Origin of the sequence: Mesorhizobium sp. B3-2-1 (assembly GCF_006439515.1) — a bacterium.
Lineage (GTDB): Bacteria > Pseudomonadota > Alphaproteobacteria > Rhizobiales > Rhizobiaceae > Mesorhizobium.
In genome coordinates, this window is sequence record NZ_VFTI01000012.1 from 1 (window position 1) to 56,291 (window position 56,291).

55 protein-coding genes, 1 tRNA gene and 1 pseudogene (1 of these 57 running past the window's edge) are annotated in these 56,291 nt (G+C 64.0%); 26 read left to right on the forward strand and 31 right to left on the reverse strand.

The window, feature by feature from the left end:
- Positions 1-187: hypothetical protein (locus FJW08_RS32675; protein WP_210241191.1), on the forward strand; the 187-nt coding region annotated here is incomplete at its 5' end.
- 31 nt (positions 188-218) lie between these two features.
- Here the strand turns inward: FJW08_RS32675 and FJW08_RS14190 are convergent.
- Complete coding sequence (locus FJW08_RS14190; protein WP_140811089.1) at positions 219-5,006, reverse strand: NAD-glutamate dehydrogenase; 4,788 nt, start codon at positions 5,004-5,006, stop codon at positions 219-221.
- Positions 5,007-5,142: 136 nt separating this feature from the next.
- On the opposite strand from FJW08_RS14190, the gene FJW08_RS14195 reads away from it, so the two are divergent.
- From FJW08_RS14195 to FJW08_RS14205, 3 genes are all read left to right on the forward strand, one after another.
- Positions 5,143-5,706 (forward strand): peroxidase-related enzyme, encoded by a 564-nt coding sequence (locus FJW08_RS14195; protein ID WP_140811090.1) that lies wholly within the window; start codon positions 5,143-5,145, stop codon positions 5,704-5,706.
- Positions 5,707-5,845: 139 nt separating this feature from the next.
- Positions 5,846-7,666: an aromatic amino acid ammonia-lyase gene (locus tag FJW08_RS14200; protein ID WP_140811091.1), complete on the forward strand. Its 1,821-nt coding sequence runs from the start codon at positions 5,846-5,848 to the stop codon at positions 7,664-7,666.
- 198 nt (positions 7,667-7,864) lie between these two features.
- Positions 7,865-8,191, forward strand: coding sequence for a hypothetical protein (locus FJW08_RS14205; RefSeq protein ID WP_140811092.1), 327 nt, complete (start codon positions 7,865-7,867; stop codon positions 8,189-8,191).
- A gap of 64 nt (positions 8,192-8,255) precedes the next feature.
- Here FJW08_RS14205 and FJW08_RS14210 read toward each other — a convergent pair whose 3' ends face one another.
- Positions 8,256-8,870: a LysE family translocator gene (locus FJW08_RS14210; protein WP_140811093.1), complete on the reverse strand. Its 615-nt coding sequence runs from the start codon at positions 8,868-8,870 to the stop codon at positions 8,256-8,258.
- Positions 8,871-9,266: 396 nt separating this feature from the next.
- On the opposite strand from FJW08_RS14210, the gene FJW08_RS14215 reads away from it, so the two are divergent.
- Positions 9,267-9,893: a DUF1062 domain-containing protein gene (locus FJW08_RS14215; protein WP_140811095.1), complete on the forward strand. Its 627-nt coding sequence runs from the start codon at positions 9,267-9,269 to the stop codon at positions 9,891-9,893.
- A 55-nt stretch (positions 9,894-9,948) separates the two neighbouring features.
- On the opposite strand, the gene typA is transcribed toward FJW08_RS14215, so the two are convergent.
- Positions 9,949-11,778, reverse strand: coding sequence for a translational GTPase TypA (gene typA, locus FJW08_RS14220; RefSeq protein WP_027145159.1), 1,830 nt, complete (start codon positions 11,776-11,778; stop codon positions 9,949-9,951).
- Between the two features lie 198 nt (positions 11,779-11,976).
- Between typA and FJW08_RS14225 the strand changes: the two genes are divergently transcribed.
- Entirely contained in the window at positions 11,977-12,258 is a 282-nt protein-coding gene (locus FJW08_RS14225) for a hypothetical protein (protein WP_140761663.1), read from the forward strand.
- Positions 12,259-12,491: 233 nt separating this feature from the next.
- Here FJW08_RS14225 and FJW08_RS14230 read toward each other — a convergent pair whose 3' ends face one another.
- Entirely contained in the window at positions 12,492-13,775 is a 1,284-nt protein-coding gene (locus FJW08_RS14230; RefSeq protein WP_140811096.1) for an MFS transporter, read from the reverse strand.
- A gap of 72 nt (positions 13,776-13,847) precedes the next feature.
- Here FJW08_RS14230 and FJW08_RS14235 point away from each other — a divergent pair, with 72 nt between their 5' ends.
- Positions 13,848-14,465 (forward strand): TetR/AcrR family transcriptional regulator, encoded by a 618-nt coding sequence (locus tag FJW08_RS14235; protein ID WP_140811097.1) that lies wholly within the window; start codon positions 13,848-13,850, stop codon positions 14,463-14,465.
- A gap of 44 nt (positions 14,466-14,509) precedes the next feature.
- On the forward strand, positions 14,510-15,103 hold the full coding sequence (locus FJW08_RS14240; protein ID WP_140811098.1) for a hypothetical protein: 594 nt from the start codon (positions 14,510-14,512) through the stop codon (positions 15,101-15,103).
- Between the two features lie 9 nt (positions 15,104-15,112).
- Here FJW08_RS14240 and ppa read toward each other — a convergent pair whose 3' ends face one another.
- The 5 genes from ppa to FJW08_RS14270 all read right to left on the reverse strand — a co-directional run bounded on the left by ppa (position 15,113) and on the right by FJW08_RS14270 (position 18,804).
- Positions 15,113-15,646, reverse strand: a complete 534-nt coding sequence (gene ppa / locus FJW08_RS14245) for an inorganic diphosphatase (protein WP_140503932.1) — start codon at positions 15,644-15,646, stop codon at positions 15,113-15,115.
- A gap of 191 nt (positions 15,647-15,837) precedes the next feature.
- Positions 15,838-16,344, reverse strand: a complete 507-nt coding sequence (locus tag FJW08_RS14250) for a GNAT family N-acetyltransferase (RefSeq protein WP_140811099.1) — start codon at positions 16,342-16,344, stop codon at positions 15,838-15,840.
- 143 nt (positions 16,345-16,487) lie between these two features.
- Positions 16,488-17,126, reverse strand: coding sequence for a TPM domain-containing protein (locus FJW08_RS14255; protein ID WP_140811100.1), 639 nt, complete (start codon positions 17,124-17,126; stop codon positions 16,488-16,490).
- Positions 17,127-17,135: 9 nt separating this feature from the next.
- On the reverse strand, positions 17,136-17,987 hold the full coding sequence (locus tag FJW08_RS14260; RefSeq protein ID WP_140811102.1) for a YgcG family protein: 852 nt from the start codon (positions 17,985-17,987) through the stop codon (positions 17,136-17,138).
- 178 nt (positions 17,988-18,165) lie between these two features.
- Positions 18,166-18,804 (reverse strand): LemA family protein, encoded by a 639-nt coding sequence (locus FJW08_RS14270; protein ID WP_140811103.1) that lies wholly within the window; start codon positions 18,802-18,804, stop codon positions 18,166-18,168.
- A 163-nt stretch (positions 18,805-18,967) separates the two neighbouring features.
- Here FJW08_RS14270 and FJW08_RS14275 point away from each other — a divergent pair, with 163 nt between their 5' ends.
- From FJW08_RS14275 to FJW08_RS14305, 7 genes are all read left to right on the forward strand, one after another.
- Positions 18,968-19,219 (forward strand): hypothetical protein, encoded by a 252-nt coding sequence (locus FJW08_RS14275; protein WP_140761639.1) that lies wholly within the window; start codon positions 18,968-18,970, stop codon positions 19,217-19,219.
- Between the two features lie 13 nt (positions 19,220-19,232).
- A complete protein-coding gene (gene pdxY, locus FJW08_RS14280) occupies positions 19,233-20,117 on the forward strand; it encodes a pyridoxal kinase PdxY (RefSeq protein ID WP_140811104.1) in 885 nt (294 codons plus the stop codon).
- On the forward strand, positions 20,114-20,905 hold the full coding sequence (locus tag FJW08_RS14285) for a DUF429 domain-containing protein (protein WP_140811105.1): 792 nt from the start codon (positions 20,114-20,116) through the stop codon (positions 20,903-20,905). The genes pdxY and FJW08_RS14285 overlap by 4 nt, the downstream gene beginning before the upstream one ends.
- A 78-nt stretch (positions 20,906-20,983) precedes the next feature.
- Positions 20,984-21,376 (forward strand): DUF5071 domain-containing protein, encoded by a 393-nt coding sequence (locus tag FJW08_RS14290; protein ID WP_140811106.1) that lies wholly within the window; start codon positions 20,984-20,986, stop codon positions 21,374-21,376.
- A gap of 164 nt (positions 21,377-21,540) precedes the next feature.
- Positions 21,541-22,185, forward strand: coding sequence for a carbonic anhydrase (locus FJW08_RS14295; RefSeq protein ID WP_140811107.1), 645 nt, complete (start codon positions 21,541-21,543; stop codon positions 22,183-22,185).
- Entirely contained in the window at positions 22,182-22,616 is a 435-nt protein-coding gene (locus FJW08_RS14300; protein WP_140811109.1) for a nuclear transport factor 2 family protein, read from the forward strand. The genes FJW08_RS14295 and FJW08_RS14300 overlap by 4 nt, the downstream gene beginning before the upstream one ends.
- Positions 22,617-22,705: 89 nt before the next feature.
- A complete protein-coding gene (locus FJW08_RS14305) occupies positions 22,706-24,760 on the forward strand; it encodes a M3 family metallopeptidase (protein ID WP_140811110.1) in 2,055 nt (684 codons plus the stop codon).
- A gap of 117 nt (positions 24,761-24,877) precedes the next feature.
- Here the strand turns inward: FJW08_RS14305 and FJW08_RS14315 are convergent, their stop codons facing one another.
- From FJW08_RS14315 to FJW08_RS14335, 4 genes are all read right to left on the reverse strand, one after another.
- Complete coding sequence (locus FJW08_RS14315) at positions 24,878-26,437, reverse strand: M81 family metallopeptidase (RefSeq protein ID WP_246682342.1); 1,560 nt, start codon at positions 26,435-26,437, stop codon at positions 24,878-24,880.
- Between the two features lie 79 nt (positions 26,438-26,516).
- Complete coding sequence (locus FJW08_RS14320; protein ID WP_140811112.1) at positions 26,517-27,341, reverse strand: carbohydrate ABC transporter permease; 825 nt, start codon at positions 27,339-27,341, stop codon at positions 26,517-26,519.
- Positions 27,338-28,207: a sugar ABC transporter permease gene (locus tag FJW08_RS14325; RefSeq protein WP_140811113.1), complete on the reverse strand. Its 870-nt coding sequence runs from the start codon at positions 28,205-28,207 to the stop codon at positions 27,338-27,340. Before FJW08_RS14325 ends, FJW08_RS14320 begins: the two co-directional genes overlap by 4 nt.
- 375 nt (positions 28,208-28,582) lie before the next feature.
- On the reverse strand, positions 28,583-29,809 hold the full coding sequence (locus tag FJW08_RS14335; RefSeq protein ID WP_140811114.1) for a sugar ABC transporter substrate-binding protein: 1,227 nt from the start codon (positions 29,807-29,809) through the stop codon (positions 28,583-28,585).
- Between the two features lie 181 nt (positions 29,810-29,990).
- Between FJW08_RS14335 and FJW08_RS14340 the strand changes: the two genes are divergently transcribed.
- The 3 genes from FJW08_RS14340 to FJW08_RS14350 are packed head-to-tail and all read left to right on the forward strand — an operon-like array spanning position 29,991 to position 32,732.
- Entirely contained in the window at positions 29,991-30,761 is a 771-nt protein-coding gene (locus tag FJW08_RS14340; protein WP_140811116.1) for an SDR family oxidoreductase, read from the forward strand.
- Positions 30,762-30,763: 2 nt separating this feature from the next.
- Positions 30,764-31,834, forward strand: coding sequence for a sn-glycerol-3-phosphate ABC transporter ATP-binding protein UgpC (ugpC, locus tag FJW08_RS14345; protein WP_140811117.1), 1,071 nt, complete (start codon positions 30,764-30,766; stop codon positions 31,832-31,834).
- A gap of 16 nt (positions 31,835-31,850) precedes the next feature.
- Positions 31,851-32,732: a MurR/RpiR family transcriptional regulator gene (locus tag FJW08_RS14350; protein ID WP_140811118.1), complete on the forward strand. Its 882-nt coding sequence runs from the start codon at positions 31,851-31,853 to the stop codon at positions 32,730-32,732.
- Between the two features lie 3 nt (positions 32,733-32,735).
- On the opposite strand, the gene FJW08_RS14355 is transcribed toward FJW08_RS14350, so the two are convergent.
- A complete protein-coding gene (locus FJW08_RS14355; RefSeq protein ID WP_140811119.1) occupies positions 32,736-33,059 on the reverse strand; it encodes a DUF167 domain-containing protein in 324 nt (107 codons plus the stop codon).
- 7 nt (positions 33,060-33,066) lie between these two features.
- A complete protein-coding gene (locus tag FJW08_RS14360; protein WP_023771816.1) occupies positions 33,067-33,360 on the reverse strand; it encodes a YggT family protein in 294 nt (97 codons plus the stop codon).
- Positions 33,361-33,508: 148 nt separating this feature from the next.
- Here FJW08_RS14360 and FJW08_RS14365 point away from each other — a divergent pair.
- The 3 genes from FJW08_RS14365 (at position 33,509) to FJW08_RS14375 (ending at position 34,327) form a co-directional block, all read left to right on the forward strand.
- Positions 33,509-33,584: transfer RNA gene (locus tag FJW08_RS14365), tRNA-Ala, on the forward strand.
- 217 nt (positions 33,585-33,801) lie between these two features.
- Complete coding sequence (locus tag FJW08_RS14370) at positions 33,802-34,008, forward strand: nitroreductase family protein (RefSeq protein WP_246682344.1); 207 nt, start codon at positions 33,802-33,804, stop codon at positions 34,006-34,008.
- Between the two features lie 67 nt (positions 34,009-34,075).
- The gene (locus tag FJW08_RS14375) at positions 34,076-34,327 is read left to right on the forward strand and encodes a hypothetical protein (RefSeq protein ID WP_140811120.1); all 252 of its coding nucleotides are present in this window, start codon (positions 34,076-34,078) and stop codon (positions 34,325-34,327) included.
- A gap of 134 nt (positions 34,328-34,461) precedes the next feature.
- Here FJW08_RS14375 and FJW08_RS14380 read toward each other — a convergent pair whose 3' ends face one another.
- The 3 genes and pseudogenes from FJW08_RS14380 to exbB all read right to left on the reverse strand — a co-directional run bounded on the left by FJW08_RS14380 (position 34,462) and on the right by exbB (position 36,769).
- Positions 34,462-35,388: an energy transducer TonB gene (locus FJW08_RS14380; protein ID WP_140811121.1), complete on the reverse strand. Its 927-nt coding sequence runs from the start codon at positions 35,386-35,388 to the stop codon at positions 34,462-34,464.
- Entirely contained in the window at positions 35,385-35,855 is a 471-nt protein-coding gene (gene exbD, locus FJW08_RS14385) for a TonB system transport protein ExbD (protein ID WP_140811123.1), read from the reverse strand. The genes FJW08_RS14380 and exbD overlap by 4 nt, the downstream gene beginning before the upstream one ends.
- A gap of 13 nt (positions 35,856-35,868) precedes the next feature.
- Positions 35,869-36,769, reverse strand: a pseudogene (gene exbB / locus FJW08_RS14390) (tonB-system energizer ExbB).
- A gap of 286 nt (positions 36,770-37,055) precedes the next feature.
- Between exbB and FJW08_RS14395 the strand changes: the two are divergent.
- On the forward strand, positions 37,056-37,742 hold the full coding sequence (locus tag FJW08_RS14395) for an isochorismatase family cysteine hydrolase (RefSeq protein WP_140811124.1): 687 nt from the start codon (positions 37,056-37,058) through the stop codon (positions 37,740-37,742).
- Between the two features lie 6 nt (positions 37,743-37,748).
- On the opposite strand, the gene FJW08_RS14400 is transcribed toward FJW08_RS14395, so the two are convergent.
- The 9 genes from FJW08_RS14400 to FJW08_RS14455 all read right to left on the reverse strand — a co-directional run bounded on the left by FJW08_RS14400 (position 37,749) and on the right by FJW08_RS14455 (position 47,356).
- The gene (locus FJW08_RS14400) at positions 37,749-38,690 is read right to left on the reverse strand and encodes an LLM class flavin-dependent oxidoreductase (RefSeq protein ID WP_140811125.1); all 942 of its coding nucleotides are present in this window, start codon (positions 38,688-38,690) and stop codon (positions 37,749-37,751) included.
- Between the two features lie 133 nt (positions 38,691-38,823).
- A complete protein-coding gene (locus tag FJW08_RS14405; protein ID WP_140751827.1) occupies positions 38,824-38,979 on the reverse strand; it encodes a hypothetical protein in 156 nt (51 codons plus the stop codon).
- Between the two features lie 137 nt (positions 38,980-39,116).
- On the reverse strand, positions 39,117-40,061 hold the full coding sequence (locus tag FJW08_RS14410) for an ABC transporter permease (RefSeq protein WP_140811126.1): 945 nt from the start codon (positions 40,059-40,061) through the stop codon (positions 39,117-39,119).
- On the reverse strand, positions 40,058-41,113 hold the full coding sequence (locus FJW08_RS14415; protein WP_140811127.1) for an ABC transporter permease: 1,056 nt from the start codon (positions 41,111-41,113) through the stop codon (positions 40,058-40,060). The genes FJW08_RS14410 and FJW08_RS14415 overlap by 4 nt, the downstream gene beginning before the upstream one ends.
- 225 nt (positions 41,114-41,338) lie before the next feature.
- The gene (locus FJW08_RS14425; protein WP_140811130.1) at positions 41,339-42,850 is read right to left on the reverse strand and encodes an ABC transporter ATP-binding protein; all 1,512 of its coding nucleotides are present in this window, start codon (positions 42,848-42,850) and stop codon (positions 41,339-41,341) included.
- Positions 42,851-43,093: 243 nt separating this feature from the next.
- On the reverse strand, positions 43,094-44,125 hold the full coding sequence (locus FJW08_RS14435) for a BMP family protein (protein WP_140761585.1): 1,032 nt from the start codon (positions 44,123-44,125) through the stop codon (positions 43,094-43,096).
- A gap of 375 nt (positions 44,126-44,500) precedes the next feature.
- Complete coding sequence (gene pcaF, locus FJW08_RS14445) at positions 44,501-45,706, reverse strand: 3-oxoadipyl-CoA thiolase (RefSeq protein ID WP_140811131.1); 1,206 nt, start codon at positions 45,704-45,706, stop codon at positions 44,501-44,503.
- A 1-nt stretch (position 45,707) separates the two neighbouring features.
- On the reverse strand, positions 45,708-46,502 hold the full coding sequence (locus FJW08_RS14450) for a CoA-transferase subunit beta (RefSeq protein WP_140811132.1): 795 nt from the start codon (positions 46,500-46,502) through the stop codon (positions 45,708-45,710).
- Positions 46,499-47,356 carry a CoA transferase subunit A gene (locus FJW08_RS14455; protein ID WP_140811133.1) on the reverse strand — a complete coding sequence of 286 codons (858 nt, stop codon included), beginning with the start codon at positions 47,354-47,356 and terminating at the stop codon, positions 46,499-46,501. The genes FJW08_RS14450 and FJW08_RS14455 overlap by 4 nt, the downstream gene beginning before the upstream one ends.
- 121 nt (positions 47,357-47,477) lie before the next feature.
- Between FJW08_RS14455 and FJW08_RS14460 the strand changes: the two genes are divergently transcribed.
- Positions 47,478-48,248: an IclR family transcriptional regulator C-terminal domain-containing protein gene (locus tag FJW08_RS14460; RefSeq protein ID WP_140811255.1), complete on the forward strand. Its 771-nt coding sequence runs from the start codon at positions 47,478-47,480 to the stop codon at positions 48,246-48,248.
- A gap of 223 nt (positions 48,249-48,471) precedes the next feature.
- Here the strand turns inward: FJW08_RS14460 and FJW08_RS14470 are convergent, their stop codons facing one another.
- From FJW08_RS14470 to FJW08_RS14485, 4 genes are read right to left on the reverse strand one after another with little or no spacing between them, the layout of a single operon-like run.
- A complete protein-coding gene (locus tag FJW08_RS14470) occupies positions 48,472-49,770 on the reverse strand; it encodes an FAD-binding oxidoreductase (protein WP_181182920.1) in 1,299 nt (432 codons plus the stop codon).
- Positions 49,771-49,772: 2 nt separating this feature from the next.
- Entirely contained in the window at positions 49,773-51,143 is a 1,371-nt protein-coding gene (locus tag FJW08_RS14475; RefSeq protein ID WP_140811134.1) for a glutamine synthetase family protein, read from the reverse strand.
- A 4-nt stretch (positions 51,144-51,147) separates the two neighbouring features.
- Positions 51,148-52,431, reverse strand: a complete 1,284-nt coding sequence (locus tag FJW08_RS14480) for a glycosyltransferase (protein WP_140811135.1) — start codon at positions 52,429-52,431, stop codon at positions 51,148-51,150.
- Positions 52,432-52,441: 10 nt separating this feature from the next.
- Positions 52,442-53,560: a GntR family transcriptional regulator gene (locus FJW08_RS14485; RefSeq protein WP_246682348.1), complete on the reverse strand. Its 1,119-nt coding sequence runs from the start codon at positions 53,558-53,560 to the stop codon at positions 52,442-52,444.
- 52 nt (positions 53,561-53,612) lie between these two features.
- On the opposite strand from FJW08_RS14485, the gene FJW08_RS14490 reads away from it, so the two are divergent.
- The 3 genes from FJW08_RS14490 to FJW08_RS14500 form a co-directional block, all read left to right on the forward strand.
- Positions 53,613-54,677, forward strand: coding sequence for a spermidine/putrescine ABC transporter substrate-binding protein (locus FJW08_RS14490; RefSeq protein ID WP_140811137.1), 1,065 nt, complete (start codon positions 53,613-53,615; stop codon positions 54,675-54,677).
- Positions 54,678-55,001: 324 nt separating this feature from the next.
- Entirely contained in the window at positions 55,002-55,844 is an 843-nt protein-coding gene (locus FJW08_RS14495) for an ABC transporter permease (protein WP_140811258.1), read from the forward strand.
- On the forward strand, positions 55,837-56,291 hold the 5' portion of the coding sequence (locus FJW08_RS14500; protein ID WP_140811138.1) for an ABC transporter permease. It continues 340 nt past the right edge of the window; 455 of the gene's 795 nt are visible here — the first part of the coding sequence; its start codon is at positions 55,837-55,839; its stop codon lies off the right edge, out of view. The genes FJW08_RS14495 and FJW08_RS14500 overlap by 8 nt, the downstream gene beginning before the upstream one ends.

Below are 56,291 nucleotides of genomic sequence, written 5' to 3' on the forward strand. Positions count from 1 at the left end.
CGGCAACCGCATCTTAGGGGGAGAAAACTGTTACCTATGTATCCGGTTCATTCTGTTACCCATCTATCCGCTGGACAGCTTTGGCGGGGGATTTCGCGAATTGTCGACGTTACAGAATTGGCGCCTGCTTTGCGGCCAGTTCCCTTCTCCGTCACTATACGGGGAGAAGGTGGCGGCAGCCGGTTGAGGGGCAGCGCCAATCTTTGAGATGACCCGCCTCACATCCCCGTCAGATCGCTCATCAGCCCCGACGCCACCGACAGCCGCGACACGGTGATGTCGCCGCCCTCGGTCAGTGCCTGCAGCCGTTCGCGGATGCGCGCCACCCGCTCACCGCCGGCTTCCAGCCAAGCGGCCACCGGGTCGGCTGCCTTGGCATGGCTGGTGAGCGCGGCGACCGCGATGCCGCGTCGTGCGGCGCCGATCGTGTCGGTGGCGCGGGACAAAGCGAGTTGATCATAATAGTCCGAAGGCGTGATCGAGCGTGCCGCATCCTCGACGCGCGGGATGCGGAAGGCATCGCTGACGGCGAAGAACGCCCTGGCGGCCGCCACGATGTCGGCACCGGCGGTGCGCGCCGTCAGCGCGATGTCGGGGATGAGCTCCGCCGCCTCGCTCATCGCCAGTTGCTCGGCCAGCGTCTCCGGGGCGCCCGCCTTGAACAGGCCGTGCCGCTTCTCCTCGATCCGCTCGCGCGAAAAGGCCGGCAGCAGCGACGCCAGCTTGGGCTCCAGCGCCTTGCGCGCATCCTGCAGTTCGGCGATGCGCTGCCCGAGCGGTGCCGTGCCGGCATCGTTCTTCAGATACCAGCCGCTGCTCATATAGATGAGCCGGCTCACCATCTGATAGAGATCGAGTTGCACCTGGCCGTCTATCTGGTTGTCGAGCGCGTCGATCTCGCGATAGAGCGCCGGCAGCGCAAAGCCGTCGCGCACCACGGCGAAGGTGCGCACCACATCGGCCGCGGTGCGCCCCGTGGCTTCCTGCAGCCGATTGACGAAGGACGGGCCGCCGCGATTGACCAGATCGTTGGCGACGACACGGGCGATGATCTCGCGGCGCAGCCGGTGGCCGTGGATCTCGGAGGCGTATTTCTTCGCCATCCGGTCCGGGAAATAACCCATCAGGTCGCGGTCGAAATGCGCATCGTCCGGCACGTCGCTGGCGACGATATCGGAAAACAGCACGATCTTGGCATAGGCGAGCAGCACGCCGAGCTCGGCCCGGGTTAGCGGCTCGCCGCGCGCCTCGCGTTCGGCAAGGGCTGCCGGCGACGGCAGCGTCTCGACCCCGCGATCGAGCAGGCCACGTGCCTCCAGCGCCGTCATGAAGCGGCTTTGATGCGCGATGTCGGCGAGGCCGCGCTTGCGGGCGATCGAAAGCGCCAGCGTCTGCTGGTAGTTGTTGGACAGCACCAGGCCGCCGACCTCGTCGGTCATCTCGGCCAGCAGCTTGTTGCGTGCTGGGCGCGTCAGAGATCCCTTGCGCATGGCGGACGCCAGCGCGATCTTGATGTTGACCTCGACGTCGGAGCAGTTGACGCCGCCCGAATTGTCGATGGCGTCGGAATTGCAGCGGCCGCCATTCATGCCAAACTCGATGCGCGCCCGCTGCGTCACACCGAGATTGGCGCCTTCGCCGATCACCTTGGCGCGCACGTCGAGCGCGGTGATGCGGACGGCATCGTTGGCGCGGTCGCCGACCTCGGCATTGGTTTCGGTCGACGCCCTGAGATACGTGCCGATGCCGCCGAACCAAAGCAAGTCGACCGGCGCCTTGAGGATGGCGGTCATGATCTCGACCGGCGTGGCGGTCGTCTTGGCGAGGCCGATCGCCGCCGCGGCGGCAGCCGGCAAGGTGATCGACTTCTGGCTGCGCGAGACGATGACGCCGCCTTCCGACAGCTTGCTCTTGTCATAGTCCTGCCAGCTCGAACGCGGCAACGCGAACATGCGCTCGCGCTCGGCCATCGAGGCCGCCATGTCGGGATCCGGATCGATGAAGATGTCGCGATGGTCGAAAGCGGCGATCAGCCGGGTCTTCGGCGACAACAGCATGCCGTTGCCGAACACGTCGCCCGACATGTCGCCGACACCGCCCACGGAGAAAGGAGAGGTCTGGATGTCGCGGTTCATCTCGCGGAAATGCCGCTTGACCGCTTCCCAGGCGCCTTTGGCGGTGATGCCCATCTTCTTGTGGTCGTAGCCGGCCGAACCACCACTGGCAAAGGCATCGTCGAGCCAGAAGCCGTGCTTCTCCGAGATGGCGTTGGCGGTGTCGGAGAAGGTCGCCGTGCCCTTGTCGGCGGCGACCACGAAATAGGGATCGTCCTGGTCGCGGCGCACCACACCAGCCGGCGGGATGACACCGTCCAGCCCGATATTGTCGGTGATCGACAGCAGGCTGGAGACGAAGTTCTTGTAAGCAGAGGTGCCGGCCTCGAAGATGGCGTCGCGTCCAGCGCTCATCGGCAGTTTCTTGGGATAGAAGCCGCCCTTGGCGCCGACCGGCACGATGACGGCGTTCTTGACCTGCTGTGCCTTGACCAGGCCGAGCACCTCGGTGCGGTAGTCCTGAGCACGATCCGACCAGCGCAGGCCGCCACGCGCCACCGGACCGAAACGCAGATGCAGGCCTTCGACCTCGGAGCCGTAGACGAAGATTTCCCGCCATGGCCGCGGCGCCGGCAATCCCTCGACCGCCCGCGACTCGAGCTTGATCGCCAGCGACTGGCCTTTCTCTTTCGTATCGGCAACGAAATGATTGGTACGCAGCGACGCTTCGATCAGATTTAGATAACGGCGGATGATGGTGTCGTCGTCGATGTTGGGCACATCTTCCAGCGCATCCTTGATCTTGGCCTTGAGGTGCTTGGCCGCCACCACGCCTTCCGTTTCCGCCGTCGGGCCGAGCCGCGCTATGAACAGGTCATGCAGGCCCCGCGCGATCTCGGGATAGCGGTTGAGCGCCGCGGCGATGAAATCCTGGCTTTGCGGAATGCCGACCTGCTGCAAATAGCGGCCATAGGCGCGCAGGATGGTGATCTCGCCCGACCACAGGCCGGCGGTCTGGGCAAGGCCGTTATAGCCGTCATTGTCGACGTCGCCGCGCCACACCGACAGGAACGCGTCCTCGAACAGCGCGCCGCCGTCGGCGAGATCGATCGGCTTGCCGTAGCTGTTCTCCAGCTCCATGTCGTGGATGAAGACCAGGCCCGACTGGTCGTCGCCGACCTCGAAGGTGCGCTCGCTGATGACGCGGAAGCCGATGTTCTCCAGCACTGGAACGCGCCGCGACAACGCCACTGGGCTGCCATGGTGATAGATCTTCAGCGCCGCCTGGTGCGTCTTCTGGTCGGCATGGCGGTAATAGTCGATGGCGATCGGATTGCCGGCGCTGATCTTGGCAATACGTCCGGCATCGGCTAGCGCCACCGCCGCGCTGAACGTGTCCCGGTAGCTCTCCGGTAGCCGCGCGGCGATCGCTTTCAACGCCGGGTCGCTGCCGCTGGCTTCGGCCGCATCGGCGAGCGCGTCTTCCCAGGTGCGCACGATGTCGCGGATCGCCGCCTCGATCGTCGCCTGCTCGACCTTCGGCGTCTTGCCGCCGGAGCGGCCGATGATGAAGTGCACGCGCGCCAGCCCGCCTTCGGGAAAGGCCGGGTAGTAGGCCGACAGCCGGCCCTCGAACACGGTTTTCAGATAGGTGGCGATCTTCTCGCGCACGACGCTGTCGTAGCGATCGCGCGGGACGAAGACGAGGATCGAGACGAAACGGTCGAACTGGTCGGCGCGCACCAGCGCCCGCACGCGCGGCCGCTCGACCAGGCCGAGAATGGCAGCGGCATGCTTGCGCAGGATCGGCACCGGCACCTGGAACAGCTCGTCGCGCGGATAGCTTTCCAGCACGTTGATCAGCGCCTTGCCGGAGTGGTCGTGGCGGTCGAAGCCCGACTTGGCGATGATGGTTTCGGCCTTGGACCTGAGATACGGGATCTTCATCACCGAGCGCGTATAGGCGGTCGAGGTGAACAGGCCGACGATGCGCAGTTCGCCCGCCAACGCGCCCTTGGCGGTGTAGGTCTTGACACCGATGTAGTCGAGATAGATGCGCCGGTGCACCAGCGACTTGGCATTGGCCTTGGTGACGATCAGCGGCTCCGGTCCGTGCAGGAAAGCACGGATTTCCGGCGTCGTCGTCACCGCCTCGGTACCGCGCCTCAGCACCAGCACGTCGGGGTCGGTCAGGATGCCGAGGCCGGGTTTTTCGGCGCGCTCCAGATTGCCGCTTTCCTCGCCGCCGGTGTACTTGAATTCACGCATGCCGAGGAAGGTGAAATTGTCGTCGCGCAGCCACTCCAGAAAGGCGATGGCCTCGGCGACGCTCTTCTTGTCGAGCGGCACCGCCGAATAGCGGAATTCGGAGATGGCCTGATCTAGCCGGGCCAGCATCGGCCGCCAGTCGTTGACCGCGGCATGGACCTGGCCAAGCATCTTGCGTAGCCGCTCGGTCAAGCCATTTGCCTGCTCTGGCGTCAGCCGGGGAATGTGCACATGGATTACGCTCAGCCGGTCGTGGCTGCCGTCATCCCTGGCGAAATTGCCGTCGCCGAGGATTTCGTCGACACCCGTCTTGCCATGGCGAACCGTGATCACCGGATGGGTGACCAGGGTCGGTTCACCTGCGGTCTCGGTGACCTCGCCGAGGATGGAATCGAACAGGAACGGCATGTTGTCGTTGACGACCGTGATGACGGTCACCGGGCGGCCTTCGCGAACGACGCCCGAATCGGCTTCGACGGCGACGACGCACTCACCCTTTTTGTGGCCGGCAACCGCCCGGCCGGCGAGATCGGCGGCGCGCTCGAGGTCGGCCACGTCATAGGCGGCGATATCCTCCGCCGGAGCGCGGGCGAGCAGGTAGTCGGCGAGCCTTGCCGATCTGTCCTCGGTCTTCGCCGCAGGTGGCTTCTTCTTCGACTTGACTGCGGACTTCACGCTGGCCATGACGCTTCTTCCCTCCCGTCGTATGCTTTTGCGACTATGGTAGCAGATGACCGCTGTTTGGCGACAAAGGTTTGACGGCTTGCCAAGAATTATCGGAATTCGGCGGCAAGGCATCCCCGACGAGGAGAAATGATCCATGACCGGCAAAATCACCGCGCTTGACCTGGCCTCGGGTGAGCTGAGCGAGCCGACAAAAGCCTATTTCGCCAAATGCGAGGAAAAGCTCGGCCTCGTGCCCAACGTGCTCAGGGCCTATGCCTTCGACGACAAGAAGCTGCGCGCCTTCACCGACATGTACAATGATTTGATGCTGGGCGAATCCGGCCTATCGAAGCTGGAACGCGAGATGATCGCGGTCGCCGTCTCCTCCATCAACCACTGCTATTATTGCCTGACGGCGCATGGCGCGGCGGTGCGCCAGCTCTCGGGCGATCCCTTGCTCGGCGAGATGATGGTGATGAATTTCCGCGCCGCCGACCTTTCCCCGAAGCAGACGGCGATGCTCGAATTCGCCGTCAAGCTGACCGAAGCGCCGGCCAGGATCGTCGAGGCCGATCGTGCGGCCCTGCGCCAGGCCGGATTCAGCGACCGCGACATCTGGGACATCGCCTCGACAGCGGCCTTCTTCAACATGTCGAACCGCGTCGCGGCCGCGATCGACATGCGGCCGAACGACGAATACCACGCCATGGCGCGATAGGGACACGCGCGTTCCGCCATCGGTCCTGGTTTTCATCAAACGTTGACAGGCGCATGCAGCCAGCTAGTTTTCCTTGAAACAAAATTCCGAGGGGTGAACTTGGTGCCCGAAGCCAGAAGCTTCGAGAATGGGAGCCCTTATGCTTGATCGAATCATCAGACCCAGGGTTTTTGTCTGCGCCCTGGTCATGACGCTGGCGCTCGCCGCTCCACCCGCCCATGCCTTCGAGGCGTCGACCGCCTACCAGCCCATTTTCGAAACTGCCGCCGGAAAGACTGTAACGTTGACCGGTCATGACCTGACCGTCGAACAGGTCATCGACATCGCCCGCAACGGCGCCAAGGTCGAGCTCAGCCCCGAGGCGCTGCAGCGTTCGGCCGATGCCTATGGCCTGCTGCTGGAAGGTGCTGCCGAAGGTGTCACGATCTACTGGTTCAACCGTGGCGCCGGCGACCAGCGCGAAACGGTGATCTTCTCCGGCGATCCGACCACCCCGGAAAACACCAAGCTGCTGAAGGAGCAGCAGCTCGCCCGCTTCGAGGGCGGCGTCAACAGAGGCTACGGGCCGGAGCTGCAGGAAGAGACGCTGGTGCGCGCGATCATGGCGATCCGCGCCAATACCATGTCGTATGAAGCGGCCAGCCCGCAGCTGACGCATATGCTGATCGACATGCTGAACAAGCGGGTGACGCCGGTCGTGCAATCGCGCGGTACGCTCGGCGAAGGCGACCTCGCGACACTCGGCAATATCGGCGCGGCCATGGTCGGCGAAGGCGAGGCCTATCTCGACGGCGTTCGCATGCCGGCCACACAGGCCCTTTCGCAGGCCGGCCTGAAGCCGCTCGAGCCTTTTGCCGCCGACCAGGCCGCGCTGATCAGCACCAATGCCTATGCACAGGCACAGGCGGTGCTTTTGCTGGAGGACGCGCGAAAACTGCTGGAATGGACCGACCTCAGCTTCGCCATGGGACTGAACGGCATGAACTCCAGCGTCACGCCGATATCGGTGCCGGTGCAATCCATGCGGCCTTACCCGTGGCTGACATGGGATGCCGCGAGGATCATGGACATGATCAAGGGCAGCTATCTCTTCGATGACGATGCGGCCCGTATCATCCAGGACCCGGAAAGCATGCGCGCGTCCAGCCAGCGCCAGGGCTCGGCCTGGCAGGCCTGGGCGGATCTGCGCCAATCCGTGCTGCTCTCCATCAATTCGTCGGATCACAATCCGGCCGTGCTGCCAGGCCTGACGCCGCAGAGTTCGCCGGAGCTGAGCACGCCGCAATTCATGAAATATTACATCAAGGGCGGGCCGCTGAGTAAGGGTAAGTCCGGCTATATCTTCTCCAATGCCAACTGGGATCCTTATCCCATGGCCAATCAGGTCGAGGCTTTCACCATCTCTCTCACCAATCTCGGCGTCGCGGTTGCGCAGCGCATCGAGCGTTTCCGCAACTCCTTCTTCACCGTGATCAAGCCGGCCGATGTGCTGAAGCCCGAAGATCGTAAGGATATCCCGACCTTCGACGGCTATCTGCCGACCGATCTCTGGCAGGAACTGGCCGACCTCGGCACGCCGGTGACACCGAATGGCCAAGCAATCGTCGCCACCGTCGAGGACCTGGAAGCGCAGACCCGCATCAAGACGCAGCGCGCCCGCGAGGCGGTCGACGTGTCGTTCCATTTGCTGGCGCAGGACCTGTTGACGGCAAGCTATTGGATGGAAATCCGCAAGGCGCAGAATCCGCAGCGGAAATTCGGCGAGGCGCCAACCGCGGCACTCGAGGCGCTGCGCCAGGTGATCCCCTGGCACCAGGCGGCGTCGGAACGGCAAAAGCGGCCGCTCGGCGTGGTTGCCTACGATTTCATGCAGGAGAACCCGGCCTCGAAATTCTATTCCGGCGGGCCGCAGGCGCCGAAGAGTGCGGCACTTCCGATGGCCGGCATTCTGCCCAAGTGATGAAGGTCGCCGCAAGGCAGGTATTCAGGAACCGTCGCGCCACCCTTCAGGACGGTTGGGTGGCGTATGGCGGTCCGCTCGCGGGAGCACGAATATTAGCGCTCGCGCATTTTCATTGCCTGCTGGTCATTTTGGTCCGATGATCGGCGGGCGGCATGACCGCATGTCGGTTCGATGCCGCTGATCAGGGAGGAGAGCATGACAAAGTTTCTCTACATCTATCATGGCTCGGGCAAGATGCCGGCGAACGAGGCGGACCGCAAGGCAATGACCGACGCCTGGACAGGTTGGTTCGGAAAGCTCGGCTCGGCCGTGGTCGAGCGCGGCAATCCTGTCGGCATGTCGAAGACGGTGCTGCCCGGCGGCAAAATCGAGAACAATGGCGGCAGCAACCCGACCGGCGGCTATTCGATCATCGAGGCGAAGGACATCGATGACGCTGCCAGAAAGGCCAAGGAGTGTCCGATCCTGATGGACCCGAACTGCAACGTCGAGATCGCGCCGATCATCAATATGACGGGCTGACGCCTGCTTAGAGCAATTCCAGGAAAAGTGTGAAGCGGTTTTCCGTTCGGTAAAACAGAGAGCTTTAGGATCGCGCCGCGATGGCCGCCGCGGCACCGGCCATCGTCGTGGCACTGACGCGGTTGGCTATCTTCATGGCGCGCTTGCTCCTGAGGAGCTTGCGCGCCTGCGAGGCGGCGAGCACCCAGGTGAGATCGATGGCGATCAGCACCACCGCCATGGTCGCCGTCAGTTCGACCCAGCCGACGAAACTGACCGAAGCGAGGTCGATGATGGTCGGCAACAGCGCCAGGTAGAACATCATGATCTTGGGATTGCCGAGCGTGACAGCCATGCCGGCGAAGAACAGCTTGCCGGCCGAATCTTCACGCGGCATCTCGCCCTCCTTGGCGTCGACAGGCGCCGTCCACATCTTCCAGGCGAGATAGGCGAGATAGGCGACGCCAACCCATTTCACGACGACGAAAGCGAGATGGAAGGTCTGCGCCACCACGGCCAGCCCAAATACCGCCAGCGAAAGCCAGATGCCTTCGCCGATCCACATGGCAAGCAGGAACGGAAACACATCGCGAAAGCCCTTCGAGATGACTCGCGCGACGAGCGCCGCAATCGATGGGCCGGGCGAACCGGCGGCCACGAACAAGGCAGCGGCGAAGATCAGGAGTGAGGCGAGGTGCATGGCGGGTCCTGTCTGACAACCTTTGAAGCCTGACACTAGCGCAAGCGGTCGAGCTTCGGTAGCGCTGGCGAAAAGACGCTTGCCGGTCCGGCGCGGTGCCGCTAGAAGGGCCGCCGCGAAACAATTTCGAGCTTCACTTTGCCTCAGTAACCGCCGGTCTCGTCAACTCCCCCGACACACCTGCATGGCGCCGCATCAGCAGTGCCTGTTTCTTTTTTCATGTGTTCCTCTGGGCGGCGGTTCGAGACCGGTTTGGCACTGCTGAACCGCTGTCGCGCGCTTTCCGCCGGCGACACCTGACTTCACAATCTCCGCAGCCACCCGCCACGCCGCGCCCGCATGGGCATCTCGACATCGCCGACCGGATGAACTTCCCGACGGGAAGGACTTACCGGCATGTCTTCGGTCCTGCGAATCCACTGGACGATCGCGCCTGAAATCGCACCACGCCCCCTGATCAACTGCAATCGCTGCGGCTTCGTGAAGGCCTATCGTTGCAGCGGGAAATTCCGCGTCAACGCCAACGGCAAGCGCATCGACGTGTGGCTGATCTATCGTTGCGTCGATTGCGACAATTCCTGGAATTTCGGCATTTTCGAGCGCTGCAACCGCCGCGATATCGCGCCGGCGCTGCTCGCGGCGCTAGAAAGCAATGATCCGGCGCTGGCGCAGCGCCACGCGTTCGATGTCGTTGCGCTGCGCAGTCAGGTTGGCCGCGTCGAGGAGTTTTCCGATGTCGTCGTGCAAAAGCAGGTAGTTGGAGATGGAGCGGAAGGCGGGACCGCCCTGGAACTCAGGCTTGGGCTCGAAATACCGGTATCGCTGAGGCTCGACCGGCTGCTTGCCACCGAACTGGGCATTTCGCGATCGCGGCTTCAGGCGCTGGAGGAGCTGCAACTGCTGGTCATCGACCCGGACGGGGCAAGAGCCCTGCGCAAGCATGCCCGGGACGGGACGATCATCCGCATCGATCTGGCCGGTGAGGCCGACAGGCATGCCGTCATCTCGGCTGCCGGCGGGTGAACGAAAGAGGGCGGAGCACAAGTGCTCCGCCCTCTCAACTCTTGGAAAGAAAAACTTACGCCGCGCCGACCGCCTTGGACGACTTCTCGAAGCGCTTGCGCTCGTTCGGGTCGAGATAGAGCTTGCGCAGGCGAATGGTCTTCGGCGTTACCTCGACCAGCTCGTCGTCCTGGATCCAGGCCAGCGCGCGCTCCAGCGTCATGCGGATCGGCGGCGTGAGCTTGACCGCTTCATCCTTGCCGGCGGCGCGGATGTTGGTCAGCTTCTTGCCCTTCAGCACGTTCACTTCAAGGTCGTTGTCCCGGCTGTGGATGCCGATGATCATGCCCTGATAGACCTTGACGCCCGGATCGATGACCATCGGGCCACGATCTTCAAGGTTCCACATGGCGTAGGCGACGGACTCGCCCTGCTCGTTGGAGATCAGCACGCCATTGGTGCGGCCGGGCAATTCGCCCTTGTAGGGCTCGTAGGCATGGAACAACCGGTTCATCACGGCGGTGCCGCGCGTGTCGGTCAAAAGCTCCGACTGGTAGCCGATCAGGCCGCGCGTCGGCGCGTGGAAGACGATGCGCTGGCGGTTGCCGCCCGAGGGCCGCAGCTCGACCATCTCGGCCTTGCGCTCCGACATCTTCTGCACGACGACGCCGGCATGCTCCTCGTCGACGTCGATGACGACTTCCTCGACCGGCTCCAGCAATTCGCCGTTTTCGCCCTTCTGCATGACGACGCGCGGACGCGAGACGGCGATCTCGAAACCTTCGCGGCGCATGGTCTCGATCAGCACGGCGAGCTGCAATTCGCCGCGTCCGGAGACGAAGAACGAATCCTTGTCGGGCGATTCCTCGATCTTGAGCGCGACATTGCCTTCGGCCTCCCGAAGCAACCGGTCGCGGATGACGCGGCTGGTCACCTTGTCGCCTTCGGTGCCGGCAAGCGGGCTGTCGTTGACCAGGAAGGACATGGTCACGGTCGGCGGGTCGATCGGCTGCGCATGCAGCGCCTCGGTCACCGCCAGGTCGCAGAACGTGTCGGCGACGGTGCCCTTGGACAGGCCGGCAATGGCAACGATGTCACCCGCCTGCGCCTCTTCGATCGGCTGGCGCTCGAGGCCACGGAAAGCGAGGATCTTGGAGATGCGGCCGGTTTCGATCTGGGTGCCGTCATTGTGCAACACCTTGACCGCCTGGTTGGACTTCAGCGTGCCGCTCTCGATGCGGCCGGTGATGATGCGGCCGAGGAAGGGATTGGCTTCCAGGATGGTGCCGATCATGCGGAACGGGCCGGGATGGACGGTCGGCGCCGGCACATGCTTGATGACGAGGTCGAACAGCGGCGCAAGCTGCTGGTCCTTGGGGCCTTCCGGGTTTTCCGACACCCAGCCGTCGCGGCCCGAACCATAGAGGATCGGGAAATCGAGCTGCTCGTCGGTGGCGTCGAGCGCGGCGAACAGGTCGAACACCTCGTTGACCACCTCGACATGGCGCGCGTCGGGACGGTCGATCTTGTTTATGACGACGATCGGCTTCAGGCCGACCTTGAGCGCTTTGCCGACGACGAATTTGGTCTGCGGCATCGGGCCTTCTGCGGCGTCGACCAGCACGATGGCCGAATCCACCATCGACAGGATGCGCTCGACCTCACCGCCGAAATCGGCGTGGCCGGGGGTGTCGACGATGTTGATGCGGGTGTCCTTCCAGTCGACCGACGTCGCCTTGGCCAGGATGGTGATGCCGCGTTCCTTTTCGAGATCGTTGGAATCCATGGCGCGCTCGGCGACCCGCTGGTTGTCGCGGAAGGAGCCGGACTGTTTCAAAAGCTGGTCGACCAGGGTGGTCTTTCCATGGTCGACGTGCGCGATGATCGCGATATTACGGAGGTTCATGATTCTGGTCTCGGAAGCGTTGCAGGCAGCAGGCCAAAGGCGCTGCCTCTTTCGGTTGCGCGGCTCATACAGGGTTTTTCGCAGTTGCGAAAGGGGACGCGCGATACCAAATACTCATCAAATCTTAAGCATCTGCGTGTGAGATGATTTTGTTAACCAAGGCGGGAACCTTTTAAGGCCCCGGGCAGTTCGAACGTCATGACCGATAAACTCAACCGATTTTGGCCGCTGATCGCGTCCGCCGCCTTTGCCGTCCTGCTGGCGGCCAACGCCGCGCAGTCGGCCGCGACGCTGAAGGAAGCGCGGTCCGTCCTGCCGGCTGATGCGCCTTCCGCGCAGCAGGCTTTTGCCGACGCGCCCGACGGCGTCGACCCGATGGTGACCGGCCCGGTCAGCGCCGCCTTCAAGCAGAGACAGGCCAGCGCGAGCTGCGACACAGCGGTCTGGCCTCACATTCCAATGGTCTGCTATCCCGACTGACAGTTCGCGCCGCTCGCGAAGCCGCCGATCTCCCCCCTCGCGGGGGAGATGTCCGGCAGGACAGAGGGGGGCGCCGTCGAGCGCCACCCTTGAGTTAATTCTCGATCGTCAAGAACCTGGCGTCGGCATACTCTTGCAATTGGGTCAGAGGGGTCGGCGGGACAGCGCCCCCCTCTGCCCTGCCGGGCATCTCCCCCACAAGTGGGGAGATCGCCAAATTCGCCTGCCGCGCCTCAAGCCGCCTGCGGTTCCGGATCGAAGGCCGGTCGGCTGGTGTTGATCAGGAGCGAAATACAGGCGGCGGCGATCGCGGTCATGCCGGCAATCAGGAACGCCAGTTCGTAATTGCCCTGCAGTTCACGCATGGTGCCGCCGAAGGCCGCGGCGGTGGCGGCACCCACCTGGTGGCCGGCGACGATCCAGCCGAACACGATCGGCCCGCTGCGGTCGCCGAAGGCTTCGTTGGCCAGCCGCAGCGTCGGCGGCACGGTGGCGATCCAGTCGAGGCCGTAGAGCACGGCGAAGATGATCAGGCTGGTTGCCGAAAAGCCGGAATAGGGCAGGTAGATCAGCGACAGGCCACGGATGGCATAGTAGACGCCGAGCAGCTTGCGCGGGTCGAAACGGTCGGTGAGCCAGCCCGACAGCGTGGTGCCGATCAGGTCGAAAATGCCCATCATCGACAGCAGGCCGGCCGCCTGCACCTCGCCGATGCCCATGTCGCCGCAGAACGCGATCAGATGCGTGCCGACCAGTCCGTTGGTGGTGAAGCCGCAGACGAAGAAGGTGGCGAACAGGTACCAGAACACCCGCGTGCCGGCGGCGCGGCGCAGCGTGTTGAGCGTATGCGCAAGGAAATTGCCTTGCGAGGCCGGCGACACCGGCGGCACATCATCCGCCTCGGCGCCATAGCGCACCATGCCGATCGAGGCCGGGCGCTCCGGCACCAGCAGCCAGACCAGAGGGATCAGCGCCGCTGTGGCGATCGCGACGGCGATGACGACAGGCTGCCAGCCGCCAGCCTGGGCAAGCGAAGCGATCAGCGGCAGGAAGACCAGCATGCCGGTGGCGCTGGAGGCCGACATCAGCCCCATGACAAGGCCGCGATTGGTCTTGAACCAGCGGTTGACGATCGTGGCGCCGAGCACACTGGCGACGGCGCCGGATCCGATGCCGGAAAAGACGCCCCAGGTGATGAACAGATGCCAGGGCTTGGTCATCAGCAGGCTGAGCGCGGTCGAGCCAGACATGATCACCAGCGATGCAAGCAGCGTGCGGCGCAGCCCGATGCGCTCCATCAGCGCCGCGGCGAACGGACCGGTCAGCCCATAGAGCAGGATGCCGACACCCGCGGCCAGCGAGATGGTGTCGCGCCGCCAGCCGAAACTGTTTTCCAGCGGCAGCATCATGACGGAAGGCGCGGAACGCAGGCCGGCCGCGATCAGCAGGCAGAGGAAGATGACACCGACCACGACGAAAGCGTAGCGCTGGCCAAAGGGATGGGATTGAGCTATCATGTTACTGACCGGTACGTTGCAGGATGGGAATGTATACGTACCGATCGGTAACATTGTCAATCGAGTCCCATGATGTCAACCGACAAAAATATTGAACTGACCATCAGCGACGGTCATGCATCGGCGCCACCCAAGGCCGCCAAGAAGATCCTCGATGTGGCCTATGAGCTGTTCTACCGGCGAGGTATCAGGGCGATCGGCGTCGACGAGATCGTCAAGCGCGCCGGCGTCACCAAGCCGAGCCTCTATCGCAGCTTTCCCTCCAAGGACGAACTGGCCGCCTCCTACCTCAGGCAATACGATCTTGAATACTGGGAGCGTTTCGATGAGGCCGTTGCCGCCAATCCCGGCGACCCGCGCGCGCAGATCAAGGCTTTCCTGACCCGCATCGGCAAGCGAACGCAAGTGGCGGACTATCGCGGCTGCGGCATGACCAATGCGGCGGTCGAATATCCCGACCACAGCCATCCGGCCCGCGTCGTCAGCGAGGCAAACAAGCAGGAATTGCGCCGCCGCCTGCGCGCCATGGCGGCTGCGATGGGCGCGCAGGACCCTGACACGCTGGGCGACGGGCTGCTGCTGCTCATCGAAGGCGCCTATATCAGCGGCCAGCTGTTCGGCCTCGGCGGACCGGCACAGTCGGTTGCCCGCAACGCCGACCTGCTGATCGAAGCGAGCTTGAAGAAATAGCCATTGGCGATACGCTGGGACGACCTCCAACGGAGATCTCCGCGATGCGCAGCCTGTTGATCCCGCTCACCTTCGCCGGCCTTTGCCAGGCGGCAAAAGCCGGTGAGATATCCAGCGCCTACACCGACCTCGACTGGAAGAAGGACTGTGTGACTTATGCGCAGGCCGAGCAGGGCGACGGCGACTGGGCCGACCTCGCCTGCTCAGGCTATCGCGGCTATTCCGTGCTGATCGGATATGACGACGCCCGCGAATCGCTGTTCTACGGTTTTCCGCCCGGCGGCGACATGACGTCCGCCTGGGAGAGTTTTTCGGCTTTCAATTCGTCCGCGGCCAAGGTCGAGTGGCGCATCGAAACCAATGGCGACAAGGCCGTGCCATTCGCGGTCATCCACCGCCGCTCGATCAGCGATCCCGAGGACGAGACCAAGAAGACCGAGGTGCTGCTCGTCGCCAAGGTCGCCCAGATGGACGTCCGTGACGGCTGCACCGTCGGCCTGGTGCTGGCCACCGGCAACCCCACCGCCAACGACCAGGCGCGCAAGATCGCCGATGAAAAGGCGAAAGGCTTTGCCTGCGGCAAGGACAAGCGCGTGGTGGTCGGCAACGTGCCGGCTTTCGGCCGGGTCGATAACTGACCGCTCGAGCTACTTGCTCGCCTTTGCCCGGTCGATCGCGTCCATGATCATCTTCTTGGCGTATTTGGAATCGTGCCAGCCCTCGATCTTGACCCATTTGCCGGGCTCGAGATCCTTGTAGTGCTCGAAGAAGTGCTGCACCTGCTGGCGCGTGATGTCGGGCAGCTGCGTGTATTCGGTGACGTTCTCGTAGCGCAGCGTCAATTTTGGCGACGGCACCGCGATGATCTTCTCGTCCTGGCCGGCATTGTCTTCCATGATCAGCACGCCGATCGGCCGCACGTTGATGACGCAGCCCGGCACCAAAGCGCGCGTGTTGCAGACCAGCACGTCGATCGGGTCGCCATCGCCCGACAGCGTGTGCGGCACGAAGCCGTAATTGCCGGGATAACGCATCGAGGTGTGCAGGAAGCGGTCGACGAACAGCGTGCCGGCCTCCTTGTCCATCTCGTACTTGATCGGCTCGCCGCCAATCGGCACCTCGATGATGACGTTGACGTCGTCAGGCGGATTCTTTCCAGTGGCTATGGCTTCGATGCGCATGGCTTTTGTCCCTCTCTCGATCGGCAGGAGATAGCGGGCGGCGCAAAATGGTGCAATGCGGCGAATGGTGCTTAAATGCATCCCGCGAGATGCGATGGCGTTCGACGTGTTCAATCATCGGCACAAGATGTTTCAGCGCCGTGATTTTGCGTGAGTCGGGGACTTCGCCTTCCCCGATCATCCCCCGGCGGTCACTCCCAGACGAAAGCGACCTTCTTCAGCGCCTTCTGCTCGAAAATCTCGACGCCTTCGGCGATGTCGCGGCCGCCAGCCCCGGCATAGAAGGCCAGTGCGTTCTGGTTGTCTTCCAGCGCCCACACCACCATGCCTTTCAGCCCGTGGTCGGCGAGACGTGCCCTGGCTGCCGAAAACAGCCGTCTGCCGAGACCGATGCCCTGATATTCCGGGCGCAGGTACAATTCGTAGATTTCGCCCTGCTGCTTGAGCTCCTTGGCGCGGTTCTTGCCGATCGTCGCATAGCCGGCGATCGTGCCGCCGATCTCGACGACCAGCACGGTGGCGGCGCGGCGGATGGCATTCGCCCACCAATCGGCTCCCCGGCGGTTGATCATCGACGTCAGAGTACGGTGCGGAATGATACCGGAATAGGCGCCGCGCCAGGCTTCCAGGTGCACCTCGGCAATGGCGCTGGCATCGCGCGGGTCTGCCTTCCGAATGTCGATCGTCAGCGTATTCATGATTTGTTAACCATAAACCCGCGTTGCCCGATTGCAAGAGTCGGGGCGACCGATGGTCCGCTTTCGCACAGACGATCATGACGCTGGCGACATCCGGTAAAGCCTGTCAGGAATCCGGCTGAGGAGCGGTTGCAGGCGAGCTTTCAGATTTCGACCAGATGGTCGTCAAGCTCGTTGGTATCGCCCGGCGTGACCGGGAAGTGCTCGGCCAGCACCGCCCCGACCTGCTCGATCGCCTTGACGAAACCGTCGGCAAGCCGGTCGTCGCCGGCATGCGCGGTCAGATCGCGCACCACGCCGTCCCAGACATGCTGGCCGACCTTGGCGTCGATGCCTGAATCGGCGACCACTTCGGCATAGCGCTCGGCGATCGAGACGAAGATCAGCACGCCAGTGCGCGCCGTGGTGCGGTGGACGTTGCGGGCGAGGAACTGTTTGACCGCATTGGCGTGCGCAGCCTGATAGCGCAGCCGCCGCGGCACCATATGGATGCGCAGGCCGGGCAGCGTCCACAGCAGGGCAAGCACGCAGGCCAGCGCCAGCAACTCGGCGATGACGAAATGCGGCAGGCGGATGGTGAGCCACCAGGCCTCCAGCCCATAAGCGACCGCGAGGCTGACGACCAACATGCCAAGCGTCGCCATCAAAGCCGCAGGGGCGAAATAGCCATCGCTTGCATGCGCCACGACGCAATAGATCTCGCCGTCGGTCCTGGATTCCGCCGACCGGATCGCAGCGGCGATGCGTTCATGATCCTGTGGGCTGATCGGTCGTGTTGCCATGATCTTGTCTCACCAGCTTCCTGAAGAACCGCCACCGCCGGACGAGCCGCCGCCACCGGAGAAGCCTCCGCCACCTGAAAACCCACCCCCGCCGGACGACCAGCCACCACCACCCGACGACCATCCACCGGACGACCGCCGGTGCGGCTCGAAGGTCATGCCGAGCCAGCGATAACGTCCGGGGCCGAGCTTCTGGCCGAAGATCGGCGGCAGGACCGAGGCCGCGATGCTGCCGAAGAAAATGATCGCCCAGATGCTGACGAAGACGGCAAAGAACAGGTCGTCGGAATTGAACGGCGCCTGCTCGTTGCGCTTGCCGCGCGCCTCCAGCTCCTCCGGATTGCCTTCCAGCACCATGATCATGTCGTCGACGGCCTTCGAGATGCCGCCGGAGAAATCGCCGGCGCGGAAGGCCGGCACCATGTCGTTCTCGATGATCAGCTTGGTGTGCAGGTCGGTCAGCGTGCCTTCCAGCCCATAGCCGACCTCGATGCGCATCTTGCGGTCGTTGGGCGCCACCAGCAGCAGGACGCCGTTGTTTTCCTTGGCCTGGCCGAGCTTCCAGAAGCGGAACAGCCGGTTGGCGTAAGGCTCGATCTCCTCGCCGCCGAGGCTGGGGATGGTGGCGACGACGATCTGGTCGGAGCCCTTGGTTTCGAAATCGGCCAGCTTCTGGGTCAGCGCCGCTTTGGTCGCGGCATCGATGATGCCGGCATTGTCGACGACGCGGCCCGTGAGCGCCGGCAGATCGGCGGCGAAGGCGGTTAGGGGGAGGAAGAGTATGCTGGCAAGAAGGCCAAGAAAGGAAAGGTAGGTGTTCCGTAGCGCCCCCCTCTGTCCTGCCGGACATCTCCCCCTCAAGGGGGGAGATTGGATGTCATCCAGGGTTTCGCCAATCGTCAAGGTTTGAGACTGGGAGCCGACCGCAAAGCTGCCAATCTCCCCCCTTGAGGGGGAGATGTCCGGCAGGACAGAGGGGGGTGTTTGCATGCCAGCGATCCGTCTTTTCGCGGAATTTATTCCGATGACTTTTCGCCGTTCACCCGCCCTGCTTCGTGCCGAAATCGACCTTCGGCGGCTGCATCTTGTCTTCATCGACGGTGAAGTTCGCGAAAGGTTGATTGCCGCGGAACCAGAGCGTCGCCCACAGCACCGAGGGGAACGTCCTCAGCGTCAGATTGTAGTCCCTGACGGCCTGGATGTAGTCGCGCCGCGCCACCGCGATGCGGTTCTCGGTGCCTTCTAGCTGCGCCTGCAGCGCCAGGAAATTCTGGTTGGCCTTGAGGTCGGGATAGGCCTCCGACACCGCGATCAGCCGCGACAGCGCGCTGGTCAGCCCGGCCTGGGCATCCTGGAACTTCTTGAGCGCTTCCGGGTCCTTCAGCGTTTCCGGCGTCACCGTGGTCTGCGTCGCCTTGGCCCGCGCCTGGACAACGGCGTCGAGCGTGTCCTTTTCATGCGAAGCATAGCCTTTGACCGTCTCGACCAGATTGGGAATGAGGTCGGCGCGGCGCTGATACTGGTTCAACACCTCGCTCCATGCCGCCCTGGCGTTTTCTTCCGCTGTCGGGATCGTGTTGTAGCCGCAGCCGGCAAGCAGCGGCAGCACGATTGCCATCATCAGGAAGGCGGGCAGCGTGCGGAATGTCGATGGTCGAGCAAGGCGCTGGGCAAGCATGATGGGGGTCCCTCGATAGAAGTTGCAGGCGAAGCATTACCACAATCGGCGCGCAAGAAAACGGCCCCGACCCCTGCAGCAGGCTCGGCGTATATCGTGCCGCGCAAGGCCCTGTGATTGGCCGCGCGAACGCGATAAGGTCCGATCAGAACGGGACATCATCATGGCGCGACGCCAGGACAGTGACAGCGAATCGCGCCGCATCCTCCAGCGCGTCGCGCAGGAGACCGATCCGGCCGGCAACTCTTTCGTGGCACGGACGACGAAAGGCATGCGCGACCATGTCTCGGCGGCCGATGCCGACCGCACGGACCCGATCGAAGTCTGGGGCACGCGCGTTGGCAGGATACTAGGCCTGCTTCTGGCGCTGGGCCTGATGGTCTGGCTCGTGCTTTTCCTCACCCGGGGCAGCTAGGAATCAAAAAACAATGAGCGCCGAAAAAACCGACGCGCCGCGCGCGGTCATCGTCATTTCCAGCCATGTCGCCCGTGGCTCCGTCGGCAACCGCGCCGCCGTCTTCGCGCTGGAGACGTTGGGCTTTCCGGTCTGGGCGGTGCCGACAATCATCCTGCCCTGGCATCCCGGCCATGGCCGGGCGACCCGCATCGTGCCGCCGCTCGACCAGTTCAAGGCGCTGATGGCCGATCTGGAGCGCGCGCCGTGGCTGGGTGAAGTCGGCGCCGTGCTGTCGGGCTATCTCGGCGAGGCCGGCCAGGCCGAGGCGGTCGCCTCGCTGGTCGCCGCGGTCAAGGCGAGGACGCCCGATGCCGTCTATATCTGCGATCCGGTGATGGGTGATTCCGGTGGCCTCTATGTGCCCGAGCTCACCGCCACCGCAATGCGCGACCGGCTGATGCCGATCGCCGACATCGCCACCCCCAACCGCTATGAGCTGGAATGGATGGCCGGCGCGCCGCTGCCCGACCTGAAATCGGTGATCTCGGCGGCACTCCATGCCGGACCGTCGACCATGCTGGTCACCTCGGCACCGTCGATGATTTCAGGCGGCACCGGCAATCTGCTGCTCGACGGCACCCAGGCGCTGCTGGCCGAGCACCGCCTGATCGACAAGCCACCGAACGGTCTGGGCGACCTGACCGCGGCGGTCTACCTGGCGCGCATCCTGTCCGGCCAGCCGGCGATCAAGGCGCTGCAGTCGACGACGGCGGCGGTCTACGAGATCCTGGCGCGCACGGCAAAACGCGGCGGCGACGAATTGCAGCTCGAAACCGATGCGCAGAGCCTGTCGCACCCGATGGCCATGGTCCAGCTGCGCCGCCTCACGCATCCGGGGCGGGACCGCCGGGCGTGACCCCGGCCAAAGTCGTGCTCGTCGGCGTCGATGGCTGCAAGGCCGGCTGGATCGCCGTGCTGCGCGAACTCGGTTCGACACCTCGTAACCCCGACGCCGCGCCTTCGGTCGACGTCTTCCCCACCTTCGCTGCCCTGCTGGCGGCGGTCCCCGATGACGCGATCGTCGCCGTCGACATGCCGATCGGTTTACCGGAATTTTCGCAAAAGGGCGGACGCGGACCGGAGGCGCTGGTGCGGCCGCTGCTCGGCGCGCGCCAGTCCAGCGTCTTTTCGATCCCGTCCCGCGCCGCGCTCTATGCCGACACCAGCGGCTTCACCACGACCGAAGCCTGGTACGCGGCACATATCAGGGCAAGCGACGTGGCCAGGACCACATCCGATCCACCGCGCGGCGTTTCCATTCAGGCCTTCGGCATCTTCTCGAAAATCCGCGAGATCGACGCCTTGCTGATCGCGCGGCCCGAGCTGCGCGGTCGCGTCTTCGAATCGCATCCGGAAGTCGCCTTCTGCCGTCTGAACGGCGATCAGGCCATGCTGTTGCCGAAGAAGATCAAGGGAAAAGTCAATCCGGCCGGCATGGCTGAACGCAAAGCGCTGCTTTGCCGGCACGGCTATGACACGGACTTCCTCGACCAGCCGCCGCCACGTGGTGCGTCCGCCGACGATTTCCTCGACGCGGCGGCCATGATGCTGATCGCCGGCCGCATCGCCGGCGGCGAAGCAAAACCGTTTCCCAACCCGCCGCTCGCTGACGGTTTTGGCATACCGGTCGCCATCTGGGCGTGAATGGCTGAAATGGTCGTTGACGTATATCGTGGGGTACGAGAGGAGATTTGATGTTCACCTCTGAGGAGTGATCCTTCATTGATCGATGTAAAGAGCCTCGTTCCTCGCGATAAATTTGACCTGGATGCGGTCACCGCTGTTGAACGAGCGGGTTACCCCGCCATCGCACCCATCCTCGACGACCTCATAGGGTGGACAGCGGACGGCAACTGGCCTGTTGCCCAACCTCTTGCCCATTTCCTCTCGACGCTCGGAGAGCCAATTGTCGATCCGGTTCTCAGAGTTCTTCGCGGAGACGATCCCACCTTTAAATATTTCTGCATCATAATGATCGTCGAGATTTTGCCGATCAACATACTGAAGGCCGTGGAAGACGATTTACGGAGACTTGCGGACAGTCCAAACAAATCCGACAGGATGGAGGAGGTGGACGAAGTCGCCCGCGAAGCCCTGCTGCGCTTACGGCCCTGATGTTGCATCGGCTTTGGACGAATCTCGGTCAAGCCTTGCATCTTGAGTCGTCTTTTATGGCCAGCCCCCGCAATTCTGCATTGCTCGCAGCGGGCTTTTACCGCTAGAGCCATTCGTCGATCGCAACGAGCTGCCGCCTCCAACCGGAAAGGCCTTAGCCGCCCATGCCTCATCTTCCCGACCATCTCCTCGCCGGCTACCGCAATTTCATGAACGGCCGCTACCCCACCGAGAGCGGCCGCTATCGCGAGCTCGCCCGCGAAGGCCAGGCGCCCGAGACCATGATCGTCGCCTGTTGCGATTCGCGATCAGCGCCCGAGGCGATCTTCGACGCCGGCCCCGGCGAGCTCTTCGTGCTGCGCAATGTCGGCAATCTGGTGCCGCCCTACGAACCGGACGGCGAGTTCCATTCGACTTCGGCGGCGCTCGAATTCGCGGTGCAGAGCCTCAAGGTCAAGAACATCGTCGTCATGGGCCACGGCCGCTGCGGCGGCATCCGCGCCGCGCTCGACACCAATTCCGCGCCGCTGTCTCCCGGCGACTTCATTGGCAAATGGATGAGCTTGATCGCGCCGGCCGCCGAGACGGTGTCGGCCAGCACCTTCATGACGGCGACGGAGCGCCAGACGGCCCTCGAGCGCATCTCGATCCGCTATTCCCTCGCCAATCTCAGGACCTTTCCCTGCGTCTCGATCCTCGAGGGCAAGGGGCGGCTGTCGCTGCACGGCGCCTGGTTCGACATTTCGACCGGCGAGCTCTGGGTGATGAACAAGGAGACCGGCGATTTCGAGCGGCCGGCGCTGGAATGAACGGGGCGGCGCGCCAGCTGATAGACGCCAGGCCGGTTGTTTTCACGGCAGCCTTATCGCTGTTGGCGATCATGGCCGCTCGCGCCGATGACCGCGCCATCATCAGCCGCTGGTATTCGGCTCTGCTGGTCGCCGATCGCACCGAGTTGGCGGACCTGCTCGCCGACGACGTCCGCATCAAGCTCGACGATCTCGGCGTCGTCCAGAGCAAGCAGGAATTCATCGCCTCGCTCGACGAATGGAAAGGCGCGGTTGCCGGGGCCGCTATCCGGCACCGCATCGAGAAGAGCGAAGGCGGGGTCACCACCGTGATCGCCTGCTACGATTTCCCCAACAATGACATGCTGATGCAGGAAACCTTCGCGGTGCGCGACAACCGCATCACTGCCAGCTCGCAGGCCGCGATCGCCGAAAACTGCGAAGGCTACTGAGCGGAGCGGCCAACTGGCATATTGCGGGCCCGCGGACCGCGTCCTACATCGGTGACACCCTCCTTCCTGATGCCAGCGAAAGACCCTTCATGCCCTCCACGAAAGTCGTCGATCTCGCCGCCCATCCATTGACCGCGTGGCGAGGTCCGCTCGGCCTGCCCGATTTTGCCCATATTGGCGACGGTGACTTTTCCCCCGTCTTCGACGCCGCGCTGAAGGCGCATGAAGCCGAGATCGACGCGATATCAGGCAACAAGGATACGCCGACCATCGAGAACACGCTTGCAGCGCTGGAACTGGGCGGCGAGGCGCTCGATCATGTCTCGTCGATCTTCTGGTGCCGCGCCGGCGCCTACACCAACGAGACGATCCAGGCGCTGGAGCGCGATATCTCGCCGAAGATGTCCAGGCACTTCTCGGCGATCTCGATGAACGAAAAACTGTTTGCCCGCGTCGACGATCTCTACCAGCGCCGCGAAGCCCTGAAACTCGATCCCGAGACGCTGCGCGTCCTGGAGAAGACTTGGAAAGGCTTCGTCCGTTCCGGCGCCAAGCTCGACGCCGACGGCAAGATACGATTGGCCAAGATCAACGAGGAGCTGTCGTCGCTCGGTACGACTTTCGGCCAGAACGTGCTGGCCGACGAGCGCGACTGGGCGCTGTTCCTCGACGAGGCCGACCTCGTCGGCCTGCCGGAGTTCGTGAAAAGCTCGATGGCCGAGGCCGCCGAGATGCGCGGCCAGAAGGGCTGCTACGCAGTCACCCTGTCGCGCTCGATCTATGAGCCGTTCACCACCTTCTCGGAACGCCGCGACCTGCGCGAGATCGCCTATCGCGCCTTCACCATGCGCGGCCAGAATGGCGGTGCGTCCGACAACACGACCGTGGTGCGCGACATGCTGAAGCTGCGCGCCGAGAAAGCGAAGCTGCTCGGCTACGCCTCCTTCGCCGCGCTCAAGCTCGACGATACCATGGCCAAGACGCCGAAGGCGGTGCATGCGCTGCTCGACCCGGTCTGGGAAAAGGCGTTGGAGAAGGCCGCCGCCGATCAGAAGGAGCTGGAGCGTCTGGCGACGGAAGCCGGCAGCAACGAAAAATTCGCCGCCTGGGACTGGCGCTTCTACCAGGAGAAGCTGCGCGCCGAGAAGTTCGCTTTCGACGAGGCGGAGCTGAAACCCTATCTGCAGCTCGACCGTGTCATCGATGCCTGCTTCGACGTGGCGACGCGGCTGTTCGGCATCACCTTCGAGGAGAAGAAGGGCATCGCCGCCTGGCATCCGGACGCGCGTGTGTTCGTGGTGAAAAACGCCGACGGCAGCGAGCGCGGCCTGTTCCTGGCCGACTATTTCGCGCGGCCCTCGAAGCGCTCTGGCGCCTGGATGAGCGCGCTGAAGTCCGGTTACAAGCTCGGGCATGGCTCGAAGCCGGTGATCTACAACATCATGAATTTCGCCAAGCCGCCGGCGGGCGAACCGGCGCTGCTGTCGGTCGACGAGGCGAAGACCTTGTTCCACGAGTTCGGCCATGCGCTGCACGGCATGCTGACCGACGTCACCTGGCCGTCGGTGTCAGGCACCTCGGTCAGCCGCGACTTCGTCGAATTGCCCTCGCAGCTCTACGAGCACTGGTTGACGGTGCCGGCGGTGCTGGAAAAGCACGCGCTGCATGTCAAGACCGGCAAGCCGATGCCGAAGGCGCTACTCGACAAGATGCTGGCCGCGCGCACTTTCGGCGCTGGCTTCGCCACCGTCGAATTCACCGCCTCTGCCTTGATCGACATGGCCTATCATGCGCGGCCCGATGCGCCGGATGCACCGCTTCGTTTCGAGGCCGAAACATTGGCAACGCTCGACATGCCCGACACGATCGCCATGCGTCACCGCACCCCGCATTTCGGTCATGTCTTCTCCGGCGACGGTTACTCGGCCGGCTATTATTCCTACATGTGGTCCGAGGTGCTCGACGCCGACGCCTTCGCTGCCTTCGAGGAGACGGGCGATCCCTTCAACCCGGCGCTGGCCGAGCGGCTGAGGAAGAACATCTACGCCGCCGGCGGCTCGAAGGACCCCGAAGAGCTTTACACCGCGTTTCGCGGCAAAATGCCTTCGCCGGAAGCGATGATGGTCAAGCGGGGATTGGTGTGATTACCCGATCTCCCCCCTCGTGGGGGAGATGGCCGGCAGGCCAGAGGGGGGCGCTGTCCCGCCGACCTTTCTGTGAATCGCGATTTCGACCTTCGTTGGTTTCTTGTTGTCCCAAGACTATCGGCGCCGCGATCCTTCGCGCCCCCCTCTGCCCTGCCGGGCATCTCCCCCACGAGGGGGGAGATTGGCAGGGTCGCCCGCGGCACCTGCCCAAGGATCAGCCACCCGTGGCCACACTGGCCGGGTCAGCTTGGTATAATTCGTCGCCGCCGGATTGCTGGGATACGAACTCGGCGCCGCGACATAGATGATCTCGGCGGCGATCGGCTCGAAGCCGGCGTAGAAATGGTTCGTCGACTTGATCAGCAAAATGTCTTTCGACAGCGGATCGACGCCGATGTTGGAAAAGACATCCGGCTCGAAGGTCTGCGTGCGGTTGGTGTTCAGGATCACATCGACCTCAGTGCCCTCGATGCGCACCACCGCTGACGGTCCCAATGTCACGCGGCTCGGTCCGAAACTCTGCCAGCCTTCGCTGACAGCCTTCAGCACCTTGACGCGCGCGTCGATCGGCTCGCCCGCCTGTGGCCCGGCCTTGCCGCCGAAGCGCAGGTCGATGACCGCACCCTCGCCCGCCGCCTGGCAGAAAGTCACCGCGATCGGATCCCAGATCGTCGCCACGCCAACGCTTGTGATGCCGCGCGCCAGGAGGTCGCGCAGCACAATGGTGCCGTCGCCCGGCACCCCGCCACCGGGATTGTCCCAGATATCGGCGATGACCACCGGGTTGTCCTTGCGCTGTGCGCGCACCGCGAGCGCCCGCTCGATGCCGTCGGCCGTACTCAGCATGGTCATCGCCGTCGTTTCGCGCATGGCATAGAGCTCACGTCCCAACCTCTCGGCCAGCGCATCGCCCCCGACCTTGTCATTGTCGGTGACGACCAGGATGCGCGTGCCCATTTCCGGCACGTCGGCGGCCATGAAGCCGTGGATGACCGAGACCGACAGCACCCCGTCCTTGCCGTGCAGTGCCTTGATGCGATCGACGAAGGAACGCATCGGCTCGCGGCTGGTCGGCAGCACCTGGATCATGCGGCAGTCGAAGGTCGAGATGACAGGTTTGATCTCGCCGCGCGCCGCTGCAAGGCCAAGCTCGACGACGTGCTCGCCGCGCTCGTAGAAATCGGTGTGCGGGAATTCCAGGAAATAGGCCATGATGTCGGACGCCGCCACGCGCTTGGGCGTCAGATGGCTGTGCGGATCGAACTCGCAGGCGACCACCACCTCAGGCCCGACGATGCCGCGCACGCGCTCCAGCAGATCGCCCTCGCAGTCGTCATAGCCTTGCGCCACCATGGCGCCATGCAGGCCGAGAATGACGGCATCGACCGGAAGTGCCGCCTTGAGCTGGCCGAGGATCTCGTCGCGCAGCGCTTCGTAGGTCTGCCGCTGCACCATGCCGCCGGGCTCGGCCCAGGTCGCGGTGCCCTCGATCACGGTCAGGCCTTCGGCGACCGCGCGACGGCGCAACGCGACGATCGGCGAGGAACAAAGCGTCGGCGTCTCCGGATGCTTGTCCGGCCCGGCATAGAACGCCATCTCGAACGAGGCCCGGTCGGTCGGCACCGGCGAGAAGGTGTTGGTTTCGGTCGCCAGCGAGGCGGTGAAGATGCGCATGAAAGCTCCGTAGACTTCTTGTTTGGCGCAATTCCGGACGGAAAATCGCTGCGCACTTTTCCTGGAATTGCTGGGATCGCTACTTGACCGCCCCGAGCGCGAGGCCCCGGACGAGATAACGCTGCAACCATATGAACAGGATCGCCACCGGCAAGGTGGCCAGCAGCGTCGCCGCCATGACGTGATGCCATTCGATCGTGTAGCGGCCCGCGACCAGCGAGAAGACCTGGATCGGCAGCGTGTAGCTCTCCTGGCTGCGCAGCATGGTGAGCGCCACGACGAATTCGTTCCAGGCATTGATGAAGGTGAAGATCGCCGTCACCGCGATCGCCGGCAGGCAGAGCGGCAAGAACACTTTTCGCAAGGTCAGCCAGCGGCCGGCGCCTTCCATCCAGGCCGCTTCCTCGAGATCGCGCGGAATGGTGTCGAAATAGCTCTGCAGCATCCACACGGTGAACGCGACGTTGAAGGCCATGTAGATGAAGCCGAGCGCGGTGGTCGATTCGACCAGCCCCCAGGCGGCCATCAGCCGGAACAGGCCGAGCACCAGCACGATCGGCGAGATCATCTGCGAGATCAGCAGGAACTGGCGGAACGCGCCGTAACCGGCGAAGCGAAAGCGCGACATCGCGTAAGCCGCCGGCACCGAGATCAAGATGGCGCCGACGGTGGCGATCACGGAGACATAGAGCGAGTTGGCCAACGCCTGGCCGAAGCCGGTCGCTACCCACATGTCGGAAAAATTCGACCAGCGGAACTCGCTCGGCCACCATGTGGGTGTCAGCACCTCGGTCCGCGGCTTCACCGCGGTCAGGAACATCACGGCGAAGGGAAAGATCGTCACCACGATCAAGGGCGCCAGCAGCAGCCAGGCGATGACGGTCCGCTTCAGCTTGCCGGTCATGCGCGCTGCTCCCGCATGGCGAGGCGCACATAGATCATGGTGAAGACCAGCAATATGGCGAACATCACCAATGACACCGCCGAGGCCTCGCCCAGTTTGCCGATGCGGAAGGCGAGCTTGTAGAGATGGGTGACCAGGATGTCGGTCGAATTGGCCGGCCCGCCCTGCGTCATCACCCAGATGATCGGGAACGAGTTGAAGACGTAGATGGTGTTGAGCACGATGGCGATGTTGATGAAGGGTTTCAGCAGCGGAAAAGTGATCTCGCGGAACTGCTGCAGCGGCGTTGCCCCTTCGAGTGCAGCCGCCTCGTAGAGATCGTCCGGGATCGACGACAGGCCGCCGAGGAAGATCGTCGTGGTGAACGGCACCGTCACCAATATGCCGATCAGCACCTGCATCGGAAAGGCGGTGCCGGCCTGTGCCAGCCACTGGATGTTGTGGTCGATCAGGCCAAGCCCGATCAGCGCCGAATTCAGCATGCCGCTTTCGCCGCTCAGCGCCCAGCGCCAGACCACCGCCGTCATGGTCAGCGACACCGCCCAGGGCAGCATGATGATGACGCGGGCAAGGCCACGGCCATAGAAATCGGTGTTGAGGATCATCGCCACCGGGATCGAGACCAGCAGCGCACCGCCGACCACCAGCACGGTCCAAAGCCCCGTGCGCCAGAGGGCCGCGATGAAATCAGGATCGGCGGTCAGCGCGGCGAAATTGGCAAGGCCGCTGAACTCATGCAACTGACCGAAGCGATTGACGTCGTGCGTCGCGATCTGGATCAGGTCCCAGACCGGCCAGAAGATGACCACCGCCGCCAGGAACAGGCTGGGCAAGGTCAGGAGATAGGGCAGGAAGCGATTTTGCATCGGCTAGGTGTACCGTAATTGCCGTGGGCTTGGTGGCCCTTCAATTCCTTACACGCGGTCTGCGCTGCCCCTCACCTGCCTGCCGGCATCCTCTCCCCGTATAGTGACGGGGAGAGGGGCGCTTTCGTCGCCGATTTCGCCAATCACCAGCGTCCAAGAAGGGCGCCGAGGTTGGGGCCAGCCTCTTTCTCCCCGTCGCTATACGGGGAGAAATGCCTGGCAGGGCAATGAGGGGCGGCGCGACATCGACGATCTTGTCCCGATTTGCCTTGTCGGTCTTCGCCATTTATCGCAGGCACCGCTGCATACTTCTTCTAAAAGTGTGGCGCGCCCCACCTGAGTCGGGGGCGCGCCACGGGCGCAGGGAGATACGCCCTATTTCTTCAGCACCGCATTGGCCTTCGCCGCGGCGTCCTTCAAGATTGTCTCGGGATCGCCGCCGAGATAGATCTTCTGCATGGCATCCGAGGTGATCTGGGCGACTTCTTCCCAGCCCGGGATGACCGGCGCGAAACGAGCGTCTGGCAGCAGTGCCGTAAAGGCGGCCAGATCGGCGTTGTTGACGTAATAATCCATCTTGGCCTCTTCCTTGTTCACCGGCAGGAAGCCTTCACCTTGCGTGAACTTGGCGCGCTGCTCCGTGGTGAACAGGAAGTCCATCAGCTTCCAGGCCTCGTCCTTGTTCTTGGAGTTCTTGAACATGATCATGGAGTCGGTGACGCCATAGGTGCCGCGCGCGCCGGTCGGACCCGCCGGAATGGCGGCCACGCCGTATTTGAGACTCGGCGCCTCCTCCTTGATCTGGTTGGACAGGAAGGGCGCCGTGATCATCATGCCGACCTTGCCCTGCTTGAACAGGTTCTGCACGTCCTCGCGGTTGTTGGAGGTGACGCCGGGCTCGGTCAGCCCCTCGTCGATCATCGACTTGTAGAGCTTGGCGGCTGCCAGCGCGCCCGGCGTGCTCAGGCCCGACGTGCCGTCCTGGTTGAGGATCTCGGTGCCCTGCGACCACATCGCGTAGTAGTAATAGACGTCGGTCTCGATCTCCTTGCCCTGCAGACCGAAGCCGAAGGCACCCTGCGCCTTGATCTTGCGCGCATCCTCCTGCAGTTCGGTCCAGGTTGCCGGCGGCTTGGCGATGCCGGCCTTTTCGAACAGATCCTTGTTGTAATACATGGCGCGCGCCGAGGCGGCGATCGGCAGGCCGTAGGTCTTGCCGCCCATGATCGAAGGCGACAGGAAGGTGTCGATGAAGCGGCCCTTGAATTCGGGCGTGATGTAGCTGTCGAGCGGCTCGGCGACATCCTGCTGGACGAAGTCGATCAGCCAGCGCGTGCCGATGATGGAGAGATCCGCATTGGTGCCGGCGGTGATGTCGGTGGTCAGCTTCTGCAAGAGCACATCCCACGGCACCACCTCGAATTTGACCGTGATGCCAGGGTTCTTCGCCTCGAACTCCTTCTTCACCTGCTCGAAGTAGGGGCCGGTCTTGGCGCTGTATTCCGCGACGGTAACCCGCACTTCGCCGGCCTCTGCCTGCGCCGCGAAGGCCAGCATGCCCATTCCGGCCATCAGGCCGGCAGTCCATTTTGCAAGGTTCATCCGATCTCTCCCATTTGTTTCGCGCATTCGCGCTCCTTGTGCCGGTGCTGACACAAGATTTATGTGACTTTCCTACATTATCGATGAATTCGCCGCACGCAAGCGGATTAATATGTTGCTTAATTACATCTCGTTCTTTAGCCTCCCGGCATCTGCCTGACCTGCGGGAGGAGCAAGCGCCGTGGTTTCGAGAGCCGAATTCGAAGGCAGGACCGTCGTGGTCACTGGCGCCGGTGGCGGCCTCGGCTCGGCGATCGTCGCACTGCTGGCCGGCAGGGGCGCGCGGGTGGTCGGCTGCGACCAGTCCGACGAGGCGCTGGCGAGCCCGCACCTTGCCTCGCGCCATGTCTTCGACCTTCTCGATCGCGCCTCGGTCGAAGCCGCGATCGCCGCGGTGCTCGAAAAGGACGGCGTCCCCGACATCCTGATCAACAATGCCGGCTGGACTCGCGCCGAGACGCTTGATGCGCTGACGGCGGACAGGATCGAGCATGAGCTCTACCTCAATTTGACCGGTGTGATGATTTTCGCCGACCCCATCGTCAAGGCGATGGCCGCGCGCGGTTCGGGCAACGTCGTCTTCATTTCCTCCGTCAACGCCATCGCGCATTTCGGCAACCCCGCCTATGCCGCCGCCAAGGCCGGCATCAACGCCTATGCCAAATCGATCGCCGTCGAGCGTGGCCGCAGCGGCGTACGCGCCAATGTGGTCTGCCCCGGATCGATCCGCACCGCCGCCTGGGACCATCGCCTGGCCAAGAACCCTGACATAATCGGCAAGCTGCAGCGGCTCTATCCGCTCGGCCGCATCGTCAACGCCTCGGAAGTCGCCGAAGCGGTGGCTTTCCTTGCTTCCGACCGGGCCTCGGGCGTAACAGGCGTGGTGATGCCCGTGGATGCGGGGCTGACGGCCGGCTGCCTGCCGTTCATCGACGACATATTGGGAGCGTGACCATGACCGACGTCGAGTTTCGCAACCTGTCGAAATCCTTCGGCCAGCACAAGATTCTCGAGGAGATCAGCCTCGACATCAAGAGCGGCGAGTTCGTCGTGCTGGTCGGTCCGTCCGGCTGCGGCAAGTCGACCTTGCTGCGCATGCTGGCAGGATTGGAGACCATCAGTTCCGGCGATCTCCTGATCGGCGGCACGCGCGCCAACGACCTGCCGCCGCAACAGCGCAACATCGCCATGGTGTTCCAGTCCTATGCGCTGTTCCCGCACCTGAAGGCTTCCGACAATATCGGCTTCGGTCCGAAAATCCGGGGCGAGAACCGCACGGCCATCGACCAGAAGGTCAAGAAGGCGTCCGGCGTCCTCAACCTGTTCTCTTACCTCGACCGCTATCCCCGCCAGCTCTCGGGCGGCCAGCGCCAGCGCGTCGCCATGGGGCGCGCCATCGTGCGCGAACCCTCGGTGTTCCTGTTCGACGAGCCGCTCAGCAATCTCGACGCACAGCTGCGCGTGCAGATGCGCACCGAGATCAAGGCGCTGCACCAGCGGCTGAAATCGACCATCGTCTACGTCACCCACGACCAAATCGAGGCCATGACCATGGCCGACCGCATCGTCGTGATGGATCGCGGCAGGATCCAGCAGGTCGGGGCGCCGCTGGAGCTCTACGACAGGCCGGCCAACAAGTTCGTCGCCGGGTTCCTCGGCTCGCCGTCGATGAGTTTTGTGTCCGGTGCCCTCAAGACGACGCCCGAGAAAACCTGGTTCGAGTCGGTCGGCGGCGGCCGGCTTGCGCTCGCTGGCAAGCCGGTGCCGGCAGGCAGTGCGGTGGAGGCGGGCATCCGGCCCGAGCATTTCATCGTCGGTGAAGCCACCGATGCCATGACGCTCAAGGTTGATGTCGTCGAGCCGACCGGTTCCGAAACCCATGTCTACGGCGCCATTGGCACTGATACGGTACGCGCCGTGTTCCGCGACCGGCTGCCGGTCCGGCCAGGCGACCTGCTGCCGGTCTCCGTCGATCCCGGCAACATCCATCTGTTCGACACGGCGACGGGCCTGCCGCTGAGATGACGACGGAAACGCTGATATGAAGACGCCTGCCGACATCATCACGCGGCTGCAGCTGATGTCGCAGGACGGCACCAAGTCGGATCGCCGGCTGGCGAGCCTCGTTCTGTCCGATCTCGACTTCGCCTCCAAGGCCGCGATCTCCGAGATCGCCGCGCGCGTCGGCGTCAGTGAGCCGACGGTCACCCGTTTCTGCCGCAATCTCGGCTGCGAGGGCCTGCGCGACTTCAAATTCTATCTGGCGCAGGCCATCGCCATCGGCGGCCAGTATCTGTCGCCGGAACCGCTGAGCCGCGACGCCCGCGAGCAGCGCATCGCATCGGCCATCACCGAAGCGGCTGTCACAGCCATCCAGCGCGCCAGCGAGAATCTCGACATGACGACGCTGGTCGACGTCGCCGCGCGCCTTGCGGCATCGGGCAATGTGCTGTGCATCGGTTCGGGTGGCATTTCCTCGATGATGGCTACCGAGATGCAGAACCGGCTGTTCAGGCTCGGCCTGCCGGTGCTGGCGCAGATCGACGGGCAACTGCAGCGTATGTATGCCGCCGTCGCCACGCCGGACACCACCGTGGTCGCCTTCTCGGTCTCCGGCTACGCGCGCTCGGTCATCGAGGCGGTGCAGGTCGCCCAGCAATATGGCGCCGCCACGGTGGCCGTCACCGCGCCCGACTCCGCATTGGCCAAGGCCGCCGACACGGTCATCCACCTGCAGCCGCTCGAGGATGGCAACATCTACAAGCCGACATCGTCGCGCTACGCGCTGCTGGCGATCGTCGACATGATCGTGACATCGGTCGCCGAGACGCGCGGCCCGAAGGTGCTGGAGAACCTGCGCCGCATCAAGCAGAGCGTGAACACGCTGAAGGTGGACGATCCGCGTTTGCCGCTGGGAGATTGAACTTCAGGCAGAGGATTGATCGCAGAGCACTTCGACACTTCTTGCCAGCGCCTCCGGATCACCCACAATGCGCAGCGTCTTGAGCCGGGCCGTGCCGCCGGCAAAGACCGAAACGGCCGATACCGGCACGCCCAGCGCCTTGGCGACCAGCTTCTCCAGCGCTTGATTGGCGGCGCCGTTTTCCGGCACGGCGCGGACCCGCGCCTTCACGTGACGTCGTCCGTCCGCCGATGTTTCGACGCCTTCGAGCCGGTCCACGGAAGACTTCGGCGTTAGCCGCACGAACAGATCGACGCCGTTCTCGCGGATGCGGAACGGCGCGCTCATGCGATCGTCAGGCCAGTAGCAGCGGCGCGATCGTGGTGAGAATGAACTGCCTGAGGAAGAACAGGATCAGCAGCAGGATGATCGGCGAGATGTCGATGCCGCCAAGGTCGGGCATGAAGCGGCGGATCGGCCGCAGCGCCGGCTCGGTCAGCCGGTAGAGCATGTTGCCGATGCTGCCGACGAACTGGTTGCGCGAGTTGACGACGTTGAAGGCATAGAGCCAGGAAAAGATCGCCGAGGCGATGATGACCCACCAATAGAGGTCGAGCGCCATGACGATGGTTTGAATGAGGGCGAGCATGCCGGTCTCCAATTGTTGCCGACATGTAGCCATTACGCGCCAAACCGGCAAGGGCAGGTTCCACCCATGTGACCGGCTGTCGGGTTTTCGGTGAAGCGCCGCCTTGACAGGAAACCGCGTCGCCCGATAAATGCGCCATCCGCTGGACGGGGCTGTAGCTCAGCTGGGAGAGCGCGTCGTTCGCAATGACGAGGTCAGGAGTTCGATCCTCCTCAGCTCCACCAGCGGAATAATCGATTGTCCGGCTTTCCCGCGCGGCAACGCCCAAACGTCATCCGATACGTCGAGATGCGTCACACGGCGTCAATGCCCCCAAAAATGGCCAGATGCGATTTCGCGTTCCCAAGGCGAAATGGTTGTCAATTGGACTTATGGCGATGGGCCTCTGTACGGTCGACACTATTTTTTTTGGAAGCCGCCCCATTAGACTGGCGTTGTGTCGTGCTGTTCGAGGCTGGCCATATCGGCCAGAACATGATGCTCACGGCAACCAGGCACGGCCTGTCGGCCTGTCCGACGGCGGCGCTGAGCCATTCGGCGATCAAGCGCCTTCTGGGCCTCGACCGTCTTACCGACGCGCCCATCTATGCATTGACCCTCTCAACCCCGGAACTTGATCCGCATTCGGCGGTTCGGTCGATCAATTAGCCGCCTCAACATGTCCAGTGCAGCCGGTACGCGTTCCCAGAGTTCCATCCGATGACAGGAGCAGCACGTGTCAAAGCAGTCCTTACGTCAGTCAGAGCTCGATAGTCTCCAATATATCGCGACGATGTCCAACGAGCTGGTGCAGATGGCCGAAGCAAGCCGTTTTCCCATGATCTCCTATCTGCTCGGCATGGCCTATGCCGAAGCCTTCGATGTCTTGCGCGGCGCACGCCCGGCCAGACAAGCGCAGCTTGGCGGCAACCCGATGCACCCCAAGGCACATGCGAAAGGCAACCACGCTCAGCCAAGGACAGCGTAGAGCGCACATGATGCAGACCATCGAGATCAATGGCGCCGGCGATCCTAGCCTTAGAATCCTGCGCACCAAATGCCGCTTCTACCTGGAACAGGTCGAGGCGCTCTGCCAGTCGCTGAGCCAGCGATAGACACCGTTCAATTCAACCTGAACACGAATGGCGCCGTACGGCTGACGCGCGAGCCGAGTTCCGGCGGCGGCGCCGGCACGGTGGCGCCCTGCAGCACCGCGAGCGCGGCACGGTCGAGTTCGGCATCGCCGGACGAACGGACGACCCGGGCCGACAGGATCCGGCCGGACGGGTCCATCGTGAAAGTCACGTTCACATTGCCCTGCGCGCGCCGGGATCTCGCGGCACGCGGGTAGCGCTTGTGGCGGTTGATCCACGCCGTCAGCCGCGATTCCCATTTGGCCGGGCTGAGACCTGAAAACCCCGGCGCGGATCCCGGCGCCGCTGCCCTGGCGGGCCTGGCCTCGGCGCTCGCGGCACTTGCCGTCTTCGGCGGTGCCGCCTTTTCCTTCTTCGGCTTTGGCTTGGGCTTGTCGACAGGCTTTTTGACCTTGGCTTCGGTCGGTTTCTTTTCCTTGCGCCGCTCCGTCGGCCTTGCCTGCGGCGGCGGAACGACAACCTCCGGTGCGACGGTCTCGACAGTATCGGGGACGACCTCCTCCAGCGGCGGCCGGTCGACCGGTTCGGCCTTCGCGATCTCCGTAGGCCCGTCCGGCGGCACCGTTTCCGGCTCGGCAACAGGCTCCGCTTGCTCGACCACCTTGTCGGGCCCGGTCTTCTCGGTCTCTTCGAACGGCTCGGTCTGGTCGGGAATGGCCCCGTTGAGCATCGCTGCCTGTTCGGGCACCGCCGGTGTCACCATCATCGGCACCATGTCGATCACCGGGGCCGGCGGTCCGCTATCCGACGGTTCGACTGGACCGAATTTCTGCACGACATAGGCGACCGCGACATGCGCGCCAAGCATAAGCAAGGCCGCACATGCCCACAGGCCAAGGTCGCGCCAGCCGAAGCGCGACAGCGCCACCGTTGGCGAGGCGGCCGATCGTGTCATGGGGCTGCTGCCGTTCCCCCTGGCACCGATGCGGCGGCATCACCAGCGGGCGCGGCCTCCAGGCCGACCAGGGCGACCTTCAGATAGCCGGCGCCGCGCAGCAGGTTCATCGCCTCCATCAGGTCGCCATAGGCGACCGCCTTGTCGGTGCGCAGGAAGATCCGCGTCTGCTTGTCCCCTTTGGTGCGGCTGTCGAGCATGGCGGCAAAAGCCGGGCGCGGCACGGCGTCATTGCCGATCGCGAGCGTGAGATCATCCTTCAAGGTCAGGAAGAGCGGTGTCTCGGGGCGCGGCGCCGGCGTTGCCGTCGAGCCGGGCAGGTCGACATTGACATCCACCGTCGCCAGCGGCGCGGCGACCATGAAGATGATCAGGAGCACCAGGATGACGTCGATGAAGGGCGTGACCTTGATCTCGTGGTTCTCCTCGAGATCGTCATCCATGATCTGGCGGATCCGGCTGCCCATGGCGCCTCTCCCACTATTCGACCGCCAGCGCCGTCGCGGGTGCGACGGTGCGGAAATCGAGGTCGCGGCTGACCAGCCGTTCGACGCCCGCCGAGGCGTCGGCCAGGATCTGCCGGTAGCCGGCTATCGAGCGGGCAAAGACGTTGTAGATCACCACCGCCGGAATTGCCGCCACCAGGCCCATCGCGGTGGCCAGTAGCGCCTCGGCGATGCCTGGCGCGACCACGGCGAGATTGGTGGTCTGTGCCTGCGAAATGCCGATGAAGGCGTTCATGATGCCCCAGACGGTGCCGAACAGGCCGACGAAAGGCGCGGTGGAACCGATCGTCGCCAGCAGGCCGGTGCCGCGCGCCATGCGCCGCGACGCCGCCGCCTCGATGCGCGACAGGCGCGAGCTGACCCGTTCCTTCAGGCCGTCTCCGCCGACATGGTCGAGCGCACCGGCCGAAAGCGCCGTCTCTTCCTCCGCCGCCCGCACCAGGAGCGCGCCGGGGCCGCCGCTGCGGTCGAGCGCGCGGCTCGCCTGCTTCAACGTCGCGGCATCGCCGATCGCGCGGACGGCATGGCGGACGCTCAGCTTGCCACCGAAAATCTCCAGCGATTTGGCCAGCCATATCGTCCAGGTGACCAGCGACGCGAAGGCCAGTCCGATCATCACCGCCTTCACGATGATGTCGGCGGCCATGAACATGCCCCATGGCGACAGGTCGTGCGGCAGGGTCAGCTCCATCGCCCCAGCAGCCGTCGCCCTCGCCGGCAGATGTCGCCGGTGCTGCAACCGCCGGGGTAGCGGGTGCCGGCGCGGGTGCCTCGACTGCTGGAGCAACGCCGGCAGGTTGCTCCTGGGCCATCGCGCCGGTCGCCGCCAGGATCACCAATGCGACCAACGCCGCCAACAAACCATGTCTCGACACGAGCTTCTTCCTTTGTTCTCCTCTGGTCATGCATTTCTCCAGTGCGGCCGCGGCATTCCAATCCCGGCTGCGGCTGGCAGATGCCCGGCTGACTATAAAACATGAACTTTCTAGTCAACATTGAAGATGACTACAACACTCAACAATCTTTGGAATACGCCGTGAAGCCCTGAACCGCTAACGCACCAGTGGCCCGCCGATATCCCAGGCCGTACGATGCCGGGCATCCGGTATCGCCGCATCGATGCGAACTCGCTAGGGTGATCCGGCGGCAAAGGAGCTCCGGATGATCAAGGCAACACCTTTCGACTACCCCTATGACGGCGGGCTGGTTGCCGAAAACACCGCGTTGATCGTCATCGACCTGCAACAGGATTTCCTGTCGACATCGGGCTATTTCGCCAGGAAAGGGTATGACCCCTCGCCGCTGCGGGCGATCCTGCCCACGGTGAACCGCCTGATCGCGGCCGCGCGCAAAGCTGGCGTCACGGTCATCCACACGCGGCAGGGTTATCGTACCGACATGGCCGACATGACGCCCTATGAGAAATGGCGCCGCAAGCGTGCCGGCCTCGATGGCACCGATATCCTGCTGCGCTCGGGCGCAGGGTTCCAGATCGTTCCGGAGATCGAAGTCGCGCCGCACGACATCATCGTCGACAAGACCTGCAACAGCGCTTTCACCTATACGGATTTCGAGCTTGTGCTGCGTGCGCGAGGCATCACGCATCTGATGTTTTCCGGGTGCACGACGGATGTCTGCGTCCACACCACGCTGCGCGAGGCCTGTGACCGCAATTTCCAGTGCCTGACGATCTCGGACGCCTGCGCCAGCGGCGATCAAAGGGCGCATGAGGCGGCGCTTCACATGGTGACGGTCGAGGACGGCGTCTTCGGCGTGCTGGCCGATTCGGACGCCGTCATCGCTGGCTTGTCGCGGCTGGGCGACAGACCTGAAGCAACTGACGATTGACTGGCTTCAGCTCGCTGCCCGCGCCTCCAACCTTGCGCCAGGTGCATAAGCTCCAGGCTGGAATTCGCAGGCCTCCCGGCGCGCCAGGGAGTTGCGCAGCAGCGCCAGTGTTTCCCGGCCGGCCGTCGCGATCTCGCATGGCGTATCGACGCCGATAATCATGAACTCATCGATGCCCAGAGCCGCATAGGCAAGCAGCGACAACGCCACCTGGGCCGGTGGCCCGGAGAGGTCGACCGCCTTGTGGCCGGCGGCGGAAACACCTTGGTGGATCCTGACCGAAAGCGCGAAGCGCAGTTTGCCGGCGCGGCCATGTTCGGCCGCGGCGCCACGCGCCTGCTCCATCAATTGCCTGATATCGTCGATCGACCCCGGCGCCAGTTCGAAGACATCAGCGTGCCGGCCGGCGACCTTCAGCGCCGTTCCGGATTGCCCACCCATGCGGATCACGAGATCGGCGCCATGCGGACCCTTGCGCGGCACGTAACCGCCCCTGATGCTGTAGAACGCGCCTTCGTGATCGAAGGGCCGATCGTTCGACCACAGACGCTTCAACAGCACCAGATATTCGTCCATGCGCTGCCAGACGACGCCATGTCCGACCGGCCGTGTCTCGGCATCGTCATCGTTCAACGGCTCGCTGATCATCCTGAGCGCCAGCCGTCCGCCACCCGCCCTGTCGATGGACGCCAGCTGGCGGGCAGCCACCGTCGGTTCGATCACGCCGGCCCAATGGGTGAGCACCACTTCCAGCGAAGCGGTGCGGTCGAGCACCTGGGACGCAAGATCCATGTTGGTCAGCAGCCCGGCCGAATCGTCGACGACGATCTTCTGGAATCCGCTATCCTCGATCAGCCCGAGCTTGGTCGCGGTCTCGGCGAAGTCATAGAAAAAAGGAACCGCCGCGTCGGCGGTCTTGCCGGGAACATGCGTGAATTCGATCGGCATTGTCATCTCCTCCATTGCTGGAATCACTGACGCTGTGAAATGCGAATCCTCAGGCGCGCGAAAGCGCTCCGGGATACGGTTCATTCAACTCCGATTGCCTGAAAGCTGTGGGGCAACAGCCCCTGTCGATCCCTTAGGGAATAAGGCCCAGCACGACTGCCCCGGTGAACACGAACGCAAGGGCAAAGACGAGATAGGCGAAAGCGCCGGCATAGGCCGGGCGGAAGCCCTGGGCATTCGCCAGCCTCTGGCCGTTGCTGTCGGTCTGGGCGTTCTGGATATAGGACATGGCGACCTCCGTCTCGCCGATTAATCTATAAAACTTGTAGACTTTGTCGAGTGCTATTTTTCGACCATTGGCAGAACTATTTTCTCTTTGATGGCCAAAGATTGGTGTGAAGTTGCTGTGGGCGTGGGCTCGCGCCCTTACCGCTCCTCCCGTCGAAACGGCTTCAGCAGCGCCGACGGTGCCACCGCGTTGCGTGACATGACGGCCATGGCAACGATGGTGAAGATGAACGGCAGCATCAGGAATGCCTCGTAAGGGATATGCCCCAAACCGCTCGCCTGCATGCGCAGTTGCAGCGCATCGATGAAAGCGAACAGCAGCGCCGCACCCGCCGAGCGCCACGGATCCCAGCGGCCGAACACGACCAGCGCGATCGCCACCCAGCCGCGTCCGGACACCACGCCGAAGGTGAAGGCGTTGAATTGCGCCATCGACAGGAAGGCGCCTGCCAGACCCATCAAGGCACCGCCGAGAATGACAGCCTGGAAGCGCGTGGCGATGACGCTCACACCCGCCGAATCGGCGGCGCGCGGATTCTCGCCGACCATGCGCACCGACAGGCCCCAGGGCGTGCGGTAGAGCACGAAGGCCGCCAGCGGAATGGCCAGGATCGCCATGTAGACCAGCACGAATTGGTTGAACACCGCCGGGCCAAGCACGGGAACATCGGACAAAACCGGTATCGGCAAAGTCTGAAAACCCTTGATGCTCGGCGGCACCGACTGCTGGCCGAAGATCAGCCGGTAGAGGAAATAGGCAAGCCCCGACGAGAACAGCGTGACGCCGATGCCGCAGACATGCTGGCTGAGGCCGAGCGCCACCGTGAACAGCGCATGCAGCGTGCCCATCAGCATGCCGGTCAACACCGCAACCAGCACGCCGAGCCACAGGCTGCCGCTGAGGCTGGTGGCGGTGAAGCCGGTCATCGCGCAGAGCAGCATGATGCCTTCGATGCCGAGATTGAGCACGCCGGCCCGTTCGGAGAACATTTCGCCAAGCGTGGCAAAGGCCAGCGGCGTGGCGATGCGGATGATGGCGGCGAGAAAGCCAACCTGAAAAATCTGTTCGAATACCGCGCTCATCCGATGGCTCCGACGCGGCGGATGCGATAGGCGGTGAACAGCAGCGCCACCAGCATGGCGAGCAGGGCCGTGCCCTGGATGACATCGCTGAGGAAGGCCGGCACACCGGTCGCGCGCGACATCGCCTCGGCCCCCGTCATCACGGCGGCAAGGAAGATCGCAGCCGGCACGACGCCGAGCGGGTTGAGCCGCGCCAGCATGGCGACGACGATACCGGAATAGCCGTAGCCCGGCGAGATATCGCTCATCACCTGGAAATGCACGCCGCCGACCTCGCCGACGCCGGCTAGCCCAGCCAGAGCGCCCGACAGCAGCGCCGTCGAGATCAGCACCCGCTCGACATGGATGCCGCCATATCTGGCCGCTTCCGGATTTTCGCCGGTGACCCTGATCCGGAAGCCGAGCGTCGTGCGCACGATCAGGAACCAGATCAGGGGTGCCGCGATCAGCGCCGCGACGACACCGAGATGCAGCCGCGTGCCTTCGATCAGCACCGGGAAGTTGGCCGAATCCTCGATCGGCGGCGAGATCGGATAGCCGCTGAAGCTGTCCTTCCACGGCCCCTCGATCAGCGCCATTAGCGCATAGTAGATAACCGAGTTGAGCAGCAAAGAACTCACCACATCATCGACCTTGAATTTTACACGCAGCGTCGCCGGCACCAGCGCGACCGCCGCACCCGCCGCCGCACCCGCCAGCGCCATCAGCAGCATGGCGAGCGGCCCCGGCATCGGGATGGCGCCGACAAAGCAGCTCGCCACGGCGCCGGCCAGCAACTGTCCCTCGGCGCCGATGTTCCAGAACTTGGCACGGAAGGCGACAGCCACCGCGAGCCCGGTGAAGATCATCGGTGCGGCCCGCACCAGCGTTTCCGTGATGGCGTAGCTGTCGCCGAGCGAGGCCGTGAACATCACGCCGTAGGACTCGAGCACGCCCGCCCCGGCCAGCGCGATCAGCCCGCTGCACAGGACAAGCGTGGCCGCGATCGCCAGCAGCGGTAGCGCCAGATTGAACCAGGCGGGTGTGGAGGTACGAGCTTCCAGGCGAAACATCAGCCGTGGCCCTCTGCTTGCCGGATGTCAGTGCCGCCCCTCATCCGCCTGCCGGCACCTTCTCCCCGTATAGAGACGGGGAGAAGGGAGCTGTCGCGGCTTTCTGCGCCTCCTGGAAAATTGGCGAAACCATCGATGATAGCGCCCCTCTCCCCGTCTCTATACGGGGAGAGGATGCCGGCAGGCAGGTGAGGGGCAGCGCTAGCGTCTGAAAATTCAATCACTCTAAGCGCTCCCCTCCGCGCCGGTCATCAGCAGGCCAAGCCGCGCGATTGTGGCATCGGCGCTGTCGAGCGTGCCGGCGATGCGACCCTCATACATCACCGCGATACGGTCGCAGAGCACCAGCAGCTCCTCCAGATCCTCGCCGATGACGACGATGCCGCAGCCCTTGGCGCGCATGTCGAGGAATTTTTCGTGGATGAAGCGGGCCGCACCAATGTCGAGCCCACGCGTCGGCTGCGAGACGATCAGAACCTTCGGGTCAAAGGCAAGCTCGCGCGCCAGCAGCGCCTTCTGCAGATTGCCGCCGGACAGCGCGCCGGCCCGCGTCATAGGTCCGGGACATCTGATATCAAAGGCCTTGATCTGTTCTTCGGCGAAAGTGCGGATCGCATCCGGCTTGAGCAGCCCCTTTGCGGAGAAGGCTGATGTACCGATGCGCGGCAGCACCATGGAATCGGCAAGCGGCAAATTGGTGACCAGCCCCGTCGTCATGCGGTCTTCTGGGATGCGGCCGAGGCCGAGCGCCTGCACCTCGCGCGGCGAGAATTGCACGACCTGTTTGCCGGCTATCGTCATTTGACCACCGTCGGGCGCGCGCGTGCCCGAGATGACCTCCGCCAGTGCCCGCTGGCCATTGCCGGAGACGCCGGCAATGCCGAGGATTTCGCCGGCACGAACCGCAAGCGACACATCGCGCAGCGCCGTGCCCGAATGCTTCGAGGTCGAAATGCCATCGAGGGTGAGTACTGCCTCGCCCGGTCTCGATGGCCCGCGCGCCGGTGGCACGATTTCATGGCCGCACATCAATTGCGCCATTGCGGCCGATGTCGTGTTGGCGGGATCGTCTACCCGCCCGGCGACACGGCCATGCCGCAGCACCGTGCAGCGATGCGTCAGCGCCCGCACCTCGTTGAGCTTGTGCGAGATGAAGATGATGCCCAGTCCTTGCGCCGCCATGGAGCGTAGCGCCGAGAACAGCCCGTCGACCTCGCTCGGCGCCAGCACCGCCGTTGGTTCGTCGAGGATCAAGAGCCTGGCGCCGCGAAACAGCGCCTTGACGATTTCCAGCCGCTGCTGCTCGCCGACCGACAGCGCCGAGACCGGCAGGTTCGGATCAAGCGTCAGCCCGTGCTGGCTGCTGATTTCAGCCAGCCGCGCCAGCCCGCCGGCGCGATCGATCCGCCCCGATTTGCCAGGAATGCCGATGAGCAGATTTTCCAGCACGGTGAGCCGTGGTGCCAGATGAAAATGCTGATGCACCATGCCGATGCCGGCGGCCAGCGCGTCGGCCGAGCTGGTAATCCGCACCGGCCGGCCCTGGATCAGGATCTCGCCGGCATCCGGCGCGTAAGCGCCGAACAGCACGTTCATCAATGTCGTCTTGCCGGCGCCATTCTCGCCGAGCAGACCGAGGATTTCGCCCGGCGCCACGCTGAGGTCCACAGCCTCGTTCGCCTTGACGGTGCCGAACCTCTTGGTGATGCCGCGCATTTCGATGAGGGGGGCGGACAAGGGCACTCCTGAGAGGAACTAGCTTTACCATGGCACCTCCGATTGACAGGGATGCGCTGCACCCCCCTCTGGCCTGCCGGCCATCTCCCCTCAAGGGGGGAGATCGGATCTCGTTTCGGCTTTCGCCAATTTTCCGCGTCAGATACGAACGATCCCGGAGAAACTGCCGATCTCCCCCCTTGAGGGGGAGATGCCCGGCAGGGCAGAGGGGGGCGCCACGCACCGCCCCTCAAGTAACAACCCTCAATCCGAAACCGGCGTGTTCTCGTCCACATCCACCCGGAAATTGCCTTCCAGGATCTCGGCCTTCTTCTTCTCGACCAGATCCTTGACCTCGGCGGGCAACGTCTTGTCGAACTTGTGGAAGGGCGCCAGATAGGAGCCACCCTTGGCCATGCGCGAGAAATCGCCGTAATCCTGCGCGGTGTAGACGCCGGCCTTGACCAGCTTGATCGCCTGCTCGACCGTCGGGTACATGTCCCAGACCGGGCCGGTGATGACCGTGTCGGGGCCGAGGCTCGACTGGTCGGACATATTGGAGATGGCGAAGATCTTCTTCTCCACCGCCGCCTCGATGACGCCGAAGCGTTCGGCATAGATGACATCGACGCCGGCATCGATCTGTGCCACCGCGGCTTCCTTGGCCTTCGGCGGATCGAAGAAGGAGCCGATGAAGGCGACCTTCTTCTTGACGTTCGGATTGACCTCCTTGGCGCCGGCGAAGAAGGCGTTGACCAGCCGGTTCACTTCCGGAATGCCCATCGCCGCCACCGCGCCGACCGTGCCCGACTTCGACATCTTGCCGGCGATCATGCCGGAGAGATAGGCGGGCTCATGGATCCAGTTGTCGAAGACGCCGAAATTGGGTTCGGCCGGCCCGGCGCCCGACCCGAACAGCCAGGCGGTTTTGGGAAACTGCTTTGCCGTGCGGCGCGATTCACGCTCGGCGGCGAAGGCATCGCCCAGCACCAGCTGATATCCGCCCTGCGCATATTCGCGCATGACGCGGCTGAAGTCGGCGGTCTGCACCTTCTCAGACCATTTGTATTCGATGCCCAGTTCCTTCTCGGCCTTCTGCAGCGCGACATGGATCTGGTTGTCCCAGGGTTCCTCGATCGGCGTGGCGAAGATCGCCGCCACTTTCAGTTTTTTGCCGGCCGCGAAGGCCGCACCTGGCAGCATCGCTGCGGCTAGGCCAAGCCCGCCCAGCTCCAGCACATTGCGTCGCGACAGGCCCGCGCGCATCGAAGGAGATTTGTTGTTCCGGTTTTCCATTGAAGTGCCCCTCTGTTCGACGGCCGTGTCGAGCCGGCCGTTCCAAAAATCAGACGGGGAACTATGGAACGGGTCCGGACTTTTGTCCACATGGTCAAATTTGGCGAAGCGTGCCGCTGCCATTATTCAAGGAGGGGCAACCACAGGCCAATCGCTTCAGGTTCCGCTGCCCCTCACCTGCCTGCCGGCACCCTCTCCCCGTATAGTGACGGGGAGAGGGGTGCTGTCATGGATGGTTTCGCCAATTGTCGGCGTTGCAGGAAAAGCGCCAGCCTGCGGCCAGCCCCCTTCTCCCCGTCACTATACGGGGAGAAGTGCCCGGCAGGGCGATGAGGGGCGGCGCCGGCTTCGACAGGGTTACCTGAAGCGATTTGCTTAGGCCCGCTCCAGCGCCACGGCGATGCCCTGGCCAACGCCGATGCACATGGTGGCCAGCGCGTAGCGGCCGCCGAGCTCGCGCAACTCAAGTGCGGCCGTCCCCGAGATGCGGGCGCCCGACATGCCCAGGGGATGGCCGAGCGCGATGGCGCCGCCATTCGGATTGACGTGTTCGGCCTCCTCGGCAATCCCGAGCTGGCGCAGCACGGCGATGCCTTGCGAGGCAAAGGCTTCGTTGAGTTCGATGACATCGAATTGTTGCGGCGTCAGGCCAAGCCGCGCGCAAAGTTTCCGAGTCGCCGGCGCCGGGCCGATGCCCATGATGCGCGGCGCGACCCCCGCGGCCGCACCGCCAAGGATGCGGGCGATCGGCGCCAGGCCGTATTTCTTCACCGCCGCTTCGGAAGCGACAATGAGAGCCGCCGCGCCGTCATTGACACCGGAGGCATTGCCCGCCGTTACCGTGCCGCCTTGCCGGAACGGCGTCGGCAGCTTGGCCAATGCCTCGACGGTTGTGCCGGCGCGGGGATGTTCATCCTTCGACACGACAGTCGCATCGCCCTTGCGCTGCGGGATCGTCACCGCAGTGATCTCCTTCGCCAGCCGGCCATTGGCTTGTGCCGCGACCGCCTTGTCCTGGCTGCGCACGGCAAAGGCATCCTGGTCCGCGCGCGACACGCCAAAGTCCTCGGCAACGTTCTCGCCTGTCTCCGGCATCGAATCGACGCCATACTGCTTCTTCATCAGCGGGTTGACGAAGCGCCAGCCGATGGTTGTGTCGTAAATCTCTGCATTGCGCGAAAACGCCGTGTCGGCCTTGGGCATGACGAAGGGCGCACGGCTCATCGATTCGACACCGCCCGCGATCATCAGTTCCGCTTCGCCGGCCTTGATGGCGCGCGCGGCGATGGTCAGCGCATCCATGCCTGAGCCGCACAGGCGATTGACGGTCGAGCCGGGGACTTCCTTGGGCAGGCCGGCCAGCAGCAGCGCCATGCGTGCCACGTTGCGGTTGTCCTCGCCGGCCTGGTTGGCGCAGCCATAGACGACGTCGTCGACCGCCTGCCAATCGATGCCGGGATTGCGCTCGAGCAAAGCCTTCAGCGGGATGGCGCCAAGGTCATCGGTACGCACCGAAGACAGCGAACCGCCGAAGCGGCCGATCGGCGTGCGGATGTAGTCGCAAATATAGGCCTCGGCCATATCAGGCAGCCTTCCCTTTTCCGGTCCCCTCATGCGCCGCCTTGGTGCGGGCCTGCAGGTCGCGCAATGTCCTGAGTTCGAGTTCGCTTGGCGCCGGTGTTTCGTCAAGCGCCTCGGCGAACTTGACCACCCAGCCACAGCTCTCCTGGACCTGCTGACGGGTGACATCGGGATGCAGTGACACGACAGTGAATTCCTTGGTCACCAAATCCGGCTTCCAGATAGCGAGATCGGTGATCAGCAATGTCGGGCCAGCGGTGTCGATGCCAAGCCGCTTGCGATGATCGCCGCCTTCGCCATGGCCGAAGGAGGTGAAGAAATCGATCTTCTCGACCATGCCGCGCTTGGTCTGCGCCATGGTGATATAGACCTCCTTCGAAGACGTCGCGATCTCCGGTGCGCCGCCGCCGCCTGGCAACCTTGTCTTGGGATGAAAATAGTCGCCGATGACCGTGGTGTTGATGTTGCCGAACTTGTCGAGCTGTGCCGCGCCGAGGAAGCCGATCGAGATGCGGCCGCCTTGCAGCCAGTAGCGGAACATCTCCGGCACCGCGACAGTGGTGACCGCGGTTTCACACAATTCGCCGTCGCCGATCGACAGCGGCAGCACGTCGGGCGCGGTGCCGATCGTGCCGCTCTCGTAGATCAGCGTGATATCGGGCGCATGGGTCAGCCGCGCGACGTTGCAGGCGGCCGATGGCGCGCCGATGCCGACGAAGCAGACATCGTCGTTCTTCAACGCACGGCTGGCGGCGATCGTCATCATCTCGTTGGGGGTAAAGGCGAGCTCGCTCATGCCGCTTTCCTCAGATGCTCGACGCGGGCCGCGAAATCGTCGGCGGTTCTTTCGATGACGTGCGCCTGCATCCACGCCTGGAATTTTTCCCGGTCGGCGGCGATCTCGTCCCATTCCAGATAAGCCGCATTGTCGCGCGCATAGTAGCCATGCGCGTAGGAGGGGTGCGAGCCGCCGGGCACCACCGAGATCGCCGAAAGGGTCCAGCGCGGCAGCACGGTCAGGTTCGGGTGCAGATCGTCGAAATTGTCGACCACCTCCTCGACCGTTACCACCGCGCGCCTCGCCGCCAGCACCGCTTCCTTCTGGATGCCGATGATGCCCTCGACCAGCACATTGCCTTTTCTGTCGGCCTTCTGTGCGTGGATGAAGGTGACGTCGGGCCGGATCGACGGCACGGCCGCCAGCACCTCGCCGGTGAACGGACAGGTGATCGATCTGATGTTGGGATTGACGTCAGCCAGCCCGGCGCCGCGATAACCGCGGAAGACGGCGCAAGGCAGGCCCGCCGCACCCGCTTCATAGGCATTGGCCATGCCGGCATGGCTGTGTTCTTCGACCTCGATCGACCGGGGAAAGCCGTTTTCGATCGCATCGCGGGCGCGCCGCAGCAGGCCGACGCCGGGGTTGCCGACATAGGAAAAGACGATCTTCTTCGCCATGCCCATGCCGATCATCTGGTCATAGATCAGGTCGGGCGTCATGCGGATCAGGGTCAGGTCGCGAAACCCCTGGCGGATCGCCTCATGCGCCGCGGCCGTCGGGATCAGATGGGTGAAGCCTTCGAAGGCGACGGAGTCGCCATTGCCCAGATTCTCGGCCACAGCCTGTTTGAGCGGCAGGAACTTGACCATCGCGGCGACCCTCACGATTCAAAAAGTTCGCATTGCGAACATAAGTATTGCATGTGATACTTTCTGCGCCTGCTTCCAGGCGGAGTCAATGCTGGCGAAATCGCCTTTGTCAGAGGACGAGATGGACGAAGAGACCGTTTCCCGTGATCATGTCGGCTCGCTCGAGCGCGGTCTTGCCGTGATGGAGATCCTGGCCCGGCACCCCTCGGGCATGACGCTGACGGAGATGGCCGAGGAAGCGGGTCTGACCCGCGCCGGTGCCCGGCGCTTCCTTCTCACTCTGGTTGCCACCGGCTATGCCACCCAGTCGGCCCGTGTGTTTTCACTCTCGCCGCGCCTGCTGAGCGTTGCCCGAATTTGGCTCGCCGGCACTTCCCTATGGACCTTCGCCGCGCCCATCATGCGCGCGGTGGCGGCGCAGTTGAACGAGGCCTGTTCGGCGGCGATCCTGTCGGGCGAGGATGTCGTCTATGTCGCTCGCATTCCCGGGCGGCGCATCTTGAGCGTGTCGCTCGACGTCGGCACCAGACTGCCCGCCTATTGCACCTCGATGGGGCGGATGCTGCTGGCTGGGCTGACACCAGCGGAATTGGACGCCTTTCTTAGCCGCGCAACCATCGAAAGCCGGACGCCGAAGACGATCACCGACAGGTCATTGCTCGCAGAGGCCATCGGCAAGGCTGGAACGGATGGCTTCGCCGTCGTCGACGAAGAACTGGAACTCGGCCTGCGCTCGATCGCCGTGCCGATCCGCGACAAGGCTGGACGCACGGTCGCGGCGATCAATGTCTCGACCCAGTCGGCACGGTTTTCCGTGGCGGAGATGGAGCGGGAGATTTTGCCTGCGCTGCTTGAGGCCAGGCAGCGTGTCGAGGACTTTTTTGTGGTTTAAGGGGCCTTGTTAGACTTCCCAAGTCGGCGGGACAGCGCCCCCCTCTGCCCTGCCGGGCATCTCCCCCTCAAGGGGGGAGATCGGATGTCGCGTCGGCTTTCGCCAAATTCCAACGTTGCAAGAAATGCGAGGCGCAAAAACTGCCAATCTCCCCCCTTGAGGGGGAGATGTCCGGCAGGACAGAGGGGGGCGCCGGCCCGCCAGCCTCTGATCATTAGCCTCCTCAATGCTTAATCCGGTCCCGCATCGCGTACCACAGCATCCCCAGCACATAGAGCGGCCCGCGCAAGGCCGTCCCACCCGGGAACGGCATCGGACTTAGTGTCGAGAACAAGTCGAGCCGCGAGGCATCGCCGGTGATCGCCTCTGCCAGCAGCTTGCCTGACAGTGTCGACAGGATGACGCCCTTGCCGGAATAGCCATGTGCGAAATAGACCTCGCCATAGTGCCCGACATGCGGCAGCCGCGACGTCGTCACCGACACCAGTCCGCCCCAGGCATGGTCGATGCGGCATCCCTTGAGCTGCGGGAAGGTGCCTTCCATGTGCGGCCGCACGAAGCCAGCGATGTCGGCCGGCGGTGACGGCGTGTAGCGCTCGCCGCCGCCGAACAGCAGGCGTCCATCCGCCGACATCCTGTAATAATTGACGACGAAGCGTGTGTCGGACACCGCGACATTGGCCGGGATGACGTTGCGAGCGCCCTCCAGCGGCTCGGTGGCGACGATATAGTTGCCGACCGGCATGATGCGGCTGTTGACGCGCGGCTCCAGCCCGTTGAGCAGCGCGTCGCCCGCCAGCACGACATGTCTGGCCCGCACCGATCCCTTTGCCGTCGAGATCCGGATCGAGGGTTCGCGCTCCAATTTCACCGCCACTGAATTCTCGTGGATGGTGACGCCGGCAGCGACAGCCGCGCGGGCAAGCCCGAGCGTGTAGTTCAACGGATGCATGTGGCCGCCGAGCGGCTCATACATCGCGCCGTGATAGGGCGTGTCGACCTTGGCCCGAGCCTCTGCCGCCGAGAGAATCTCGACCTCGCGGAATTTCATCACGCTCTCGAGGCACTTGGCTTCTTCTTCCAAATCCTTGAGGTCGGAGCCATTGACCGCGCCGACCAGATGGCCGGTCAGCCTGAGATCGCAATCGATGGCGTTACGCTTGATGATGTCGAGCACCAGCCCGCGCGCCTCGAAGGCGAGGTCGAACAGCACCTTGGCCTGCTCGGGTCCGTAGAGCTTGACCAGACCCTTGGCGCCCTTGCGCAGGCCGGGGATCATCTGGCCGCCATTGCGGCCCGATGCACCCCAGCCGATCCTGCCGCCTTCGAGCAGCACCACCTTCAGCCCGCGCTCGGCGGCGTGAAGCGCGGCCGACAGGCCGGTGCAGCCGCCGCCGACGACGACCAGATCCGCCTCGACATCGCCGATCAGCGCCAGATGGTCCGGCGCCGGATTGGCGGTCGCGACATAATAGGATTTGCCGATATCGAGACCGGAATTGAAACCCGTCGAAGATGCCATGATCACACCTTCAAGAGCAGATGGTCGCGTTCCCAGCTCGTCACCACGCTCTGGAACAGGTCGAGCTCGACGCTCTTGACGCGCAGATAGGTCTGGAAGAAATCCTCGCCCAGCAATTCCCGCACCGGGCCGCAGGCGGTGAAGCGGTCGAGCGCTTCCTCCATGGTCTTCGGCAGCGTGCTCTTGATCTTGTAGGCATTGCCCGACGCTTCGTCCGAGCGCGCCAGCTTCCGCTCGACGCCGAGATAGCCCGCCAAAAGCGAACCGGCGATCGCCAGATAGGGATTGCAATCGGCGCCCGGCAACCGGTTCTCGACCCGCCTTGCGGCGCGTCCGCCGGCCGGTACGCGCAGGCCGCAGGAGCGGTTGTCATGCGACCACTCGATGTTGGCCGGCGCGCTATGGTTGGGCCGGATGCGGCGGAACGAGTTCACGTTGGGCGCGAACAGCGGCATGATTTCGGGAATGTACTTCTGCAGGCCACCGATGAAATGGCCGAACATTCCGGTATCGGCGTCGTCGCTGTTGGCGAAAAGCGCATTGCCGGCTTCGTCGACGACGGACATGTGCAGATGCATCGAGCTGCCGGCCTGGGCCGCGATCGGTTTGGCCATGAAAGTCGCATGCATGCCGCATTGCTGCGCGGCCTGCCGCGTAAACCGCTTGAACAAAAGCACCTGGTCGGCCAGCGGCAGGGCGTCGCCATGCAGCAGGTTGATTTCCAGCTGCGCGGTGCCCGATTCATGGATCAGCGTGTCGAGTGGCAGGCCGGCGGCGGCGGCATGTTCGTAGACGCGGCGGATCACCGGCTCGAATTCTTCCAGCGCGGCCATGTCATAGGGATGCTGCACGGTTTCAGTGCGGCCATTGGCGCCGACCGGTGCGGTCAGCGGTCTGTCCGGATCCGGGTTGGGCGCGGTGAGATAGAATTCAAGCTCCGGCGCCACCACCGCGCGCCAGCCGCGTTGGCGGTAGAGATCGAGCACGGCGCGCAGCACATGGCGCGGCGAGGCCATCCATGGCCTGCCGTCCATGTGGAATGCGTCGGCAAAGACATAGGCCTTGCCTGCCCCCGCACCCGGCGCCAGGCACAGGGTCGAGACATCGGGCACCATGCGCATGTCGGGGTCCGAATAGGCAAAACCCTCGTCGATAGACCCGGAATAGCGGCCGTCGATGCTGACCAGGAAGGCGCTGCTCGGCAGATAGAGCGCGCGGTCTTCCAGCGCCTTGAGGAATTTGGCGGTCGGCAGCGCCTTGCCGCGCAGCACGCCGTTCATGTCGGGCACCAGGCATTCGACTTCGGTGATGCCGTGCTGCGTGAGCCAGGCCTTGGGGTCGTTGATTGCGGTATTCGTGTTCTTATCGAGCATTTCGTTAGTTCCGTATCAGGGAGAGAATGGCTTGCGCGGCCACGTCCGTTCCGGGTTTCAGCGCCATCTCGGCTGCATTGTCCCTAAGGCGGGCGCGCATGGCGTCATCGGCCAGCAGGCCGAGAATGGCTCTCTCCAATCCTCCTTCGGTCCAGCCGTCACGGCCGATATGGTCGCCTACGCCGGTCTCTCCGGCGCGTTGCGCATTGTCGTGTCCGTCCCAGCAATAGGGCATGATCAGCGACGGCACGCCGAAGCGCAGCGCCTCGCAAAAGCTGTTGTTGCCGCCGTGGTGGATGAACAGGTCCGACTTCGCCACCACGGAGGGCTGCGGAAACCAGGCGTCGAGATAGACATTGTCGGGCACCGCGCGGTAGGCATCGCGCAGGCCACCGACATTGACGATGAAGCGGGCCGGCAGCCGGTCGAAGACGGCAAGCATGCGCTCGATCAGGCCGACATCCATGGCGCCGAGGCTGCCGAAGCTGACATAGACCAGCGGCCCGCCATTGCGCGGGAAAACCGGCACCTCGAACGGCCCTTCCGAGCGTACGCAGCCTTCGAGATAGACGAACCGCTCGGGGTCGAGGGGCTCGGCACGCTCGCGGCGCACGATCGAAGGCGTCAGGAGCAGATTGAGATCGGGCGAGGTTTCCAGAAAAAGCCCCTTGGGCAGCGGCGCCAGGCCGCAATCCGCACGAAAACGGTTGAAGCGGTCATGCGCCGGAGCCGAGGCCTGGAGATAGCGGGCCTCGAACGCCCCGCGTTGCGGATCATTGGCAGCAAGCCCGGACAGATAGGGCGGCACTTCGGCGTCCGGAAGCTCCGTCTCGGCGCAGGAGACGACGCGCACCCAGGGACAGCCGGCCGCGGCTATCGCCGGGAACATGATGACATTGTCGAGCACCACCGCGTCGGGCTTCAGCCGCGCCAGCAATTGGCGCAGCGGCGCCTCGGCGTTGACCGCCGTGTCGACGATCGCCTGCCAGGTCGGCGCGACATAAGTTTCGAGCTGGTCGATCGGGCTCAGCCTGAAATGCGGCAGGTGCCTGCGGACGAAGGCCTGCCAGTAGCTCTGGCGCTCGCTGTCGCTCAGCGGCTCTTCGGTCGGCAGCTGGTATTCCTGGAAACCATAGTCGGCAAAGACGCCGGAAAAGCCGGCATGGCAGATGAACACCGGCCGCGCACCCTTCGCGCGCAGCGCCTGTGCGATACCGACGCAATTCAACGCCGCCCCGAAACTGGCTTCGGGAAACAGCGCGATGGTCGGGCTCGCTTTACGCGTCAATTAATCCTCTTCATTCGGGTCGGCTGATCATGCCGAACAGCGCGGGGGCGCCGCGGCTGGCCGCCTGCGGTCGCTGGCTGCGGGAGAGCCGCAGGTGAATGCGAAGCAGATCGGCAGCAACCTCATACTGCCGGCTTTCGAGATGGTCGAGTATGTTCAGGTGCTCGCGCAACGATTGCTTCAGCCGGAAGACGTTGACGCCTGCATAGATGCCGGGAAGCCGCCTCAGCCGGAGATGATCGGCCAGCGCGTCGGCGACGAAGCGGTTGGCGCAGCCCTCGGCGATCATGCCGTGGAAATCGACGTCCAGCCGCTGGAATTCGCGCGTATCGAACGCGGCGTCGGGCAGCGCCGACAGCGCCTCCATGCCCTGGCGCAACATCGCGGCGCGCGCCCCATCCAGCTGGAAGCCAGGTGTCAGGATGGCCGCCGGCTCCAGCAAAAGCCGGAACTCGTAGCTTTCGCCTTGCACCTCCGGATCGTCCGGTGCGCGGCGGAACAGCCAGGATTGCCCCGGCGCCCGATCGAGAAGGTTTTCTTCCGTCAGTTTATTAAGCGATTTTAATACCGTCTTTCGCTCGGCACTGTACCGTCGCATCAACCCAGCGACGGTCACCGTCTGGTCCAGGCGCCGGGCCGACCGGTCGCGCAGGATGGCTTCGGCAAGCTCGTCTTCCTCGGCGGCGGGCAATTCGGCTGATATCGCCGGCTGTGCGGCGAGGTCGATCGCCATGACGTAACCGGTGTCCGCCTCCCAGCGCACGACACCCTGTTCCGCGAGCAGGCTGAGCGCCGCCCGTACCGGAGTGCGTGAGACATTGCAGAGCGAGGCGATCTGCTGCTCGGGCAGACGTGTGCCGGGCGCGAAGCCGCGCTGGCGCGCCACATCCAGGATGCGCTGGGCCAGATCGAGATGATTGGTGCGAGGTCGTCGGGCTGCGGTTTGCATGACTGGGCTCGTGAACGGACGTGACGGCACTGGTTTGACCGATCGGCCTTTCCAGCGCAATCGGCCAGATTCCTCGGCCGGCTGACAAATTATGGATTGACGTACTTTTTTCTGCAATAGTACTGTCTGCACGATCGGCGATAAAAAGACCGAGGGAACGGGATCGATGCGGCGGCGCATGTCGCGCGGGTCCAGAACGAATTCGACGAACCAACCGGAATGGGAGTCCGCCATGACTGCAACCAGCCTGCGGCGCCGTGCGCTGAGAATGCCTTCGATTGCCCTGGGGTTTGTCGTGGCGCTGTCCGCGCCGGCTGACGCCGCCGACCTCGTCATCTCCAACTGGGACGGCTACATGGCGCCCGACGCCATGGCCGCCTTCAAGGCGGCGACAGGCGTCTCCGGCGAAGTCGTGGTGCACGCCACCAATGAAGAGATCATGGGCAAGCTGATTGCCGCCGGCGGCAAGGGTTATGACGTGGTCTTCGTCTCCTCGCCTTTCGCCGAGGTGCTGAACAAGCTCGGCCTGACCGAGCCTATGGACCACGCCAAGATCCCCAACCTCGCCAATCTCTATCCCGAAGCGACCAAGCTGCCGCACGATGTCGGCAACACTTTCTCCGTGCCTTATACTTGGGGCACGACCGGCCTCTGCTATCGCTCCGATCTGGTCAAGACGGCACCGACAAGCTGGAGCGATCTGCTCGCGCCGTCCGACGAGCTGAAGGGCAAGACCACCATGCTGGCGACCGACCGCTGGCTGCTCGCCGCCGGCCAGCTCGACAAGGGTTTCTCCGTCAACGAGACCGACCCGGCCAAGATGGCCGAGGTCAAGGATTTGCTGATCTCGGCCAAGAAAACCCTGCTTGCCTATGACGACACCACCTTCTATTCGAAGCTGGTCTCGGGCGAAGCGCTGATGGTGCAGGCCTGGGACGGTTGGTGCAATTACGGCATCGCCGACAAGCCCGAGATCAAATACGTCATCCCGAAGGAAGGTTCGGATCTCTGGGTCGACACGATGGTGGTGATGAAGGCTTCCGAGCACAAGGACGCCGCCTTCCAGTTCATCAACTTCATGCTCGACGCCAAGAACCACGCCTGGGCGGCCCAGAACATCGACTACAAAGTGCCGAACAAGCCGGCCATGGAAAGCCTGCCGGCCGACTTCCTGGCAAAATTCCCCAACATGGCGATGCCGGTGGCCGACCTCGTCAAGTTCGAGCAACTGCGTGACGTCGGCGAAGCCCAGCGCGACTACTCCAAGATCGTCAACGAGATCAAGGCCGCGCAGTAGGGACTTCTGGAATTAAAGCTTGCGTTCCTTCACGCCCCCCTCTGGCCTGCCGTCTGTCTCCCCCTGTGATGAGGAGATCCACCGGCTTGCGGCCTTTCGCCAATCGCCAGCGCAGCGCCCCCTCATCCGGCCGCTGCGCGGCCACCTTCTCCCCGGCGGGGAGAAGAGGCTGGCGCCAGCGCTGGTGACCTCCTCTCCCCTCGGGGAGAGGTCGGATTGGCCCGAATTGGTCTTCGCAATTCGGTTGGCAATCCGGGTGAGGGGGTTCTTGCGGGCCAGCAACGGGATTGCGGCATGACGCGACCCTCCCGCTCCACCCTGCTGATGGCCCCGGCGCTGGTCTGGCTCGCGGCCTTGATGGTGGTGCCGTGCGCGCTGGTGCTGGCGCTGGCTTTCTTCCGGCGCGGCATCTATGGCGGCATCGACTACACCTTCACGCTGGAAAATTTCGGGCTGGTCTTCGACCCGCTCTATGCCGTTATTTTCCTGAAATCCGCGCGCATTGCCGGCACTGCCACGCTGATCGCGGTGGTGATCGGCTATGCCGGCGCCTATGCGATCGCGGCCGCCCCGCGCCGCTGGCAGCCGGTGTTCCTGTTCTTCGCCGTGCTGCCATTCTGGTCCAACTATCTGATCCGCACCTATGCCTGGATCGTGCTGCTCAATCGCGAAGGGCTTATCACCCAGCTCCTGCGTTGGCTGGGCTATACCGGCGAGCCACCCTCGATGCTCTACACCGAGGGCGCTGTCATCGCTGGCCTCGTCTACAACTACCTGCCCTTCGTCATCCTCGCCTGCTACGCACCGCTGTCGCGGCTCAATCCGGAGCTGGCGGAGGCTTCGCGCGATCTCGGCGCCTCGGCCATGACGACGTTTCGTCGCGTCATCCTGCCGCTTACCGTGCCCGGTATCGCCGCCGGTGCCGTCTTCGTCTTCGTGCTCTCGATCGGCAATTTCGTCACCCCTGCGCTGCTCGGCGGCGGCCGTTTCCAGATGATCGGCAATCTCGTCTACGACCAGTTCCTGACCGCCAATGACTGGCCGTTTGGTGCCGCACTGGCGATGGCGCTGATCGCCGTCATGCTGCTGGTGCTGATGGCGCAGGCGATCGCCGCCAATCGCGCCTCTGGCCATGTGGCAGAAGCTGAGGGCAACGCGAATGGCTGAACGCTCACCAGCCACGCGGCGCACGCTTTGGCTCGTGTTGAGCCTCGTCTTCGCCTTCCTCTACATCCCGATCGCGGTGCTTGTGGCGCTGTCCTTCAACGAAGGCGGGCTGCCGACGGCATGGTCCGGCTTTTCGCTGAAATGGTACGTCTCGCTGGCCGGCAACTCCGCCATCCTCTCCGCCGCGCTCAACACGATGATCGTGGCGCTGGTCTCGACCGCCATCGCCACCTTGCTCGGCACCTTGCTTGCGATCGGCATCGAGATGCGCCGGCAATATGGCAAGGGGCTCGAAGCGCTGATCTTCGCGCCGATGATCATTCCCGACATCGTGTTGGCGATCGCGGTCTTGTCGTTCTTTTCGATGCTCAACCTCACCATGGGCCTGCACACCATCATCCTCGCCCATGTCGTGTTCAACCTTGCCTTCGTCTGCTCGGTGGTGCG

Excerpts from the sequence above, each read along its gene's own strand:
- FJW08_RS14225 (WP_140761663.1), top strand. The coding sequence starts at position 11,977 with ATGACCGATAAACTCAACCGATTTTGGCCGCTGATCGCGTCCGCCGCC.
- FJW08_RS14305 (WP_140811110.1), top strand. The coding sequence starts at position 22,706 with ATGCCCTCCACGAAAGTCGTCGATCTCGCCGCCCATCCATTGACCGCG.
- FJW08_RS14215 (WP_140811095.1), top strand. The coding sequence starts at position 9,267 with ATGTCTTCGGTCCTGCGAATCCACTGGACGATCGCGCCTGAAATCGCA.
- FJW08_RS14270 (WP_140811103.1), bottom strand. The coding sequence starts at position 18,804 with ATGCTTGCCCAGCGCCTTGCTCGACCATCGACATTCCGCACGCTGCCC.
- FJW08_RS14190 (WP_140811089.1), bottom strand. The coding sequence starts at position 5,006 with ATGGCCAGCGTGAAGTCCGCAGTCAAGTCGAAGAAGAAGCCACCTGCG.
- FJW08_RS14320 (WP_140811112.1), bottom strand. The coding sequence starts at position 27,341 with ATGACCGGCAAGCTGAAGCGGACCGTCATCGCCTGGCTGCTGCTGGCG.
- FJW08_RS14410 (WP_140811126.1), bottom strand. The coding sequence starts at position 40,061 with ATGAGCGCGGTATTCGAACAGATTTTTCAGGTTGGCTTTCTCGCCGCC.
- FJW08_RS14495 (WP_140811258.1), top strand. The coding sequence starts at position 55,002 with ATGGCCCCGGCGCTGGTCTGGCTCGCGGCCTTGATGGTGGTGCCGTGC.
- FJW08_RS14240 (WP_140811098.1), top strand. The coding sequence starts at position 14,510 with ATGCGCAGCCTGTTGATCCCGCTCACCTTCGCCGGCCTTTGCCAGGCG.
- FJW08_RS14450 (WP_140811132.1), bottom strand. The coding sequence starts at position 46,502 with ATGAGCGAGCTCGCCTTTACCCCCAACGAGATGATGACGATCGCCGCC.
- FJW08_RS14395 (WP_140811124.1), top strand. The coding sequence starts at position 37,056 with ATGATCAAGGCAACACCTTTCGACTACCCCTATGACGGCGGGCTGGTT.
- FJW08_RS14490 (WP_140811137.1), top strand. The coding sequence starts at position 53,613 with ATGACTGCAACCAGCCTGCGGCGCCGTGCGCTGAGAATGCCTTCGATT.
- FJW08_RS14210 (WP_140811093.1), bottom strand. The coding sequence starts at position 8,870 with ATGCACCTCGCCTCACTCCTGATCTTCGCCGCTGCCTTGTTCGTGGCC.
- ugpC (WP_140811117.1), top strand. The coding sequence starts at position 30,764 with ATGACCGACGTCGAGTTTCGCAACCTGTCGAAATCCTTCGGCCAGCAC.
- FJW08_RS14485 (WP_246682348.1), bottom strand. The coding sequence starts at position 53,560 with ATGCGCCGCCGCATCGATCCCGTTCCCTCGGTCTTTTTATCGCCGATC.
- FJW08_RS14315 (WP_246682342.1), bottom strand. The coding sequence starts at position 26,437 with ATGCGCATCTTCACCGCCTCGCTGGCGACCGAAACCAACACCTTCTCG.
- ppa (WP_140503932.1), bottom strand. The coding sequence starts at position 15,646 with ATGCGCATCGAAGCCATAGCCACTGGAAAGAATCCGCCTGACGACGTC.
- FJW08_RS14400 (WP_140811125.1), bottom strand. The coding sequence starts at position 38,690 with ATGCCGATCGAATTCACGCATGTTCCCGGCAAGACCGCCGACGCGGCG.
- FJW08_RS14380 (WP_140811121.1), bottom strand. The coding sequence starts at position 35,388 with ATGACACGATCGGCCGCCTCGCCAACGGTGGCGCTGTCGCGCTTCGGC.
- FJW08_RS14235 (WP_140811097.1), top strand. The coding sequence starts at position 13,848 with ATGTCAACCGACAAAAATATTGAACTGACCATCAGCGACGGTCATGCA.
- FJW08_RS14205 (WP_140811092.1), top strand. The coding sequence starts at position 7,865 with ATGACAAAGTTTCTCTACATCTATCATGGCTCGGGCAAGATGCCGGCG.
- FJW08_RS14335 (WP_140811114.1), bottom strand. The coding sequence starts at position 29,809 with ATGAACCTTGCAAAATGGACTGCCGGCCTGATGGCCGGAATGGGCATG.
- FJW08_RS14250 (WP_140811099.1), bottom strand. The coding sequence starts at position 16,344 with ATGAATACGCTGACGATCGACATTCGGAAGGCAGACCCGCGCGATGCC.
- pdxY (WP_140811104.1), top strand. The coding sequence starts at position 19,233 with ATGAGCGCCGAAAAAACCGACGCGCCGCGCGCGGTCATCGTCATTTCC.
- FJW08_RS14195 (WP_140811090.1), top strand. The coding sequence starts at position 5,143 with ATGACCGGCAAAATCACCGCGCTTGACCTGGCCTCGGGTGAGCTGAGC.
- FJW08_RS14415 (WP_140811127.1), bottom strand. The coding sequence starts at position 41,113 with ATGTTTCGCCTGGAAGCTCGTACCTCCACACCCGCCTGGTTCAATCTG.
- FJW08_RS14355 (WP_140811119.1), bottom strand. The coding sequence starts at position 33,059 with ATGAGCGCGCCGTTCCGCATCCGCGAGAACGGCGTCGATCTGTTCGTG.
- FJW08_RS14360 (WP_023771816.1), bottom strand. The coding sequence starts at position 33,360 with ATGCTCGCCCTCATTCAAACCATCGTCATGGCGCTCGACCTCTATTGG.
- exbD (WP_140811123.1), bottom strand. The coding sequence starts at position 35,855 with ATGGGCAGCCGGATCCGCCAGATCATGGATGACGATCTCGAGGAGAAC.
- FJW08_RS14350 (WP_140811118.1), top strand. The coding sequence starts at position 31,851 with ATGAAGACGCCTGCCGACATCATCACGCGGCTGCAGCTGATGTCGCAG.
- FJW08_RS14200 (WP_140811091.1), top strand. The coding sequence starts at position 5,846 with ATGCTTGATCGAATCATCAGACCCAGGGTTTTTGTCTGCGCCCTGGTC.
- FJW08_RS14455 (WP_140811133.1), bottom strand. The coding sequence starts at position 47,356 with ATGGTCAAGTTCCTGCCGCTCAAACAGGCTGTGGCCGAGAATCTGGGC.
- FJW08_RS14275 (WP_140761639.1), top strand. The coding sequence starts at position 18,968 with ATGGCGCGACGCCAGGACAGTGACAGCGAATCGCGCCGCATCCTCCAG.
- FJW08_RS14405 (WP_140751827.1), bottom strand. The coding sequence starts at position 38,979 with ATGTCCTATATCCAGAACGCCCAGACCGACAGCAACGGCCAGAGGCTG.
- FJW08_RS14325 (WP_140811113.1), bottom strand. The coding sequence starts at position 28,207 with ATGCAAAATCGCTTCCTGCCCTATCTCCTGACCTTGCCCAGCCTGTTC.
- FJW08_RS14470 (WP_181182920.1), bottom strand. The coding sequence starts at position 49,770 with ATGGCATCTTCGACGGGTTTCAATTCCGGTCTCGATATCGGCAAATCC.
- FJW08_RS14295 (WP_140811107.1), top strand. The coding sequence starts at position 21,541 with ATGCCTCATCTTCCCGACCATCTCCTCGCCGGCTACCGCAATTTCATG.
- pcaF (WP_140811131.1), bottom strand. The coding sequence starts at position 45,706 with ATGGCCGAGGCCTATATTTGCGACTACATCCGCACGCCGATCGGCCGC.
- FJW08_RS14475 (WP_140811134.1), bottom strand. The coding sequence starts at position 51,143 with ATGCTCGATAAGAACACGAATACCGCAATCAACGACCCCAAGGCCTGG.
- FJW08_RS14300 (WP_140811109.1), top strand. The coding sequence starts at position 22,182 with ATGAACGGGGCGGCGCGCCAGCTGATAGACGCCAGGCCGGTTGTTTTC.
- FJW08_RS14460 (WP_140811255.1), top strand. The coding sequence starts at position 47,478 with ATGGACGAAGAGACCGTTTCCCGTGATCATGTCGGCTCGCTCGAGCGC.
- FJW08_RS14230 (WP_140811096.1), bottom strand. The coding sequence starts at position 13,775 with ATGATAGCTCAATCCCATCCCTTTGGCCAGCGCTACGCTTTCGTCGTG.
- FJW08_RS14435 (WP_140761585.1), bottom strand. The coding sequence starts at position 44,125 with ATGGAAAACCGGAACAACAAATCTCCTTCGATGCGCGCGGGCCTGTCG.
- typA (WP_027145159.1), bottom strand. The coding sequence starts at position 11,778 with ATGAACCTCCGTAATATCGCGATCATCGCGCACGTCGACCATGGAAAG.
- FJW08_RS14255 (WP_140811100.1), bottom strand. The coding sequence starts at position 17,126 with ATGGCAACACGACCGATCAGCCCACAGGATCATGAACGCATCGCCGCT.